Raw genomic sequence first — 57,671 nt, 5'->3', positions numbered from 1 at the left:
TTGAATAAGAATGCCAATATGGGCTTTAATGGATCTGTAGATACAGGCATTACCGTAGGGCATTACGCAAAATACAATGTAGCTACCAATATGAATTACAAGACCGGGAAGGTTAATTTTTTCGGAAACTACGGATATAATAGTGGTGACAATTATAATCATGGATTTATAGAGAGATCAAGCAATAACTCTATTCAAAACTTTTTGATGAAAGACAAAAACCAATCTCATTTGGCTAAAATTGGAGCTGATATTTACCTAGACAGCAAAAATACCTTGTCTGTGTACACCAGCCAAAATTGGTATACAGGAGGTGGTGTAGGAAACATCTTAATAAAAAACAACAATGTATTGACCTCTGATGCTCCTATTAGTCAAGATACAGAAAGCATTAGCAGTACCTACAACCTAAATTACAAGCACGATTTTAACAAAGAAGGGCACAATATAGAATTTGAAGCCACTTACTCTAATACAGATGCTCCAGAAACTTCTAAAAACCAAGATCTTTTAGATGCAAATAATCCGTTTTTAAACTATACAAACAGCATCCAAAACAAAAGAAATAACAGTCTAATCAATTTAGATTATACCAATCCTCTTTCTGAAAATGCAAAATTGGAAATGGGCTTAGAATATCGAGTAAACAACACTTCAAACATCAACTCAAACACACAACATCAATATGTGTATGACAATAACGGAGCTATTACAGGAACCACCCCTATTGGAGATTCCTCTTTTGAATACGATCGTAAAATTTACTCTGGATATATAAACTATGCATATACTTTGGATAAATTTACCATGCAATTAGGGGCTAGAGTTGAGCAGTTTCAAATTGACGGTACCTTTAACAGAACCGGTTTACCAACTGCCAACGTTAAAGATGATATTTTTACAGTATATCCTTCTGCTTTTTTCACCTATACTCCATCGCAAAAAAACCAATTTCAATTGAGCTATAGTCGTAGAGTGGATAGACCCTCTATTCAGCAAGTAAACCCAATTAGAGAATGGAGTACTCCTTTAGTAACCTCAATTGGTAACGAAAACTTGAACCCTCAGTTTACCAACTCATTTGAGGTAAATTACACCAGACAAATAGAGAGAGGTTCTGTTACTTTTGGAAGTTTTTATAGAGTAATCCAAGACAATATCTCAAGAGTTACCTATAAAGACCCTTCTGATCCAACCAACGTAAGACAAATCTTATCGTTTACTAATTTTGATGATACAGATGCTTATGGTCTAGAGTTCTCATTAAACTACCGTGTAAATAGTTGGTGGAGAATTAACTCAAGTGTTGATTTTTACGCTCAAAAACAAAAAGGAATTGTAGATTTAACAACTCCAAACGCCCAACAAATTGAGGTACAGAACAACGCTTTTAATGGACGTATTAGCAACAGCTTTAAAGCTTCAAAGAACCTTAGCTTTCAACTTTTTGCGATGTACAGAGGCTCAGAAAAAGACATTCAGTGGGAAGTAGAACCAATGTGGATGATAAACACTGGAGCTAGCCTAAATGTACTTGAAGGAAAAGGAACCTTTACGTTTAGAGTTAATGACCTATTTCAAGGGATGAAATTTGCGTTCAAATCAAAAACACCATTTGCTCAAAACGGACGTTTTAAATGGGAAAGCAGAACAGCATATGTCGGCTTTAACTATCGATTTGGAAGTGGAAAAAACAAAGCAAAAGAACGTAGAGATCGCGATGACAACATTAAAGAAAACACTGGAGGTTTCTAAAAATAACACCTAATTATTTGAATATAAAACCCGATGCACATATGCATCGGGTTTTTTGATTTACTTTTTAAAATTAAGGCAACTTTTTTATGTAATTTTGATATTCGATTACAAAATCTCATTATCCTAAATTCTCTTTTCAATGACACGATTCCAAATCCTTTACAAACGCTTCGCTCTTTTGAGTTTGCTTAGTCTTAACTTTATTTTATCGACGAGCGCTCAAAACACAAAGACTACCGAAAAGAATTTAAAAATCCTAAGCATCGAAAGAGTAAATGCTACCACATTCCAGCTTAATTTTAACAATCAACAAAACGCACTAATAGATTTTTACAGCGATCATATATTTAGATTCTTCCAAGACCCTAACAATAAGGGACTGCGTGCGCCAGAAGCCAATCCTCCTGCAGAAATTTTAGTCAAAAACCCTAGACGAACTATAAAAAAGCTTCGCATACATGAAAACCCAAATCAGTTTTTGATTTTTACAGACAACATTCAACTACTTTTTAACAAAAAAACAACTTTATTTAAGGTCATCAACCTCAAAAACCAAGCAGTTATTATAGAGCAATTGAATCCTATCGTATTTACAAAAACAAAAACAACACTTACTCTTAAAGAAAACCAGCAGGAATATTTTTATGGAGGCGGTGTGCAAAATGGGCGTTTTTCACACAAAGGAAAAAGCATCGCTATAGAAAACCAAAACAGTTGGACCGATGGAGGAGTTGCCTCTCCTAACCCTTATTTTTGGTCGTCAAATGGTTACGGATTTATGGGCTATACTTTTAAAAAGGGAGTCTATGATTTTGGTGATAAAAAACAAGGAGTAGTAACTCTAACCCATGAGACAGACTACCTTGATACTTTCTTTATGATTGGCGATAAACCCGCTGATTTATTAGCTAATTACTATCAACTAACCGGAAACCCTGCCCTGCTCCCAAAATTTGGATTTTATCAAGGGCATTTAAACGCCTACAATCGAGATTATTGGAAAAAAGACACTACAGGAATCCTCTTTGAAGACGGCAATACATACAAAGAACAGCAAAAAGACAATGGAGGGATTAAAGAATCACTCAATGGCGAAAAGAACAATTACCAATTTTCTGCACGTGCAGTTATAGACCGCTACTCTGCCAATGATATGCCTTTAGGATGGATTTTACCCAACGATGGGTATGGAGCTGGGTACGGACAGACCAACAGCCTTGACGGCAATATTCAAAACCTAAAAGAGTTTGGTGATTATGCGCGTAAAAAGGGCGTCGAGATTGGGCTTTGGACTCAGTCAGATTTGCACCCTAAAGAAGGGATCTCTGCACTACTTCAGAGAGATCTAATTAAAGAAGTAAAGACGGCAGGAGTTCGGGTGCTTAAAACAGATGTAGCCTGGGTTGGCCAAGGCTATTCTTTTGGTTTAAACGGCATAGCAGATGCTGCAAACATCCTAAGCTCTTACGGATCCAACGCAAGACCCTTTATTATCTCTTTAGATGGTTGGGCTGGCACTCAGCGCTACGCTAGTGTTTGGTCTGGAGATCAAACAGGAGGTGTTTGGGAGTATATTCGTTTTCATATCCCAACTTATATTGGAGCTGGTTTATCAGGAATGCCAAATATTACTTCTGATATGGATGGTATTTTTGGAGGTAAAAACCCCGCAGTACTCACCCGTGATTTTCAATGGAAAACCTTTACACCTATGCAATTAAACATGGATGGCTGGGGAGCAAACATCAAATATCCTCATGCACTTGGAGAACCTACGACTTCTATCAACAGAAATTATTTAAAACTTAAATCTGCTTTGCTGCCTTATAGCTATAGCATCGCAAAAGAAGCGGTAACAGGTTTGCCAATGATGAGAGCCATCTTTTTAGAAGATCGCAATACGTATACCCAAGGAATCAGTACGCAGTATGAGTTTTTATATGGTCCTTATTTTTTAATTGCACCCATTTATAAAGAAACAAAAATAGATACACTGGGTAACGATATCAGAAATGGAATTTACCTTCCAAAAGGTTTGTGGTTGGATTATTTTACGGGAGAGCCCTATACCGGAGGTCAGGTTATTAATGATTTTGAAAGTCCTATCTATAAATTACCTGTTTTTGTAAAACGCGGTGCTATTATTCCTTTGGTTGCTCCCAATAATACTATTTCAGAAATTGACAAACAGCAACGTATTTACGAAATTTACCCACATAGAAAATCTGCCTTTACCGTTTTTGATGATGATGGTAAAACTACTGGCTATACTAAAGGAAAAAGCAGTAGTACTTATATAGAATCAGACTTATCAGACCTTGCCAATTTAAGAGTAAGCGTACATCCAACTAAAGGAGGATTTAACGGTTTTGAAGCTCAAAAAACAACAGAATTTAGAATCAATACAACTCAGAAACCTAAAACATTAACTGCCTTGATTGGTCTAAAAGAGATAGAACTCAAAGAAGTAAAAACCTTAGAAGATTTTGACAAGAAAACCAACGTATACTGGTACAACAAACAACCTGATTTTAATCAGTTTTCTACAAAAGGAAGTTCTTTTGAAAAAGTTTCTCTCATAAAAAATCCTCAAATTTGGGTTAAAATTGAAAAAACAGACGTTAGCCAAAACAAGGTTGAACTGACGATTGACGGGTTGTATTTTGATCCAAAGAACACACAAAAACAACAACGAGGCAACCTATCAAGCCCAGAAAATATAACTATTAGCCCTAAAAACACGCAGGCCTATAGCCTAAAACCAACCTGGACTCATATTCCAAATACAGACTATTTTGAAATCGATTTTAATGGGATGCGATATACAACGATCAAAGAAAATTTTTATGTTTTTGAAAATTTAAAACCAGACACTCACTACAGGTTTAAAATTCGATCTGTAAATTTAGATGGCGCATCTGATTGGAAAATATTTACAGGAAAAACCGCTGCAAATCCTTTAAAATTTGCCATTAAAAACATGGTTGGGACTAGCAATGTTAAAGATCAAGGAGGTTCAGAAATTTTTAAACTCTTTGATTTTGATGAAAACTCGATGTGGCATACGGTCTGGGGTAAAAATTCTGTCCCTTTTGAATTGACTATTGATTTAAAATCACTCAACCAACTCGATAAATTTCAATACCTTCCTAGAGCTGGTAAAAGAAATGGCGTTTTCTTAAAAGGAACTGTTTTTTATAGTCAAAACAAAAAAGCATGGATGGCTGCAGGTGATTTTACTAGACAAGATCATGAAGGAGCACAAGAGTTTGTTTTTAAAGACAAGCCTATGGCTCGGTATATTAAACTTGTAATCACTGAAGCTGTTGGTGGTTTTGGTTCTGGTAAAGAACTCTATGTATTTAAAGTTCCAGGAACTGAAACTTATATCCCAGGAGATATCAACCAAGATAAAAAAATTGACAATAATGATCTTGTTTCCTATACAAATTACATCGGTCTTAAAAAAGGAGATGCTGATTTTGATGGCTATATTAGCAAAGGAGATGTAAATACTAATGGAATTATTGACGCCTATGATGTTTCTGTTGTAGCTACTCAATTAGAAGGTGGTACTGCAAACTCAATTACAAAAAGCATTTCAGGAAATTTACAACTGCAAACAGCAAAAAGAAACTTTAAAAAGAATGAACTCATTGATATTCTTATTCAGGGAGAAAATTTAAATGAGGTAAATGCCTTTAGTTTTGCACTAAAATACAATTCAAAACTGTATGAATATGTTGGCAACAAAACAATAAACACAGCGCAAATGTTAGACCTTACAAAAGATAGAAGCCACAAGGATGGCACACAGGTTTTGTACCCAACTTTTGTGAATATTGGAAATCAAAAAACGATTAGTGGTAGCCTTCCTCTTTTTCGAATACAGTTTAAAGCCAAACAAAACTTGACATTTAATTTGGATCTAAATCAGCTAATTTTAGTAGACAAAAACCTAAACTCTCTAGAGTAACCAACTTAAAGCTCTAAACTTTCATTGAGCTTAGGAATGTGTACATTCCATTGGTAGGTGTCGTTTATTTTTACTCTAAATGCATCTATTGCATTGGGTTCGCCGTGCATTAGAAAAACTTTTTCTGGAATATTTTTAATGCTGCTCATCCAGTCTATTAAATCTTTTTGATCTCCATGTGCAGAAAGACTTCCGATGCTTTTTACAGTTGCTTTTACCGGATAATACCGTCCATAAAAACGAATCTCATGAGCTCCTTCTTGGAGCTGTCGTCCTCGGGTTCCTTCTGCCTGATAGCCTACCAGCAATACAGTTGTATTCTTCTGTCCTACTAGCTGCTTTAAATAAGTTAGAACTCTTCCTCCAGTGACCATTCCGCTTCCTGCAATCACTATTTTTGCACGTGTATCATCAATCGTCTCCCAAGTTTCTTTATACGATTGAACAATATTGACATGCCTACACATTGCTTGATATTCTTCTGACGATAGTTTGTGCCAATCGTGATATTGATTAAAAACGTCTAGCACATTTGCACCCATCGGACTGTCAACAAAAATAGGAATGTTGGGTATTTTATTTTGCTTGTACAGTTGCCAAAGTATAAACATGACTGTTTGCAATCGTTCTACAGCAAAACTAGGAATAATTAGAGTTCCTTTATTTTGTATGGTTTCTTTTACCAATTGAGTAAGTATGTTCTGTACATCTTCTTCTTCATGTAATTTATTGCCATAAGTACTCTCAACAAATAAAAAATCTGCCCATTCTGGTTTTTTAGGATCTTCTAACAACAAATCATTTCTTCTACCAATATCTCCAGAAAAGACCAATACGCGTTCTTTTATTTTCAACTCAATAAACACAGAACCTAGAATATGTCCATTGGACTGCATTCTATATTGCAACTCTTCTGACAAGCTATTCCATCTATCTTCTAGACCAACCTCAAACAGTTCTAGTGTTTTTTCTACATCCTCTAAAGTGTAAAAAGGCAAAGCTGGATGGTGTTTACTATACTTTTCTTCATTGGCTCTCTTTGCTTCTTCTTCATGAATCTTAGCACTGTCTTTTAATATAATTTCTGCAATTGCCAAAGTTGGAGCTGTCCCTATAATTTTACCCTTGAAACCCTGTAAAACCAGACGAGGTAAATAACCAACATGATCTAAATGACCATGAGTTAGCAAAACCACATCAATAGAGGGAACATCTACGGGGAGATTCTCCCAATTGAGTTCTCTCAATTCTTTAAGACCTTGAAACATCCCACAATCGATTAAGACACGTTGTTGTTCTGTAGAAATTAAGGTTTTAGAGCCAGTCACTACTCCTGCGGCACCTAAAAATTGTATTGTTGCTATTGAGTTCATCTATTTAGTTGTTTTGTGAGTACACAGTTCAGAAATTTCATGAATAATTTTTTTAGCTCGAAGTTCAGAGACTCCAATCTCTTGCAAAAGAAAGGGTTTGTCAAGCAATTCTCGACATAGCACAATTTCTTTATCTAATAAGTTTTGTTTTTCTTTACTGCTTAATAAAGTAGAGACGGTTATCGGGTATAAATGCAATTGATCTATCCTGTCTTTTAGTGCGTTGCCTTTTGGATAATCCCAACTTAACAAATACAGACCAACACAGCTGCCATACTGTAAAGCATCCTCTGTAAAGCGTGTATTGGTGACCACCCAACCTTCTTTTATTTGAGTTATTTTATTGGGATCTGCATTCCAATTAGCCTTAACATCGTTGTATCTAGAATGAATATACAAAGGTACTTTTACATCGCAGTTTAAACCTTGGCTGGTGTGAAACTTACACTCTATCACCGTCGTTTCATTATTTTGATAAGCCAAAACATCGATTTCATGACGTACGCAATTTCCTTGAAGTATCTTCCCTACCTCAGTAAAATAGCCAGAATGACTTAAGATTGCACTCACATAGCGCTCAAAAGGGAAACCTGTGGGGCCCAATTCATAAAGAGCTTTCTTAAGTTTAAATTTAGAAGCATAATAGCTGCGCTCTTTTTTGAGAAGATCAAAAGCCAGGTTGTAGATTTCTTTGGTAGAAATGCCTTGATACAACTGATCTCTTACCTTGTCTAGAATTTGATTGACAAGCAGCTTATTAGCACCTGAACTCCTTAAAGACCTCCGAAGTTTCTGCAGTGAAAATCTAACTTTTCTACCAGAAGATTTTGTAATTTCTATACGATTGTTTTTCATCTTTAAAACTAAAACCTAGCGTGTTATATACACAACTTTTGGTTAGGTTGAAGTTACGAGATTTCAATCAATAAGACAATGATAAATGTTAGGTCTTCTTTTTTATTTACAATAAGACAGTAAAACCCCTAATAGGTTAAATTAGCTAGTGAGAAATCGTTTACCAACGAATGATCACACTACCCCAGGTAAATCCACTACCAAATGCTGCTAAAACAACCAAATCATTGTCCTTAATTTTTCCTAGTTCCCAAGCCTCAGTAAGAGCAATAATAACAGAAGCTGCAGTGGTGTTTCCATACTTCATTATATTATTATGCACCTTATCATCAGACAATTGAAACTTCTTTTGGATAAATTGAGCGATTCTTAAATTAGCTTGATGTGGGATCAACATATCAATATCTTCTTTTTGCAATTGGTTAGCCTGTAAGCCTTCCATAATCGCTTCAGAAAAGCGTCCAATAGCGTGTTTAAATACAAACTGCCCATTCATGTACGGATAATACGATACGTCTTCTGGATCATTCTCAGCCATGATTTCTGGCACCCAACGTTGAGTTGAGGGTCCTTCTAACATCAATTCTTTGGCGTGCTTCCCTTCAGAGTGTAGATGCGATGACAATAAGCCTTTTCCTTTCTCTTCTGATCTTGAAAGTACGGCAGCTCCTGCTCCATCACCAAAAATTACAGAGACGTTTCTACCTCTAGTAGACTTTTCTAAACCACCAGAGTGATTTTCTGATCCAATTACTAAAATATTTTTATACATCCCAGTTTTGATAAACTGATCTGCAACAGAGAGTGAATAGATAAAACCAGAACATTGATTACGTACATCTAATGCCCCAATGGTTGGCATCTCTAAAAGGTCTTGAATTTGCACCCCTCCTCCTGGAAAATACATATCTGGACTAAGCGTAGCAAAAACTATAAAATCAATATCATCTTTTGTTAGACCAGCGCGTTCTATGGCAATTTTTGCAGCTTTGGCTCCCATAACCGCTGTGGTATCTCCAGTACTTGGATCAATCCATCTGCGTTCTTCAATCCCGGTGCGTTCTTGAATCCATTCATCACTAGTCTCCATCCATTTTTTCAAGTCGTCATTGGTTACAATATTTTCTGGAACATAATAGCCCAATCCGGATATTTTTGAATTATACATCATCTATGAGGTCAATTTTTATGATATTAATATTTTATAGCCTCCAAAAATACTAATTTATTTATATCTTTACCAACATCAACCGATTATAAGCTATTAATCAACTAATCTAGCTTACTTAAAACGTCAACATCTACCCATGTTGGCGTTTTTTATGTCATCTTGTCACAAAATGTTTTTTGGTATTTTTTTTGACTATACCTCTCTGAAAAAAAGTACAATCTTTAGTCTATTGGAATACGCTAATGCTTTTTCTATTTAGACTATTAAACAAAAAATAACCATATTATGAGTAAAGGAAACATTAATGTATCGGTAGAAAACATTTTCCCGTTAATTAAAAAATTCTTGTATTCTGATCACGAAATATTTTTACGTGAGTTAATTTCTAACGGAACAGATGCAACTTCAAAATTAAAACATTTAATTGCCATTGGCGAGGCCAAAGTTGAATTAGGAGATGCTAAAATCGAGATAAGCATTGACAAAGACAACAAAACCTTAACTATTAAAGATCAAGGTTTAGGAATGACTGCTGATGAAGTTGAAAAATACATCAATCAGATTGCGTTCTCTGGTGCTGAAGAGTTCTTAGACAAATACAAAGACAACGAAGCTGGAATTATTGGACATTTTGGTCTGGGCTTCTACTCTGCTTTTATGGTTGCCAAAAAAGTAGAAATCATTACCAAATCATTTAAAGATGAACCTGCGGCTCATTGGACTTGTGATGGCTCTCCAGAGTTTACTTTAGAGGCTCATGACAAGACAGATAGAGGAACTGAAATTATCTTACACATTGCAGATGACTCTACAGAGTTTTTAGAAGAGAGTAAAATAAGAGAACTTCTTACCAAATACAATCGTTTTAACCAAGTGCCTATTAAATTTGGAACAAAAAAAATAAACGATCCAGATTTCACTCCTACTACTACTAAAGACAAAGACGGTAAAGAAACTACTGAGCCACACAAACAAATAGAAGTAGACAACATCATTAACAATACGGATCCGGCTTGGACAAAAAAACCAGCGGATTTAGAAGATGAAGATTATACAAATTTCTACAGAGAATTGTATCCTATGCAATTTGAAGAATCACTGTTTCATATTCACCTAAATGTAGATTATCCTTTTAACCTTACTGGAATCTTATTTTTCCCGAAACTTAGTCCAAACATGGACATGCAGAAGGACAAAATCCAATTGTATCAAAATCAAGTTTTTGTTACTGACAATGTAGAAGGAATCGTACCTGATTTCTTACAGATGTTAAAAGGTGTGATTGACTCACCAGATATTCCATTAAACGTATCTAGATCTTATTTACAAGCCGATGGAGCTGTAAAGAAAATCTCTGGATACATAACTAAAAAAGTGGCAGACAAATTAGCTTCATTGTTTAAAAACAACAGAGAAGATTTTGAAACCAAATGGAATGATATTAAGGTAATTATTGAATACGGAATGCTTTCTGAAGACAAGTTCTTTGACAAAGCAAAGAGTTTTGCCTTGTATCCAACTGTAGACAATAGCTATTTTACTTTTGATGAGCTTTTAGAAAAAACCAAAGCTGCACAAACAGACAAAGACGGTAATCAGATTATCTTATATGCTGCTAATAAAGAAGCACAGCACAGTTATATTCAAGCTGCCAAGACTAAAGGTTATGAAGTTTTATTGCTAGACTCTCCTATTGTTGGACACTTGATTCAAAAACTAGAAGGCAGCAATGAAAAGGTGAAATTTGCCAGAGTAGATGCAGATCATATTGATAACTTGATCAAAAAAGACGATACTGTAATTTCTAAATTAACAGACGAAGAAAAAGAAACATTGAAACCAATTATTGAAGCAGCTGTACCAAAAGAAACCTACACCGTTCAATTAGAGGCAATGGACTCTTCTGCTTCTCCATTTATAATCACGGTTCCAGAATTTATGCGAAGAATGAAAGAAATGCAAGCTTCTGGTGGCGGTGGAATGATGGGTATGGGGAATTTCCCAGACATGTATAATTTGGTTGTGAATACCAATCATGAGTTGGTTGGTGAAATTTTAAACACCAAGACTGCTAAAAAGCAAGAGCGTTTAATTAAACAAGCTTTTGATTTGGCAAAATTATCTCAAAACTTACTACACGGTGAAGAGTTAACAAACTTTATCAAACGCTCTTACGAGTTGATTAAATAAAATTAATGAGTTAAATTAGTCATCAACAATCTAAATTTAGATTACTTCTTTAATTAAAATACAAACCTCTTTGTGAAAACAGAGAGGTTTTTTGTTGTTTAAAACAGCTCTTCTTACCACACTGTTCTAAACATTAACATATGTTCTTTCTAAATTTACTTTATACTTCAGGTAAAAATTTCTAAATTCGGTGCAAAATAAAAACCATCCATATATTAAATATCAATTTCAGATGAAACAAACTATCTTATGGCTTCTTTGTTTAGCCACTTCACTGAGCATCGCTCAAACCAAGAATCAATCACAACTTACCATAGATCAAATTATGCAAGGTGATGATTTTGTAGGTTATTTACCAACGAGTATTAATTGGTCAGAAAACAACAGAGACATCTACTTTAGTTGGAACCCAGAGATGGATACCATTCGATCAACGTATAAGGTAAATAGTATTTCTAAAAAAATTAACAAGGCGAGTGCTGAAGATCTTAAATCAAGAATGAGCCCAAGTGACATTAGCAAAAATGGCAAATGGTCTGTTTATGGAAAATCTGGTGATTTATTTTTAAAAGATAATAAAAACAACAGCATTAAACGACTAACTTATACGACTGCATTTGAATCTAATCCAAGATTTTCTGGTGATGATGCCTCAATTATCTATCAACAAAGCAACAATTTATACCAATGGCATATTGCTGATGGTACCATAACGCAGCTTACCAATTTTAGAAGTGGAAGCAAAAGCAGTGGTTCAAGAAAAAAATTAAGTGAGCAAGATCAGTGGTTAGAAGATGATCAGTTAAACTATTTTGACGTACTTAAAAAGCGTGAAGCTCAAAGTGCAGCGAGAGCATTTAGCCGTGAGCAAACCAGAATTGAAGGTATGGACGTTGTTTACTTAGGTAATAAAAACTTATTTGGATTAAACATTTCTCCAGACCTAAACTATGTTGTATATCAATTATACACTCCAACAAGAGGAGCTAAAAGAACAATTGTTCCAGATTACGTAACAAAAAGTGGTTATACAACTGATTTAAATACTAGATCAAAGGTTGGAGGCCCACAAAATAATTTTGAATCTTGGATCTTAGATTTAAAAACTGGTAAAAACTATCAAATAGAAACCAAAACTATTCCTGGGATAAAAGACAAGCCTTCGTTCTTAAAAGAATATGCTAAAAACCCTTCTGAGTATGAGGATACTTACAAAAACCCAAGAGCTGTAAGAGTTGGAAGCCCTTTATTTTCTGAGGATGGTAAAGCCGTTGTTTCTATTAGCTCTTCTGACAATAAAGATCGTTGGATTATGCAAGTAAACCTTAAAGACGGTAGCTTAAAATTAATTGACAGACAGCATGATGATGCTTGGATAGGAGGACCAGAAATAAACAGAATGGGTTGGCTTGACAACAACACTATTTGGTTTAAATCTGAAAAAACTGGATATTCTCATTTGTATACGGCCAATGTAAATACAGGAAAGATAAAAGCCTTAACAGAGGGTAATTTTGAGATTTTAAACACACAATTATCAAAAGATAAAAAAACCTTTTTCATTACAAGTAATAAAGTAAGCCCACATGAGCATCACTTTTACCACTTAGCTGCCAAAGGCGGAAAAATGAAACAAATTACTACTAAAAAAGGAGGACATGAGGTAACTATTTCTCCAGATGAAAAGCAACTTGCTATTCGTTATTCATATGCTAATAAACCTTGGGAATTGTATATAATGCCAAATAAAGCAAAAGCTAAGATGGTACAACTTACCTCTTCTACAACCAAAGCTTTTAGATCTTACAAATGGATGGATCCTGAGATTGTAAACTTTACAGCAAGTGATGGTAAAAAGGTACCGGCTACACTATACAAACCAAGTCCAGAAAAGAAAAATGGTGCCGCTGTTATTTTTGTACACGGTGCTGGTTACTTACAAAATGTACACTTTTGGTGGTCAAGCTATTTTAGAGAAAATATGTTTCATAATTTCTTAGTCGATAACGGATATACTGTTTTAGCGATTGACTATAGAGCGAGTGCTGGATACGGACGCGATTGGAGAACTGACATTTATAGACATATGGGTGGAAAAGACTTATCTGACAACGTAGATGGAGCAAAATACTTAGTCAACTCACTAGGGATTGACAAAGACAAAATTGGGATTTACGGTGGATCATATGGAGGTTTTATTACTTTGATGGCCTTGTTTAATGCCCCTGACACCTTTAAGAGTGGTGCTGCCTTGCGCTCTGTAACTGATTGGGCACATTACAATCATGGGTATACTGCCAATATTTTAAACACACCTACTGAAGACCCTAAGGCCTATGAGCGTAGCTCTCCTTTGTATTTTGCAGAAGGCTTAAAAGGCAATCTATTAATGCTCCATGGTATGGTTGATACCAATGTGCATTTCCAAGATGTAGTTCGATTATCTCAACGACTTATTGAGTTGAAAAAAGAAAACTGGGAACTTGCAGTTTTCCCGGTTGAGAATCACGGTTTTGTAGAATCATCTAGCTGGTCTGATGAATACAGACGTATCTACAAATTATTTGAAGAAACGCTAAGAGATTAGTTATTAAATACCGCTTTGAGAACATTCGAAAGGCCTTTATAAAATTCAAAAACCTCTTTGTGAAAACAGAGAGGTTTTTTTGTTAAAAAGCAGTAATTTTGCCAGCACAATTTTATTCATAGACTAGTATGTTTTCAATCGTAAAAGCAACTCCAGATCAGGCAAAACCACTAAGCAAGATTGCCGTTGAAGCCTTCTTAACAGCACATGGCCACTCTGCTCCTGCAAAGGATATCGAAAGCTATATCTCCAAAAGCTTTAATGAAACTGTTTTTGCAAAAGAATTGGCAAATCCTAGCTATGAATACTATCTCATCTATTACAACAATCAGCTGGCTGGATATTCTAAGATTGTGCTCAACACTCCTAATGAAAATATTAGCGATCAAAACGTCACCAAGCTAGAGAGAATCTACTTGTTAGAAGAATTTTACGGATTGCAATTGGGTAAAGAATTATTCAATTTTAACCTTGCGTTCTCAAAAAAAAATAACCAAGCTGGGATCTGGCTAGCCGTTTGGGTAGAAAACCACAGAGCCCTAACCTTTTATAAAAAAGTAGGGTTTCAGAAAGTGGGTAGTTTTAATTTTAAGGTTTCAGAAACTCATTACAATCCTAACCACATTATGTTCCTTAAGTTTGAGTAATTTACTACAACTATAAAGCACTGTTATTCTCTAGCTCTTAAAGCTTTGAAATAACTTTTTAGTATCTTTGAGTAAAAGAAATTTAAATGAGTAGAAAATGGAAATTTATAGCATATCCGCTCTTGCTGATCGCAATACTGTACCTTAAATTTTTTAATGAAACTAGCTATGGGTTTATCCGACGCTATTATGAGTTGCAGTCTTTAATTGCATTTGTCATCTTTTACCTCTCGGTTGGATTTATTGCCCACTTAGCCAAGTATCTGTATTCTAAAAAGAACAAAATAGCATTTAACAAAAAAAACAATGTTCATTTCGGAATAGAAAACATTGCAAATTTCACTATTGGAATTGCTGCTATTGTTGTGGTTATTAGTCTTTTTAGTGGTGTAAACCCCAAAGATTTAATCACATCTTTAACCATTGTAGCCGCAGCAATTGCCATCCTTACTAAAGAGTATATCGTTGATTTTTTTAGCGGTATCTATTTAAGCTTTTCCAATACCTTTGAAATTGGTGATTATGTAAAAATTGACAACCTTAAAGGCAAGATAGTCGAGATAAGCATGCTAAAGGTAAAAGTATTGAATGATGATGATGATATTGTAATTGTGCCCAACTCAAAAGTTCACAATAATGAGATTATCAATTACACAAAAAAGGATGCTCGTTTTATGACTGTTGATTTTCAAATAGCCTTAAAATACATCGACAATATTGAACAGCTTGAAAAAGAAATTATTTCATCATTAGAAAGTTTTAGTCAATATATAGAACCTAAAACCTACAATTTAAAGGTGGTAGAAATGAAAGTCGATTATCTAGATTTAAAATTTCAATACACCTTAAAATTAGTGGACATGGACATGCAGCGAAAAATCAGAAAAAAAACAATTCGCGAGGTGTTTAATTTTATCTCAAGCAAAAAAGAACTTCCACCACATACTAAATAAGCAAGATTGCAGATTCTAGAGAAGCAAAAGAATAAAAAATACTTTTTAGTATCTTTGAGAAACTGATCTAAAAAAATGAAAAAACTATTTTTTGCCTGCTTGATGTTTTCTGCAAGTGTATTTGCACAAAGCAATACCGAAGTTTATTTATACGATTTAAAAAAAGACAAAGGCACTTTTAGCCTTGGAGATGGAAAAAATATCTCAAACAACCCTGGCTACGATAGCCAACCTCATTTTTACTCAAAGAAGGTATTGGTTTTTTCATCTACCAGAAACAATCAAACTGATATTGCAGCCTACACCATTAAAACTGGTGAAATAAATTTTATAAACAGCACCCCAAATGGCGGAGAATATTCACCACAGCGAATTCCTAAATCTAAAGATATTTCTGCTGTTCGCTTAGATACTGATGGCTTACAACGCTTTTATCGTTACAAGTATAAGACTGGAGAAAACACGGAGATTATTCCTGATTTAAAAGTGGCCTACCCAATGTGGTACACTAAAAACACAGCCGTTACTGTTGTTATTGTTGGCAATAGCTTGGATTTAATTATAAGTGATTTGGCCAGTAAAGAAAACAAAACCATTCAGAAAAAAGTGGGTCGTTCTGTGCATAAGATTCCAAAGACAAAATTGGTTAGCTATATTAGTAAAGCAAAAGATCAGTGGGAGATTAGATCCTTGAATCCTAAAACGGGAGAAACTAAGAAAATTATTAATACCCTTGGAAAAACTGAAGACATTTGCTGGTTACCAAACGGAACTATTTTATTGGCAAAAGGAAATTCTATTATGAGTTACAACCCAAATAACGATAAAGACTGGACCGTTTTTCATACTTTTAATTCACATAAAAACATCAGCCGAATTATTGTCAACTCAAAAGGAACTCAACTTGCTTTGGTCTCTGATTAAAAATTGAATTTTCGCGTAAAGTAACCTTTTAAATAGATAATTTGGATAAGAAGCATGAGTCCAAAAATTACAACGACACTTAATGTTGAGCTAGAGACAGACAGCTGCTCAAAATAGTTATTAAAATTGAACTCATTTAAAAATGAAAAATTGATTTCAGGAACTTCAAAGCCTTCTTTTACAGATGATGTTACAGATCTAAAAAGAAGTACTCCAACAGCTAACACAATTATCAACCAAGCTTTTATTGAGATCAAAGGCTTATAAACCAACGGTTTCTTAGCCACTGCCAATTGCTCAATATTCTTCATGACATTTGCTGTGAAATTAGAAGAAGGTGTGCTCTCTGGAAGCTCACTTAAATACTTTTTTGCAAAAGCATCCAACTCTTTTATGTGTTTATTTTCTCCCATAATTCTCAATTAATGCTGGTTCAACTTGATTTTTTACGATGCTCAATAATTTTTTTCGAGCTCGATGTAATTTTACTTTAACATTGGCTTCTGTTAAAGAGGTAACGGCTATAATTTCTTTTAAACTTAATTCTTTAAAATAGAAAAACAATAAAATTGCCTTCTCATCCTCTGGTAACTCATCCATACAATTAGAAATAACCTTCGCTCTTTCTTCTCTTTCTATACCGTCTAAAGCCGTTTCTACATCAGATATATAATTAATGTTTATTTCATCAATAGGGCGATTGTTCTGCAATTTAGAATTCTTTTTTAAAGAATCCAAACAAGCGTGATACCCTATCTTATACAACCAAGTCGAAAATTTAGCATCTCCTTTAAACTTTGCAAGATTTGTATATGCCTTTACAAACACATCTTGCGCAACCTCTTCTGCTTCTTCTCTATTCTTGAGCATCTTTAAGGTTAAAGAGTAAACCAACCCCTTATACTTATCTATTAAATAAGCAAAGGCATTTGCATCACCTTTTAAGGTTTTTGCTATATAGTCTTCTTCGGTTAGTTTGGTCATTTGTATCTTTGACTGTTCTTTTTTAATTTAGGTTACAAACTTTTTTAATTTTATTTTTGATTTTTTTGTAACCTTCATTTAAAGTTTCAAGTCCTATGGGTAAACGCATTAAAATTAATCATTAAATTTAAAACAAAAACATATGGATGCAGTAGTAGTATTAGCAGTAATTTTCGGAACTATTTTTGGAGTCTTTTACCTCTTCTTTTCTACGAGAAACAAAGAACGCCTAGCTCTTATAGAAAAAGGTGTTGACGCTAAAATTTTTATGTCTGGCGAACGCAAAAAAGGATCTTCAACTTTTGCTAAAGTATTTATCTTAAACTTAGCTTTACTAGCCATGGGAATCGGTGTCGGGATTTTAATTGGATCTTTTTTAAATTATTATTTTGGATATAGTGGACCTTGGGGTGATCGTCCTTCAAACTATATCGATGGAGATATTTTCTATACCGCCTCTATTTTCTTAAGTGCTGGAGCTGCCTTGTTTATTGGCTTTACCATGACAAAAAAGATGGACAACGAATAAAACAAACACCACAGCAACAAAACCACTTCAAAGTAATGAAGTGGTTTTTTTTGTTTTAGAATTATCCTATCTTAGACAAAAAAATCTACAAAGCATGAACAATGACTATAAGAGCTCAGCTTTTAAAGAGTTGCTTGACAAGTTACAGCAAGAAAGCTGGCAGTTAGAATTGCTAATTTCTGGGTTTTCTATTTTTGGCCTTTTTTCATCGCTTCCTTTTATCAATGAGTATTTAGCACAGGCAAATTACCACAACCGATTGGTAGAAATGTTTGTTTGGTTTGCCATTAAAATGTGTTGTTGGATTTTAATTTTTAACCTTTTAATCCACGTTGTTTTAAGGGGTTTATGGATTGGTGCTCTGGGTTTGCGTTATGTCTCTGGTGATATAGACTATGAAGAGTTAAATTACACTCAAAAATTTACCGCTTTTTTACAAAAAAAAATTGGCTCCTTTGACAAATACATTGCAACCTTAGAAAACTATTGCAGTGTCTTGTTTGCAATTTCGTTTTTATTGATTTTTTATTTTTTAGCTAGTGTTGCTTTTTTAGCCTGTATTTTATTGACTATTTTTTTTCTGATCGAATCCAATACACCTTTTACTACATTTAATAGCATCAAGTTTTTCTTTGGTGGTTTCCTTATCATTTTTATACTTATTGGAGCCTCTTTAACTTTTATAGATTTTATCACCCAAGGTTATTTAAAAAAGAAACGCTGGTTGTCTGTCATTTACTTTCCATTCTATCGATTTTTTAGTTTTATCTCATTATCATTCTTATACAGGCCCTTGGTTTACAATTTTTTAGACAATAAATTTGGGAGAAAGCTCAGTTTTATTCTGATCCCTGTATACTTAGTAATCTTGGTGCTTTTTACTTATGAATACAAAGACTCTAACTATTTATCAGCAAATCGATCCTCTTCATCTACATTCGCAAACTCAAAAAACTATGAGGATTTACTGACAGAGAAAAATGATTTTGCCGGTGTGGCAACTATCCAATCTAGAGTGATTACTGATCCTTATGTAAAAATCTTTATTATTTATACGACAAGAATCGAAGATAAAATTTTTAGCTACAACCCGAGTTTAAAACCAATCAATGACATAAGAGGAATGCAATCTGGTATAGAATTTAATACTCCTTCTTCTTTAAAAGAAGAAATTAAAAAAGAGAGAGACAGTCTTCGCGGAGTGTATTTTAAGACTATTAATGAAATGCACAGTTTGTACATTGATGATGTAGCCTATGACGCTGATTTTATTGTGAGCACAAATACTCAAAAAAAGCTAGGCTTTGAGACCTATCTTAGCACAAACAATTTAAAAGAAGGAAAACACCTTCTTAGAATTACACGAAAAGAAAAAGAGAAACAAGACACTATAAACAAAATAATCATTCAAATTCCTTTTTGGGTTTTTAAACAAGAACAACCATGAAAAAATTAATATTTTGCCTTTTAACGATCAGTTCGTTTTGCAGTTTTGCACAAACAGATTCAAAAATATATGATATTATTGATGCTGTGTCTGCTGAGAGAATCAAAAAAGACATCAAGACATTAACTGAGTTTGGCACCAGAAACACCTTTAGTGACACCCTTTCTACTACTAGAGGAATCGGCGCTGCTAGGCGTTGGATCAAAGCTGAATTTGAAAACATTTCTAAAGACTGTAACAATTGTTTGTCTGTTTTTTATCAGAAAGATTTGGTTACTAAAAAAGAGAATAGACGAGTACCCCATGATGCTTGGATTGTCAATGTGGTTGCTATGCAAAAAGGCACAAAATACCCAAACAGATACATTATCATGAGTGGTGATATAGACTCGAGAGCAAGTAATACGATGGATTTTACCACCGATGCCCCTGGAGCCAATGACAATGCCTCTGGAATGGCTGGAACCATAGAAGCAGCAAGAGTTTTATCAAAGCACAGCTTTGAAAACAGCATTATTTATGTTGGGCTTTCTGGAGAAGAGCAAGGACTCTTTGGTGGAGCTGGTTTAGCTAAATATGCCAAAGAAAAAGGTTGGGATATTATTGGTGTGTTAAACAACGATATGATTGGGAACATTACTGGAGTGGATGGAGTTATTGACAATCGTGCTTTTCGAATTTTTTCAGAGCCCGTTCCGGCAAACGAAACTGATAGACAACGAAACGCAAGACGTTTTTACGGTGGAGAAGTGGATGGGATTTCTCGTCAACTAGCGAGATATACGCATAAAATGACGAAAACCTATATGCCAGAAATGAATCCGATGATGATTTATCGCTTAGATCGTTTTGGAAGAGGTGGGCATCATAGACCCTTTAATGACTTAGGTTTTCCGGGGATACGAATTATGGAAGCTCATGAAAATTACACCCAACAACATCAAAATATTAGAACAGAAAATGGCATTGCCTACGGTGATACTTTTGAACATGTAAATTTTGCTTATGCAAAAAAACTCACAGCTGTTAATGCAATAACCATGGCAGGATTGGCTTGGGCGCCACCGTCACCAACCAATGTAGGGATTGGTGGAGGAGTACAACCTGCTGTAAAATTAAGATGGGATAAGGTAGCAGGTGCTAAAGGCTATAATATTTATTGGCGTGACACGACCTCTCCTACTTGGGATCACAGCCGTTATGTGGGTGATGTCTCTGATTTTGTATTGGAAGGGATTGTGGTTGACAATTTCTTTTTTGGCGTTGCTGCAGTTGGACCTAACGGACATGAAAGTGTGGTTGTGTTTCCTTCAAAGATTATTAGATAATGGTAGAAAAACCCCATTTGTACTTTAAACATCACTCTGAGTGGAGAAGCTGGTTAGAAAATAATCATACAGACTTTAAAGGTGTTTATCTTATTTTTTACAAAGTAGAAAACAGAGAAGACTCTATGCGTTGGGAAGAAGCTGTTAAAGTTGCTCTCTGCTTTGGCTGGATTGATGCGACTGTAAAAAGTCTTGGAAACGGAAAGCGTCAACAGTATTTTTGCCCTAGAAATAAAAAAAGTGTCTGGAGTGCTGTAAACAAAAAGTATATCAAAGAGTTAATTGCAGAGGACTTAATGCATGAAAACGGGCATCTAAGCATAAAGATTGCAAAGAAAAATGGTTCTTGGACCGCCCTTGACGCAGTAGAAAAAGGAATCATACCAGAAGATCTTCAAATCGCTTTTAAGGCGAATAACACTGCCTACTTAAATTTTAAAAACTTTGCCCCATCATATAGAAAGAGCTATTTACATTGGATATACCAAGCAAAAAGAGAAGAAACCAGACAAAAACGAATTTTTGAAATTATTGCGTTGTGTGAAGCAAATAAAAAATCAAGGTAATCTCGTGTTTTTTAAATCATCAAGAAAAACCAATTGTACATATATAAAAATAGCCGCTTTACAGCGGCTATTCTATAGCTATCATTTTGAATCCCCCGAAACAAAACAATAACAAAATCTTAGTTTAGCTATTAACCACCTTTTAGAAAGTGTAATTGATAGCTACTTTTGCAGAAAACGGAGTCCCAGGCGTAAAGTGAATTTCTTCAACTGAATTTATTTCATTTTGCAAACGTGATTCGGTTGCAAACTGAGTTTCATTCCATACCGTATCAAAAATGTTTTCTATGGACAATCCGATATTTAAGCTTTTATTTAGTTGATAGTTGATATTTGCATCACTAACAAAATAACCTTTTGCGATTATTGAATTGTCTTCGTTGGCTGCTCGGTCTCCCAAATAACGGTATCGAATTCCTCCCGAAAAATTGTGATAGTTGGTCAGTGACAAGCCTCCTGTAACAGTTAAATCTGGTGCCAATGGGATATAATCTTGCCCAGAAACAGACTCTAAGCTTCTAGCTTTGGTAAAAGTCGCATCTGAATCAAAGTACAACCAATCTGTTAATTGATATCTTAGACTCAAATCTAAACCGTAACGCTGTGACTCTCCAGAAGGTTCTACGATACCCGCATCACCTACATAAACAAATTCTTCTTCTGAAAGCAGGTACCAAAGTGCTGTGTTTAATAACAATCGAGGTGTCGGTTTCCAGATAGTTCCAAAATCAACACCATAAGCTCTAGGCAAGGTTTTGTTTTGAGTTTGATTTACCACTACCCGAGTATCGTTTGAATGAAATCCAATCCCTGATTTTACAAACCATTGCAAATGCTCATTTGCTCTGTAAGTAATATTTAATTTAGGGTTTACAATGACTTGAGATTTGGCTTTTGATGAATACAGTGCTGCCAAGGCATCATTGTACAAAAACTTCATATAATCCAGACGTAGCGCTGGAGAAATGGTGAACTTTCCTAGATCAATTTGAGTATTTACAAAGGCATAATAGTTGGTCTGATTAATGTCTCCCAACTGAATAGGATTTAAAACTTGTTTTCTGTTTAAGGTATGAGAAAGCTCATTATTTTTTACAATATCCGTTCTTAAACCAGTCCCAGCAGTAAGAGATACTGGAGCATTTTGCCAAGCACCTGATTTTGTGAATTGGGTATTAAAACCAAAAATATCTCTGTTTTCTGCCTGCTTAATTTGATCTCCATTAATAGGGTCATCCAAGAAAAAAGTGAAGTTTGAAAACAATAAAAATTGGTAATTTGTATAAAAGATATTGGTTTGTATTTCTGTATCGTTGGCTAAGGTTGCATTGTGTTGTAGATTGATATTGCTTCTAGAGGTTTCTCCTCCTTCTGTATCATCTATAGTGCCAAATCTTGTAATGTTCCCTGCGTTGACTGCTCTTTCTGGAATTTGTCCAGAAGCATCCCATCTACTTGTAAAATGAGAAGCCGTAATAGACAAGCGACTATTATCTTTTAAATAGCTAGTATATTTTGTAAAGAGATTTATTCTATTAAAATTCTGTGGAGACTCCACAAAACCATCTGTAGCCAAATACTCAATGGCTGCAAAGGCATTTTCACTGTTAGAGCCATCAAGCAATTTAAAAAGACCAAGTGTTCTAAAAGTATTAAACTGACCAAACCCTACATTGATGGCATTTTGCGTTAAGGCTGTTTTTGTTTTAAAATCGACATAACCTGCAGTATTAAAATCTCCTTTACTTGCATAATAGGGTCCTTTACCAAAACTTATTTTTTGAATGGTTTCTGGAATTAAAAAATGCAAATCACTATAACCTTGACCATGTGCATGAGAGACCATATTTACCGGCATTCCATCTACTGTAAGACTTAAATCTGTACCGTGATCAATATCAAAACCTCTTAAAAAAATTTGTTCTGCTTTACCTCCTCCCGCATGTTGACCTATAAACAGTCCTGGAACTTTTTGTAAAATTTGCTGTGAAGAATTGACTGGGTTCTTTGCCAAATCCATTTTTACGATGGTTTGAATAGGATCTATTTGCTTGTTTAGCTCTAATTCATCCAACACAAAAACTTTGTTTTCTAATTCAATCGTCTGCTTACTGTCAAGTTGTTGCCTAGTAATCGTTATAACTCTTTTCTGATAGCCTAAAATCCCAAATTCTATACGATCACCTACAGTAGTATTTTCTAGACTAAACGCTCCATGTATATCAGTATGCGTATGGCTGTAACTTGATAGATTATACACATACACGTTTTCTATCGGTAGCTTATTTTCATTAAGTACTCTACCAGAAAAATTTTGAGCAAAGATTGATACGCTTGACAACAAGAAAACAACAAGGTATTTAGTTTTGTACATAAAAAAGTATTAACGATTTAGAAAACAAATCTTTACTAACAATTTATAAGCTTGATTTATAAAATAGTAGTTGATTTTAACAGCCAGCAAAGATAGCGCGAATTGGTGATTTTTTTTAGTTAAATAATTCTTAAAATTGGGCTTCCTACATTCTATAAACACTGCAATACCAAGGGTTTGCTCTTTTTTAAAATCAGATATCTTAAAAACATTTTTTATTAAATAAAGAAACGTAATTAAAAACATATCTTATCCTCAAAAACTTTACGTAATTTTGAGTTATGTCAAAAATTTTAGTCACTGGAGGAACAGGTTTGGTTGGGCAGCAGTTAATAAGCCTACTTCATAAACAAAAGCATGAGGTTGCTATTTTAACGCGGAATCCTAAGAAGACAAATGAATATCTCTGGGATCTTCATAAAAATCTTGTGGATGACAAGGCTTTTGAAAACATCGACTATATAATTCATTTAGCCGGGGCCGGTGTGGCTGACAAGCGATGGACTAAAAAACGAAAAGAAGAAATACTCAACAGCAGAGTGTCTTCCACTCAGCTACTTTATCAAAAAATCACTAGCCTTAAAATCCCTTTAAAAGGATTTATTTGTGCTTCTGCGACTGGATATTACGGTGCTAGTACTAGCGAAACTATTTTTTCTGAGACTGATAAACCAGCACATGATTTCTTAGGTTCTGTATGTGATGCTTGGGAGCAGACTGCTTTAAGCTTTCAACAGATTGATATTCCTGTCACAATTTTAAGAACAGGTATCGTTTTAACAGAAAAAGGAGGAGCTCTTCAAAAAATAAAAACACCCGTCATTAGTCCTTTGGGTAGCGGCAAACAATACCTCCCTTGGATCCATATCGATGATTTGATTAACTTGTATCACAAAGCAATCACAGACCATGATTTTACGGGAATCTACAATGCAGTAGCTCCTGAACATCAAACCAATTATTCGTTCTCAAAACAAGTAGCTTTAACTTTTAAAAAACCTTTCTTAGGAATTGGTGTTCCTAGTTTTTTATTAAAGCTAATTTTGGGAGAAATGTCACAAATTCTTTTAGAAGGAAGTCGAATCTCTTCTAAGAAACTAAAGACTAAAAACTATACATTTACATATCCTAATTTAAACAAAGCTCTAGAGAGTTTTGTTAAAACAACACAAGCATGAAAAATTTTCTTTCTTTTTTATTAGTTACCTTTTTTTTTAGCAATAGCCTATTGGCGCAAAAAAAACAATTTACAAGACAAGACAGTCTAAGAGGATCAATTACTCAAGAACGAATTTGGTGGGATCTAACCTACTATCATTTAGAAGTTCAAGTCTTTCCTGAAACCAAAACAATTAAAGGAAAAAACACCATAGAATACAAGGTGAAATCTCCTTATCAGTTAATGCAAATAGATTTACAAGCTCCTTTAAAAATTACAAAAGTTACTCAAAACGGGAAAGAACTAAAAGTTATACATGAAGGAAATGCTCACTTTATCCAATTGGTAAAAAAGCAAAAAGTTGGGACTAAAAATGCTGTAGAAGTGTATTATGAAGGTCAACCTAAAGAAGCTGTCAATGCTCCTTGGGATGGTGGTTTTTCATGGAAAAAAGACAAAAATGGAAATGATTTTATCGCTACCTCTTGCCAAGGATTGGGAGCAAGTGTTTGGTGGCCTAACAAGGATCATATGTATGATGAGGTAGAAAATATGGACATTAGCATTCGAGTTCCTTCACATCTGATGGATGTATCAAATGGAAAATTAAAAAAAGTTGAAAAACACAATGATAACACCACTACTTACCATTGGACAGTTAAGAACCCTATTAACAATTACGGTGTTAATATTAACATTGGTGATTATGTTCATTTCTCAGAAAATTTTAAAGGAGAAGCAGGAAGTTTGGACATGGATTATTATGTGTTGAGCTACAACTTAGAAAAAGCCAAAAAGCAATTTAAACAGGCTCCTATGATGATGAAAGCCTTTGAACATTGGTTTGGGCCTTACCCTTTTTATGAGGATGGTTACAAATTGGTTGAAGTGCCTTATTTAGGTATGGAGCATCAAAGTTCTGTGACCTATGGAAACAAATATGCCAATGGTTATTTAGGCAGAGACATGTCAGGAACTGGTCATGGCTTAAAATTTGATTTTATTATTATTCATGAATCAGGGCATGAATGGTTTGCCAACAATATTACATACAAAGACATGGCAGATATGTGGATCCATGAAAGCTTTACCAACTATTCTGAAAACTTATATGTAGATTACTATTATGGTAAAAAAGCATCAGCAGACTATGTAATTGGCACTCGAAGAGGCATTAGAAATGACCGTCCAATTATTGGAGCCTATGATGTAAATGATTCTGGCTCTGGAGACATGTATAGCAAAGGCGGAAATATGCTGCACACCATTAGAACCATCATTAATAACGATGAAAAATGGAGACAGATTTTACGTGGCTTAAATAGCACTTTTTGGCATCAAACGGTAACGACTGCACAAATTGAAAATTATATATCCAAAGAAGCGGATATTGATTTTTCATCTGTATTTGATCAGTATTTAAGAGATCATCGCATTCCAACATTTACCTACAGCATTAAAAACAATGAATTGACTTATCAATGGACTACCGCCATTTCTAGTTTTAATATGCCGGTTAGCGTTAGAATTGAAGGCAAAGAATATCATTTACAACCTACAACTAAACCTCAAAATTTAGAATTAAACGCAGGTGGAACCAAGCTTGAGGTTAATAGAAATTACTTTGTAAAAACGCTTCAAAAATAGTTTATCGAAAACGTAAATCATAGGAGACTGCTAAAGTGTAAAACTATTTACATCAATCAGCTTTTTTATAAAAACACATGAGTCGTCTTTTGTTTTTTTTAAGTACTTTTATAGAAAATCACAGTTAACTACTTCTCAAATATACTTAAAATTGGAACAAAACTCTAACTCTTCTTCAAAAAACATTACAACAACAAGCAATGTACTTGATTTGAGTTATTTAACCGAAAACCTTGGCGGAGATAAGGAAATGCTCTTACAACTGATCGATATTTTCTTAAGCCAAAGTCCTGAAAAAAATAACTCTTCTTCAAGAAAGTATAGAACAAGAAAACTATGAAAACATTAAAGGAACTGCTCATTTTTTAAAATCTTCATTTAAAATCATGGGACTTAAATGCTCCGATGATTTAAAAAAGATTGAATTATTAAGTTCTAAAAAAGAAAATCTTGAGGAGATAAATTTATTAACTAAAAAAGTAATTACAAACTTTAATGAAAGTGTAATCGAATATAAAAGAATCATTTCTGTACTCTAATTTATCCCCTTTATGAATTTAGAAAAATACAAATCTTTAAACAGTATTTTTATTTGGATAATCCTTTTTTTTAGCAGCTTGGTAATGCTAGAATGGATTTTAAAAACAAAAATTCTTTTTGGTATTGATGGGGCTGGAGCTACAACAAAATTTAATACAGCTTTTTTATTTTTCCTTTCTGCCTTGTGTCTTCTTTTTAGCAAGAAAAAAGAAAAGCCTTTCCAAATACTTTTTAGCAGCTTAACGCTCATAATCATGGCCTTTAGTTTACTGACAATTGCCGAGTATATTTTCAATATCAGCCTTGTAGATAACCTACTTGTTAAAGACACAGTTACACCAGAACTTCCTGGAAGAATGTCTTTAGCCACCGCCTGCAGTTTTACTTTTGTTAGTACTGGGTTTGCAGGACTTTTGACTAAAAAAATTAAGTATCAAAGAATTGCACAACACACCATTTTAATTACATCTTTTATTACATTTCTCTCTATAGTTACTTTTGTATTGCGGATTCCTTTAGAAAACAAATTGTTTTTCTTTAAAACCATGTCTATTCAAACATCGATTGCGTTTATGCTAATCACATTTACGCTAACATTTAAGTATCCTAAAATTGGTTTTACCAAAATGTTACTGGGTAATAACTATGGGAGCCAAACATTAAGAAAATCACTTCCCTTCACTGTTCTTATTCCTTTTCTACTTAGCTTTATCTTACTTAGCTTAATCAACAAGGGAGCTATAGCTGTTGGTTTTGGGATCCTTTTGTACACTATGGTGTTGATTTTTTTAAGTTTGTTATATTTTTATTACATCTCGGTTGGGATGAATAAATCACAAGAACTAAGAAAACATTTAGAACAAAATATCCTTTTAAAAAACCAGGAATTATCTCAATACAAAGAAGCTCTTGATAAGGTTGCTATATTGGCTATCACTGATAAAAATGCGATCATTAAATATGTCAATGAAAAATTCTGTAGCATGTCACAATATAGCATGGAAGAAATTATTGGCAAAACAGATATTTTGGTGCGTTCGGGGTACCATCCGAAATCTTTCCATAGAAACATTATAGCTACTGTATCGTCTGGAATACCTTGGTTTGGAGAAGTAAAAAACAAAAAAAAGGACGGAACTTTTTACTGGACAGACACTGCTCTTATTCCTTTTAAAGATAGCAATGGAAACATTTACGAATACATGGCTATCAAATTTGACATTACAGAACGTAAAAACAATGAAGAATTATTAGCGTCAAAATATGTCAAAACACTTGAGCAAAAAAACAAAGAACTTGAACAGTTTAGTTATATCGCTTCTCATGATCTGCAAGAACCTTTAAGAACCATTACCAGTTTTTCTGATATCCTATACACAGAATACTACAACAAGTTAGATGACCAAGCAAAACAGATTTTTACCTTTATAAAAGAAGCTTCAGGTAGAATGAGTAATTTGATAAAAAACTTACTAGACTACTCTAGAATAGGGCATCAAGAAGAGCTCGTTAAAGTGGATTGCAATAAACTACTCAACAATATAAACAAAGACCTAACTACCTTAATATCAGAAACAAAAACTACTATTAAAATTAGCGAACTCCCAATAATAACAGGGTATCCAACCAGTATAAGATTACTTTTTCAAAACCTCATTAGCAACGCAATAAAATTCTCAAAAAAGGATGAAGCCCCTGAAATTACGATTGGGTATACCGACAAAAAAGATGCTTGGGAATTCTCAATCAAAGACAATGGTATTGGTATCCAAAAAGAATATCAAAAGAAAATATTTTCAATTTTCCAAAAGCTTCATGCCAAAGAAAAATACAAAGGAACTGGTATTGGCCTAGCGCATTGCCAAAAAATTGTCAATCTCCATCTTGGAGAAATATGGGTAAAATCTAACCCAAACGAAGGCAGCACATTTTATTTTACAATCTCTAAAGAAATTATATGAAAAAACTAAATACCATCTTGTTAATTGATGATGACAAAGCAACCAACTTTATGCATAAACTTATCATTGGCAAAGAAAACTGTACCGAAAACATTGTTTCTATTGAAAATGGTGAAGATGCATTAACGTATTTACAAACCAAAGTTGATGGCAAATATCCAAACCCAGAGCTCATTTTTTTAGACATTAATATGCCCGGTATGAATGGCTGGGAATTCCTTGAGAAATTTAAAGAAATTAATCAGTCCACACAAAAAAGTAAAGTAGTTGTAATGCTAACAACATCTACAGATCCTTTTGATAGAAAAAAAGCAGAAACCATCAATCAAGTTTCTGATTTCAAATCAAAGCCTTTAAGTTCTGAATTGATACAAGAAATTTTAAAAACAAATTTCCCTGATATGTTTAGTTAATTTTACAATCGTAAACTAACTAGATTGAACCGTATAGTTTATGTAGTAAACGACCAAACAAAAACGAATAGTCATGCCAAAAAAAGGAAGCGCAAAAAACACAAAAAACAAGGCCAAACACAGCAAGTTAATGGGCAAAAAAATAAACAAATTGAAGTTAGAAAAACAACAACATCAAGATAAATTAAAAGCCATCATTCGCAAAGCCAATGAGGCTAAAAATGAAGAAGCCCCAAAATAATTATATAAAAAAATCCCGAGTTCTATGCTCGGGATTTTTGATTCTATATAAATACATTTGTATTAAACCTATTCTTTTAGAGACTCTAAAAAACAAATTATGACTAAAATTCACAAAAAGTTGAATGAACTTTCATCTACTGCAATTTGTGGTAATGACATAAGTTCTTCAGTCCTTTATGTTTCTGCATTGGCAATTGCATTTGCAGGGCAATATGCTTGGATTACTTTATTAATTGTTTCATTGGTACTCTTTTTATTTAGGAAAATTTATGGTGAAGTTGTGGGTGCACTACCTTTAAACGGAGGTGCTTATAATGCTTTATTAAACACAACTAGCAAATCTATGGCTTCTTTTGCTGCAACACTTACTATTTTATCTTATATGGCTACAGCAGTAATTTCTGCAAATGAAGCAATTCACTATTTACATCACCTCATCCCGCCTATCCCTATTATCATTAGTACATTAGTTTTATTGGGGGTTTTTGCTGCATTGGTTATTGGAGGTATTACAGAATCTGCAAAGGTTGCTGTTGGAATCTTTTTATTTCACTTAGCTTCTTTGATTATCTTGAGTGTTTTTATTGTTTATTTTTTATCTATTAATGGGGTTGGTCAATTTTTTGAAAATTGGAATTTAAAATTAGGCGAAGGAAGTATCACCAACGCTATATTTTTAGGATTTGCAGCTTCTATGCTTGGTGTTTCTGGCTTCGAAAGCTCAGCCAATTTTGTTGAAGAACAGCAAAAAGGAGTGTTTCCTAAAACCTTGAGAAATATGTGGGCCATTGTAAGTATCATCAATCCGTTAATGGCCATTTTTGCATTGGCTTTATTTGCTTTACCTCTTCTGCAAAGCGACGCGTATCAAAACACTTTACTTATCGAAATGGGAAAACATGTTGGAGGATCATGGGTAGCTTCTCTTATTGCTATTGATGCCTTCTTAGTTTTAAGTGGTGCAGTTTTAACTAGTTTTATCGGTGTTTCTGGATTGCTAGAAAGAATGACTTTGGACCGAATTCTTCCTCAGTTTTTTTTAAAGAAAAACAACAAAGGAAGCTCTTATAGAATTATCATTTTATTTTTTCTTTTATGTGTTTCTGTTTTGTTAATCACCAAGGGTAATGTAAAATTATTAGCAGGAGTCTACACCATTTCTTTTTTATCAGTTATGGCTCTTTTTGGAATTGGAAACATCTTATTAAAAGTTAGAAGAGCAAAATTACCAAGACCAGAAAAAGCCTCATGGCTGGCTGTTTTTATTGCTGTTATCGCAGTGATTATTGCGCTGATTGGAAATATTATAATGCCTCCAAAAGACAACTTACCCAGCAACTTAACTGTCTTTTTACTCTACTTTCTTCCTTCTATTAGTTTTGTGGCAATTATGCTCAACAGAACTATACTATTGCGATTGGTTTTAAAATTGCTTTACGCACTTACAAACCCGATTCGGAAATTTGTTTCAAATACAGATAAAAACATTCAGAGAACAGTAGACCGTATCAATGCTCAGGAATTTGTGTTTTTTACAAAAGGTGATAATATAGCTTCTCTCAATAAAGTACTGTTATACATCAAGAAAAACGAACATACCAAAAAGTTAAAAATTGTTTTGGTATTGGCAGAAGGAGAAACATCTCCAAAAAATATTGCGAAGGAAATTGATTTTTTAGATCGTGAATATCCAGAAATTGATATCGAGTTTATTATAGAGCCCGGAAGCTTTACACCTAAAAAAATTCAAGAGCTATCTCATCGTTGGAACATCCCAGTAAACTTTATGTTTATTGGCTCTCCTTCTGATAAATTTCCTTATAAAATAGAACAACTTGGTGGAGTTCGCTTAATTATATAAAAAAATCCCGAGCTCTAAACTCGGGATTTTTGATTCTATATTTAATACTATCTTAAGAGTCTATCGAACCTAAAACACGTTTCATAAACGTATTTAGAGCTTCTTTTTTAGGCATGCCTTCTTTGATTAGCTTGTCTACTTCAATGGCTCCGTATAGGTTAGAAATAAGCTCTCCTATAACATCCAACTCTTCATCCTTTAATGAAGACACTTCGGTTAAAGCCTCTAGGGTCTCAATAGTTTCGATGATATAATCTTCATCGTTTTCTTCGATAAAATTGGTCAAATGCTTTATAACTGGTAATTTCATATCGTATCCGTTTAGAAAATTTACACAACCTCTTGAACTAGGTCTTTTAAAACATCAAACTTATTAGTCTGTGTTTGATTTTTAAATGTACCATCTACAAAAGTTGCAAACGTAGGTAAATTAGATACATCTGCTAATTTTCTGCTTTCTGGAAATTTCTCTGCATCGGCAATCACAAATAGCATCTGCTCATTCTCTGAAGCTAATTTCTTAAACTTTGGTTTCATAATTCTACAGTTTCCACACCAGGTTGCTGCATATTGTACCACCACTGTTTTATTCTCAGAGATTAATTGATCTAAATTATCTTGATCTAATTCTTTTAACATATGAATTTTGATTTACAAGTTATACACTTTGACTTTTATAAAATTTTAGTGAGAAGCTAAATATGCAGCAGTACCTTTTGCATTGGCTTGCATTGCATCTTTTCCTTCTTCCCAGTTTGCAGGACAAACTTCTCCATGAGATTGTACATGTGAATACGCATCAATTAAACGCAAATACTCATTTACATTTCTTCCTACTGGCATATGGTTGATTCCTTCATGAAAAACAGTTCCTTCTTCATCAATTAAATAAGTAGCTCTATAAGTTACATTATCACCTTCTACCTGAATAGTTTGTGTAGCTTCATCAAAAGTCTCGTTCGTAATATCTAAAATTCCAAGAATAGATGAAAGATTGCGGTTGCTATCTGCTAAGATTGGATAGGTTACACCTTCAATACCTCCGTTATCTTTAGAAGTGCTTAACCAAGCAAAGTGTACTTCTGGAGTATCACAAGAAGCTCCAATTACAATAGTATTGCGTTTTTCAAACTCACCTAAAGCTGCTTGAAAAGCATGTAATTCTGTTGGACACACAAATGTAAAGTCTTTTGGATACCAGAATAAAACTACTTTTTTGTTGTTTTTTACTGCCTCTTCTAATACATTTACTTTAAAAGTATCTCCAAGTTCGTTCATTGCATCTACCTCTAAATTTGGAAATTTTTTCCCAACTGCTGTTGCCATAGTCTTTATTTTTATGAATTAATATTTATTTTTAATACTACAAAGATACCAAGCATATAAAGGTGTAGCGTATAAAAATGATCCCTTTTTTTTATAAAGCAATCAATTTTAACTATACTTAATTTAATTAGGTATCAATTTATTCTATTTGCTAGCAAAGGTAGATACATCCATTTCACTAACTTCATTACCACCGAGAATAATCAAACGCTCAACCACATTCCTTAGCTCTCGAATGTTTCCGGTCCAATCATACTGCTGTAAAAGCGTAATCGCTTTTTCGGAAAATACTTTTTGGACTCCCCCTTGTTCTTCTGCTATTTTCTTTGCGAAGAAATTAATCAACAATGGAATATCTTCTCTTCTGTCATTCAATGCAGGAACCTTAACCAATATAACCGCTAGCCTGTGGTATAAATCCTCTCTAAAACTTCCTTTAGAAATCTCATTCTTTAAGTCTTTGTTGGTTGCTGCAATAATTCGAACATTTACTTTAATATCCTTGTCACTACCAACTCTTGCGACTTTATTTTCTTGCAATGCTCTAAGTACTTTTGCTTGCGCAGAAAGACTCATATCACCAATTTCATCTAAAAAAATGGTTCCTCCATTGGCTGCCTCAAATTTCCCTGCTCGGTCTTTATTAGCTCCAGTAAAACTTCCTTTTACATGTCCAAACAACTCACTTTCTATAAGTTCTGAAGGTATCGCAGCACAATTTACCTCTACTAATGGTGCTTTTGATCTCGCACTCTTTTCATGCAACCAATGTGCTACAAGTTCTTTACCTGTTCCATTTGGTCCCGTAATTAATACTCTGGCATCTGTTGCAGCTACTTTTTCTATAATATCTTTTATATGAGTAATGGCCTGACTCTCTCCAACCATTTCATAGTTTTTACTTACCTTTTTTTTTAGTCGCTTGTTTTCTACAACCAAATTTTTCTTATCAAGCGCATTGCGTACTGTATTGAGCAATCGGTTTAAATCAGGTGGTTTAGAGATATAATCAAAAGCACCTAGTCGCATGGTTTGAACAGCCGTATCTAAATCACCATGACCAGAAATCATAACCATAACTATCTCTGGTTTGATTTTTTTGGCTTTTTCCAAGACCTCTACACCGTCCATTTTAGGCATCTTTATATCACACAAAACTAGATCATAGTCCTCATTCATGATCATCTCAAGACCTTGAATACCATCCTCAGCTTCAAAAACCTCATACATCTCATTTTCTTCTGAGATAATCTTTTTTAAAACCCTGCGTATAGCAGCCTCATCTTCTATTACTAATATTTTTTGCATGTTATATTTTTTTCTCTATCATGTGAACATCTCTTTGTGGGAAAGGGATGGAAATATTATGTTCTCTAAACAAGCGATCAATTTCAAAACGCAAATCACTTTGTATCAATCGAAACTCAAAACTATCTCCTATGGTATATACCAACTTGAAATTTAATGAGCTGTCACCAAAATCAATAAAAAACACGCCAGGTTTTGGATGTGCCAAAACAGCAACATGAGAATCAGCTACAGACAATAGTATCTTTTTCACTAACTGAATATCACTACCATACGCCACTCCAACTTGAACACTATCTCTAGTATCTAAGCTATTGGCTGTCCAATTGTACAAGGTATTTGTTAAGTACAAGTGATTTGGGATCACCATTACTTTATTATCTAAAGTAACTGCTCTAGTAGTTCTTAAATTAATTTCTTCAACCTTACCAACTTTTCCATCCAACTCAATAACATCCCCTACATGTACGGTCTGATCAATTAGAATAAAAATCCCAGAGATAATATCTTGAAACAATGTTTGCAAGGCCAAACCAACACCTATCAATAAGGCTGCTGATGCTGCAAAAATAGCCGTAACATCTACCCCAGAAGTATGTAAGGTTAACAAAAAGATGACCGCATAGGCCAACCATTTTATATAGTTAAATACCGAAACAAACTTCGCTTTATCAGAAACAGGCAATTTTTTAGTCACCAAGTTCCGAACAAATTTAAGCGTGTATGAAGTGGCAATTAAGACTAGAATGATAATAAGTATGGTCTTAACAGAAATACTTACTTTATCACTAAATTCTATTGAATAATTTAAAAACTCTACTACTTCTTTCATGAGCACTACATCAAATTAGCCTTTGTATTTTATCCATTTGTACAAATCTTTGTAGCTTGGTTTTTTCCCATACATTAAGATCCCTACACGGTATATTTTTGCGGCCAACCATACCACAAAAACAAAGGTAAGAATTAATAAACTCATAGAAATTGCAATCTCATACCACGGCACCCCAAAAGGAACTCGCATTAACATCACAATGGGTGAGGTAAATGGAATCATTGAAAAAATTGTAGAAACAGGTCCATGTGGGTCATTAATCACAGTGGCAAAACCTACATAAACTCCTAAAATTAAAGGAAGCATAATTGGCAACATAAATTGCTGAGTATCTGTCTCATTATCAACTGCGGCACCTACTGCTGCAAAAAGTGAACTATACAAGAAATAGCCGCCTAAAAAATAAAAGATAAACAAGACAAACATGGTAACTAAAGGCAGTTTAAATATTTCTTGCACCAATTGCTGAAACTTATCACCTCCAGCGGCTTGTTGCATTGCTTCTAGCTGCTCAGGACTTAACTTAGCCGATTGCACCTCTGTCATACTCACTCCAAAAAATGAAGACGCTGCAATGCTTATAATAAGTAGCACCACACCCCAGATCATAAATTGTAATAATCCTGCACTTGCATTTCCTATAATTTTACCCAACATCAATTGAAAAGGTTTTACAGAAGAAACTATAATTTCTATAATTCTACTGGTTTTTTCTTCAATCACACTTCGCATTACAGAGGTTCCGTAGATCATTACAAACATCATTAAAAGATAACCTGCAATAGCCCCTACTCCTATTTTTAACCCATTGATAAGCTTGGATGATTCTTCTCCAGAAAAATTATACATTTTGATATCAGCAGAAATTCTAGAAGCATCTATTTGTTTTAAATCGATTCCAAATTCAGACAGTTTTAAATGCCTAAATTTAGACTCCACCGTACTTTCTAATTTATCAATAATAGACATCCCTGGTGAATCTTTAGAATAAAACTCAACACCATTTGACAAATTTTCCAATCGATCCATTTTTGGTATATACAAGACCCCATAATAGTCACCTAGCTCTACTTTCTTTTTTACTTCCTCTATGCCAAGGGCAGTAAAATCTTCATAAACAATTGTTTTGGTATCTTTAAAATCGTCTTTACTAAAAAGCCCTGAAGCATCTACATAGGTAATTTTCTTTACCTTCTCATCATTCTTTTTACTTAAGAAAAAGACAAGAAACCCGATTCCGACCATCAAAATAGGACTTAAAAAAGTCATGATGATAAATGATTTGTTTTTAACTTTTGCTAAAAACTCTCTCTTTATTATTAGTTGTAATTTACCCATGTCTTAGTTGTTTTTATTAACTGCTTGAATAAAAATATCATTGGCACTTGGCACCAATTCTAAAAAGTGTTCTACTTCTCCATAATTGGTCAGCAATGATAAAAGCTCATTTGGAGATTGATTTTCTGGCAATTGAACATTTAATTTTAAACCTTCATTAAGCAGTCTAAAATCTGCTGGTAAAACCTTGTATTTATCCTTTAACAAATTGGTAACCAATTCTTCTTGATCTGTTTTAAGGCCTACCTGAAATGTATTGCTGCGAAATTGACGTTTGATATCGTCTAATTTACCATCTAAAATCTTATTTGACTTGTTGATAAGAGCAATATAATCACACATTTCTTCTACCGATTCCATACGGTGGGTAGAAAAAATAATGGTAGCTCCTTCATCTCGCATTTGCAAAATTTCTTTGGCGATAAGCTGAGCATTGATCGGATCAAACCCAGAAAAAGGCTCATCAAAAATTAATAATTTAGGCTGATGCAAAACCGTTACAATAAATTGTACTTTTTGTGCCATCCCTTTTGACAGTTCTTCAACTTTTTTATTCCACCAAGCTCCGATATCGAATTTTTCAAACCAATAATGCAATCTTTTCTTTGCTTCGGCTTTACTCATTCCTTTTAGTTGAGCCAAGTACAATGCCTGCTCTCCAACTTTCATACTTTTATACAAGCCTCTTTCTTCTGGCAAATATCCAATGTGTTCTATATGATTCGGCTCTAGAGGTTCTCCATCTAAAAAGATGCGACCACTATCAGGTAAGGTAATTTGATTGATGATTCTAATTAAAGAGGTTTTCCCAGCGCCATTAGGCCCTAACAAACCAAATACACTTCCTTTGGGCACTTCTAATGAAACATCGTTTAGGGCAGTAAAATCGCCATACTTCTTAACAACATTCTGAATTTCTAATAAATTTTGCATAGTCTTTTTTATTATTAGCTGGTCTATTGACCGATGACAAATTTAAGTCTTTTCTAGAAGAAATACCCAAATTTAGAGAACTACTCTATAGATGATTTTATTTATTTACTATGCATGCATAATTTTTTTCATTTTACTATGCGCGCATAACATTTTTTCATATATTTGAACAATGGATAAAGAAAAATCAATAGATCATCAATTAAGAGCTACTTGGCAAGCTGTTGCAAAACTCTATAATGAGCAAGCAGCAAAGCACAATAGCACAATGGCCACAGCCTTTGTTTTGCTTAATATTGATTATGAAAACGGGACACCTTCTACTGCTTTAGGACCTTTGATGGGAATGGAACCAACAAGTTTGTCAAGAATTTTAAAGACCATGGAAGAAAAAGGGGCTATCTTAAGAGAAAAAAACCCGGATGATGGAAGAAGTGTGATCATTAAATTGACCAATTACGGTAAGAGCATGCGAAAGATCTCTAAAGATTCTGTGATTCAATTTAACGAAGTTGTTCGCAGGCATTTAGAGCCCGAAGAGGTAGAAACCTTTTTTAAGGTAACCTCAACAATTAATAAATTAATAGCTGATAAAGAGATTTATAAAAAAATCAAAAAGAAGGCTGTATAAATACAAATCAAATGACTAGAAGAATTAAAAAAGTAGCCATCATAGGTTCTGGAATCATGGGAAGCGGAATTGCTTGCCATTTTGCCAACATCGGTGTTGATGTGCTTTTGTTAGACATTGTACCCAGAGAACTGAATGCTGCTGAGAAAGCAAAAGGTTTAACCTTAGAGGATAAAGCAGTTAGAAATCGATTGGTGAATGATGCTTTAAAAGCTTCACTAAAATCAAAACCATCACCAATTTATCATCAAAAATTTGCAAACAGAATTACCACCGGTAATTTAGAAGATGACATTGCAAAAGTTGCAGATGTAGATTGGATTATGGAGGTTGTTGTTGAGCGTTTAGACATTAAGAAAATTGTCTTTGAAAAACTTGAGCAACACAGAACCCCAGGAACTTTAATTACTTCAAATACATCTGGGATTCCTATTCATTTTATGAGTGAAGGTCGTAGTGAAGATTTTCAAAAACATTTTTGTGGTACTCACTTCTTTAACCCTGCTCGATATTTAAAATTATTCGAAATCATTCCTGGTCCAAAAACAGCACCAGAAGTGTTGGATTTTTTAAATGGATATGGTGAACAATTTTTAGGAAAAACTTCAGTCGTAGCCAAAGATACTCCTGCATTTATAGGAAACAGAATTGGTATTTTTAGCATCATGAGCTTGTTTCATGCTGTTAAAGAGCTAGGCTTAACCATAGAAGAAGTTGATAAATTATCAGGGCCTGTGATTGGAAGACCAAAATCAGCAACCTTTAGAACTGTTGATGTAGTTGGTCTTGACACCTTAGTACACGTTGCTAACGGAATCAAAGATAACTGCCTTAAGGATGAAAGCTTAGATTTGTTTACTCTTCCTGATTTTATCGATACCATGATGAAAAACAATTGGTTAGGAAGCAAAACCGGCCAAGGTTTTTACAAAAAAGAAGGTAAAGAAATAAAATCTTTAGATTTAAACACCTTAGAATACAGAGCTAAGAAATCAGCAAAATTTGCTACACTAGAGCTTACTAAGACTATCGATAAAGTGGTAGATCGCTTTAAAGTTTTAGTTGCAGGAAAAGACAAGGCTGGTGAATTTTACCGCAAAAGCTTTGCTGCTTTGTTTGCCTATGTATCAAACAGAATTCCAGAAATTACAGATGAAATTTATAAGATAGACAACGCTATGAAAGCCGGATTTGGCTGGGAACATGGTCCATTCCAAATTTGGGATGCTATTGGTGTTGAGGCAGGAATAGCAATGATGAAGGCAGAAGGACAAGAACCAGCAAGTTGGGTAGCTGACATGTTAGCCGCTGGAAATTCATCTTTCTACTCTGTAAAAGAAGGAGCTACTTTTTGTTATGATATTCCAAGTAAAAAACAAGCTAAAGTACCTGGTCAAGACAGCTTTATCATTTTAGACAATATTAGAAAATCAAACCAGGTATTTAAAAATTCTGGTGTTGTAATAGAAGATTTAGGCGACGGTATATTAAACTGTGAGTTCCAATCAAAAATGAATACCATTGGAGGTGATGTTTTAGCAGGATTAAACAAAGCTGTAGATCTTGCTGAAAAAGATTTCCAAGGATTGATCATCGGTAATCAAGCTGCAAACTTTTCTGTTGGAGCTAATATCGGAATGATTTTTATGATGGCTGCTGAGCAAGAATATGACGAGCTAAACATGGCTATCAAATATTTCCAAGACACCATGATGCGCATGCGTTATTCTTCTATACCAACGATATCTGCTCCTCACGGAATGGCCTTAGGGGGTGGTTGTGAATTGTCTATGCACGCAGACAAAGTTGTTGCTGCTGCAGAAACCTATATTGGATTGGTTGAGTTTGGAGTAGGTGTTATTCCTGGCGGTGGTGGATCTAAAGAGATGGCACTAAGGGCTTCTGATACCTTTAGAAAAGGAGATGTAGAGTTAAACATATTACAAGAATACTTTTTAACGGTTGCCATGGCTAAAGTTTCAACTTCTGCTTATGAAGCCTTTGATATGGGTGTCTTACAAAAAGGAAAAGATGTTATTGTTGTTAATAAAGACAGACAAATTGCAACAGCAAAAGCTCATGCAAAACTAATGGCTGAAGCTGGCTATACACAACCTGTTAAACGCAATGATGTAAAAGTTTTAGGAAAACAAGCATTGGGAATGTTTATGGTGGGTACTGACTCTATGGAGGCCAGCCACTATATTAGTGAACACGATCAGAAAATAGCCAACAAACTAGCCTATGTGATGGCTGGAGGTGATTTATCTGAACCTACACTGGTTACAGAGCAGTATTTATTAGACCTTGAACGTGAAGCTTTCTTAAGTCTTTGTACAGAAAGAAAAACATTAGAGCGAATTCAACACATGTTAAAAACCGGAAAACCTTTGCGTAATTAGATATGTAGAAAATTAGGATTCAATCAATAGAATTCTAAAAATCTAAAATCAATTATCTAAAAATCTAAAATTATGAAAACAGCATATATAGTAAAAGCATATAGAACAGCAGTTGGAAAAGCACCAAAAGGGGTTTTTCGCTTTAAAAGAACCGATGAATTGGCTGCAGAAACCATCCAGTTTATGATGAAGGAACTTCCTCAATTAGACAAAAAGCGTATTGATGACGTGATGGTAGGAAATGCAATGCCAGAAGGTTCTCAAGGGCTTAATATGGGGCGATTAATCTCATTAATGGGTTTGGATATTGTTGATGTTCCTGGTGTTACCGTAAATCGTTTTTGCTCTTCAGGGATCGAAACTATTGGAATGGCTACAGCTAAGATTCAGGCAGGTATGGCAGATTGTATCATTGCAGGAGGAGCAGAAAGCATGAGTTCTGTACCTATGACAGGTTATAAAGCAGAACTAAACTACAACTTAGCAAAAGCAGGTCATGAAGATTATTATTGGGGGATGGGAAATACTGCAGAAGCAGTTGCGAACCAATTTAAAGTTTCTCGTGAAGACCAAGATGAATTTGCATTTAACTCTCATATGAAAGCGCTAAGAGCTCAGGCAGAGAATCGGTTTCAAGATCAAATTGTACCTATAGAAGTTGAGCAAACTTATGTAGATGCATCTGGAAAAAAAGCAACCAGAAAATACACCGTAACCAAAGATGAAGGCCCAAGAGCTGGAACCTCTATTGAAGCACTTTCTAAATTGCGCCCTGTGTTTGCTGCCAATGGTAGTGTAACAGCAGGGACCTCATCTCAAATGAGTGATGGTGCTGCTTTTGTGCTGGTGATGAGTGAAGCGATGGTGAAAGAATTAAACCTAGAACCAATTGCAAGAATGGTTAACTATGCCGCAGCAGGTGTAGAACCAAGAATCATGGGGATTGGACCAGTGGCAGCGATTCCAAAAGCATTAAAGCAAGCTGGATTACAGCAAAAAGACATAGAATTGATTGAATTGAATGAGGCCTTTGCTTCTCAATCTTTAGCTGTAATGAGAGAGTTAAACTTAGATCAAAGCATCGTTAATGTTAATGGAGGAGCTATTGCTTTAGGGCATCCTCTAGGCTGTACAGGAGCTAAATTATCTGTGCAACTCTTTGATGAAATGCGCAAAAGAAATATGAGCGGTAAATACGGTATGGTAACCATGTGTGTGGGTACTGGACAAGGAGCTGCTGGTATTTACGAGTTTTTAAAATAGTCAAAAAAATATAACTAATAAATACAATACAAGTTGGAACGTAGCGTGTTTATTCACCTTACAAACCTTTAAATCAAAAAAAATGGCAACAACAGATAATGAACTATTAAGAGGAGGTCAATTCCTTGTTAAAGAAACCAATTGTGAAGACGTCTTTACTCCAGAAGATTTTACGGAAGAGCAGAAGATGATGAAAGAGGCTGTTATTGAGTTTAATGATCGTGAAATTATTCCTCATAAACCTCGTTTTGAAGCTAAGGATTACGCGCTAACCGAAGAAGTAATGCGCAAAGCTGGAGAATTAGGTTTCTTAGGTGTTGCTGTCCCAGAAGCCTATGGAGGTTTAGGTATGGGCTTTGTTTCTACCATGCTTACTTGTGATTATATTTCTAGTGGTACAGGTTCTTTTAGTACCGCTTTTGGAGCACATACAGGAATCGGAACAATGCCAATCACACTTTACGGTACAGAAGAACAAAAAGCCAAATATGTTCCAAAACTAGCTTCTGGAGAGTGGTTTGGTTCTTATTGTTTAACTGAGCCAGGAGCTGGATCAGATGCCAACTCTGGTAAAACAACGGCTACGCTTTCTGAGGATGGAAAAAGCTATAAAATTAACGGTGCAAAAATGTGGATCTCAAATGCAGGATTCTGTAGTTTGATGATTGTTTTTGCTCGAATAGAAGATGACAAAAACATTACTGGTTTTATTGTTGAATTCGATAAAGAAAACCCAAATGGAATTACCCTTGGTGAAGAAGAGCACAAATTAGGAATTAGAGCATCTTCTACTCGTCAGGTATTTTTTAATGATACTGTTGTGCCTGTTGAAAATATGCTAGCAGGACGTGGCGAAGGATTTAAAATTGCCATGAATGCATTAAATATTGGACGAATCAAATTGGCAGCTGCCTGTTTAGATTCTCAACGTAGAATTACCAGCATTGCTGTTAATTACGCCAATGAGCGCAAGCAGTTTAAAACGGCCATCTCAGAGTTTGGGGCAATCAAGTTAAAAATAGCAGAAATGGCGACCAATGCTTATGTTGGTGAGTCAGCTTCTTATAGAGCTGCTAAAGATATTGAAGATAGAATTGCTTTGAGAGAAGCTGCTGGAAACACACATCAAGAAGCAGAATTAAAAGGTGTTGAAGAGTATGCCATAGAATGCTCTATTTTAAAGGTTGCTGTTTCTGAAGATGTACAAGCTTGTGCTGATGAAGGAATTCAAATTTTTGGAGGAATGGGCTTTTCAGAAGAAACTCCAATGGAATCTTCTTGGAGAGACGCTAGAATCTCTAGAATCTACGAAGGAACCAATGAAATAAACAGATTATTATCTGTTGGAATGTTGGTAAAGAAAGCCATGAAAGGACATGTTGATTTGCTTAACCCAGCGATGGCTGTACAAGAAGAACTAATGGGTATACCGTCTTTTGATACGCCTGATTTTTCTGAACTCTTTGCCGAAGAAAAACAAATACTTGCCAATTTAAAGAAAGTATTTTTAATGGTGGCAGGTGCTGCATTGCAAAAATACGGACAAGAATTAGAAGAGCATCAACAATTGCTAACTGCTGCCTCTGATATCTTGATTGAAATTTACATGGCAGAATCTGCATTGCTAAGAACAGAAAAAAATGCAAAACGTTTTGGTAAGGAAACCCAAAAAGAACAAATTGCAATGACTCAATTGTATTTGTACAACGCAGTAGATATTGTTTCTAAAAGCGCTAAAGAAGGCATCGTTTCATTTGCAGAAGGAGATGAATTAAGAATGATGTTGATGGGTTTAAAACGCTTTACTAAATACACCAATTATCCAAATGTAATTGCATTGAGAAATATCATTGCAGAAAAAGTCAAAGCAGAAAACAAATACTGCTTTTAATAAAATTACCCGAAAGGGTTTACAATTTTCTTGAACTTTTAAATAGGTTTTAGAATTTAGTTGTTTGTAGAAACTCGTTTAGAACTATTCTAAACGGGTTTTTTTGTTTCTAAAAAATTAACTTTTTTTTAAGTTTTCTTTAACTATCAATAAATTAACTTTATCAACTTGATTTTTATGCTAAAAACAAGAAAATATATCTCTTTAGTGTTTCTAACATTTTTCATATTGATGAAAACTGTTGGCTTACACTCTTTGAAGCATTTTGATGAAAATTTAGAAGAATACTGTGAAGCTTGCGAGTTTGCAATTACAGCTAACACTACTCCATTAATAGCGGAGAATCCAATTACTTTTGAAGCATCAACTCATCATTTTTTTAAGAAAAAAAACACTCCATTACACTACTCTTTTGTTGTTGTTAAAAACAATATAGATAGTACGCTTTTAAGCAGGCCCCCACCAACCTCATAACTTCATATTCTCTAAAATACTATCACTTATAATACTTGATTTTTATAAGTGATCTATTGCTATATAGCATTTTTTGCTATGTACTATCCTGTTTATTAAAAACTAAACTTATCTATATTATGATTACTTTAAAAAATATAACAAAAAAATATGGTGATTTTACCGCAGTTGATAACCTTTCTCTTGAAGTAAAGTCTGGAGAAATTCTATGTTTATTAGGAGCTAATGGTGCTGGAAAATCTACTACGATTAATACTTTGCTTAATTTCATTACTCCTACTTCTGGCACAGCACTAATTAATGAGCTAGACGTGGTAAAAAACCCAATCAAGACTAAATATTATTTAACCTATATACCAGAAAATTTAATGTTGTACCCAACATTAACAGCTATAGAAAACCTTGATTATTTTACAAAACTCTCAGGTAAAAAATTTGACACCAAAGCATTAAAGCTCTATTTATCAGAAGCCGGACTCCAAGAAGAAGCACATAATAAAAGAGTAAAAGAATTTTCTAAGGGAATGCGTCAAAAAGTAGGTATTGCCTTAGCAATTGCAAAAGAATCTAAAATTTTATTATTAGATGAACCAACCTCTGGTTTAGACCCAAAATCAAGCAATGAATTTATGGCATTACTAACAAAAATGAAAAACAATGGAGTTGCTATTTTAATGGCCACACATGATTTATTTAGAGCAAAAGAAGTAAGCACTCATATTGGTATTATGCGGTCAGGAGTTTTACAAAACTATTCTAACACACATGATGTTTCTTTAAAAGAATTAGAGAAAATTTATTTAGAAATTATGAATTTTAAAAATGTAAGCTAACATGAAAAACATAATTTTTAAAGAATTAAAAGAACTGGCAAGAGATGGTCGTTTTAAAATTGCTACAGGCATCACTTTTGTTCTATTATTAATCGCCACTATTACAGGTATTAATCAATACAACAAAAACAACAAACAATATCTAGAATCCATGAGTAAAGAAAGGGATGTTTGGGAAACTCAAGGTGAAAAAAACCCACATTCTGCAGCACATTATGGCACCTATGCTTTTAAACCAAAATTTGCTTTATCTCTCTTTGATTATGGAGTAACCAAGTATACAGGGAACTCTATTTTCTTAGAAGCTCATAACAGACACGAAGCATCATTTAGCGAAGCCAGTGATCAAACTAGCTTAGCTCGATTCGGGACACTTTCTATTAACTTTGTATTAATTTACTTATTTCCATTAATCATTATTTTAATAGGCTACAATTCCTACACAAAAGAAATAGAACATGGAACTGACACCCTATTAAAAAGTCAAGGGGTAAACCCAATAAAATTAACATTGGGAAAGTGGTCAGCAACTTATATACCTATTTTTATAATTACTTCTATCATTTTTTTAACAATTGGTATCGTTTTGTCTAGTTTAGAAAACCTAGCTTTTTTTAGTTGGGCTAGTTTGCTAACTCTAGGTGTTTCTTACTTATTATACTATGCTATAATTACCACTTTAACTATTCTAATTTCTATATGGAGTAAATCTTCTGGACTCTCTTTAGTTAGTAGCTTAGTGGTTTGGATTGTATTTAGTTTTATAACCCCCAAAATAGCGACGAACTTTGCTAACAATTACTATCCATACCCTTCAAAATCTGAATTTAACGCACGTATTGCTGAAGACAAAAAAAATGGTTTAGACGGGCACAACCCATGGAATAGCGCTGCGAAAAAATTAGAAGAAGAGACTTTAAAAGAATTTGGAGTAGACAGCATAAGTCAGTTACCTTTTAACTATAACGGATACAGAATGCAAAAAGGAGAGGAACATGAAGCTAAGGTTTATGAAAAAAATTACAATCTCTTAAATGAGATAGCCATAAACCAAAACAATATATATAAAAAACTATCTTTTTTATCCCCATTTATACCTGTTCGTTTTTTATCAATGGAAATCGCCAATACTAGTGATAATTTACACTGGAAATTTACCAAAGCCGCTGAAGCATATCGAATAAAAAAGCAAGAATTTTTAAATTATGATATTAAAGACAATGCCAAAGCTGGAAGTTCTGGTTATGTAATGACTGCTGAAAAATTCAAAAAGCTGCCTAAATTTAATTTTACACCACCAACACTTTTAGAAATTCTAAAAGAGAACGGTCAGAACATACTGTTTTTATCATTGTGGTTAGTACTACCCTTTTTAGGCTTAATTATTACTTCAAAAAAAATATAAGTTATGTTGAATAACAATTTAAAATACGAATTAAAATTATTAATGCGTAGTAAATGGCTTATACTATTAAGTATTAGCATTGTTTTACTATTTGCATTTGCCACTTATAATGGAAATAAAAATGTGGCAAAAAGATTAACTGACATTTCAAAGATGGAAAAGGAATTCCTCAAAAAAGACAGCACCATGTTAGTTACGCTTACTAAAATAGAGAAAGGAGAAAAAGTAGACACTCCTTATTGGCAATTACCAAACGACCCGATAACAGTTGGTTATCGCTATCCACGTTTAGCAATCATGCAACCAGAGACATTAAGCTTTATTGCTACTGGACAAAGTGATATGTATACTCATTTTAAAAGCCCAACAGTACGTGGAAATAATTTTGCCCTAGATTATTCAGAAATGGTAAATCCCGTGCAACTTTTATTTGGAAACTTTGACTTGGCCTTTGTATTCATTTACATTTTACCCTTATTAATAATTGCTTTTAGTTTTAATGTTTTATCTAAAGAGAAAGAATTAGGCACCTTGCGCTTATTAGGCGCTCAACCAATCGCCGTTAACTTATGGTTAATTCAAAAAATAGGCATTCGTTATTTTGTTTTCACAACAATAACAATCGTTGCTTTATTTGTTAGCATTGAACTTTTTTCTGCTGTAGCTTTCAATGATTTTGGCAGTTTGATAAAACTCTTATTGCTGATATCTGGCTATATTTTATTCTGGTTTATACTTTCATGTTTTGTAAACATTAAAATAAATGATTCTTCAAAAAATGCCCTAACGCTAATTGGTATTTGGTTATTAATTGTAATGGTTATCCCTGCAACAATAAATCAAATAGGGAACTCTTTATATCCAACACCATCGCGATTAAAAATGATTAATGAAATACGATTAATTAAAAAGGAAAACGAAGAGAAACAAAATAAAATAATGAATGATTATTTACGTAGTCACCCAGAACTCGCAACAGAAAATCAAGATCAAAAGTTTGGCTTTTGGCACAACTATTTTGCTTCAGAAAAGATTATGGAAGAAAAAACAGCACCTTTATTAGCAGGGTATGATTCTCAATTAAAAAAACAGCAAAACTTAATTAACATGTTTAAATATGTTTCACCTGCAATTTTAATGCAACAATCATTAAACAATATCGCAGGAACATCAGAAAAGCATTATAATGATTTCAAAAAACAAGTTTTTGAGTTTTCTAATTCATGGAGAGAATACCTAGTGCCTATGCTCTTTAAAGAACAGGTTTTTACGACAAAGAATTATAGAGAAATGCCTAGGTTTAGTTATAAAAATAGGATTAGTGATGATACTTGGGTAAACTTTATGGCAATCATTAGTATTAGTGGTTTTATTTTCTTTTTCTTTATAAATGGGAAAAAAAACAAAAACATATCTATGTAATTCACTAACCTTTTTCAAACAAAAATGTCGACTAAAATTAGTCGACATTTTTATATCAAATAGTTCTTATCTTTACTCTAAAGCTCCTAAATAACGTTCTGCATCAAGGGCTGCCATACAACCTGTACCTGCTGCTGTGACTGCCTGACGATATTCTTTATCTTGAACATCTCCCGCTGCAAAAACTCCTGGAAGGTTTGTTTTTGTTGATTTTCCTTTGGTAATTAAATAGCCTGTTTCATCCATATCCAATACTCCTTTAAACAAATCTGTATTGGGTTTGTGTCCAATTGCTATAAAAACACCTGTTACTGGAATATCCATTTTAGCTCCGGTTTGATTGTTTACTGCTCTTACTCCTTCTACAACAGAATCTCCTAATACCTCATCAATCTCAGTATTGTAAAACACTTCGATATTGGCTGTTTTGTCTACTCTATGTTGCATCGCTTTAGAGGCTCTCATAAAATCTTTACGAACCAACATGGTTACTTTACTACAAATATTAGCCAAATAGGTAGCTTCTTCTGCAGCAGTATCACCTGCTCCAACTACGACAACATCTTGTCCTTTGTAGAAAAATCCATCACAGGTTGCACAGGCAGAAACACCTCCACCAATTAAACGCTGCTCACTTTCAATCCCTAAATATTTTGCAGTAGCTCCAGTAGATATGATAACTGTATTTGCTTCTATCTCAATATTTTCATCAACAATTACCTTGTGAATACCACCTACTTTATCGCTGAATTCTACTTGGGTAACCATCCCAAAACGAACCTCTGTTCCAAAACGCTCAGCTTGCTTTTGCAAATCATTCATCATGGCAGTTCCATCAGTTCCATCAGGATACCCTGGAAAGTTATCTACTTCTGTTGTCGTAGTCAATTGACCACCCATTTGCATTCCGGTATACATCACTGGTTTCATATCAGCTCTTGCTGCGTAGATTGCTGCAGTATAACCCGCAGGTCCTGATCCAATGATCAAACATTTAATTTTTTCAGCCATTATATTTCTAATTTTTCGAATACAAATGTATTTTTTTTTATCTATTTGTAAAGATTTTTACATGATAAATTCTAATAGGCAAATAACAATTATTGATAAGCACCTACTTTTGTGCTAAATGTATGGTGTATTATTTTTGAGGTAACAACTTAACAATTCCAAGTTGCTCAATGCCTACATAGAGATATCCGTCATTCCCCTGAACAACAGATCGAACTCTACCCAAACCTTCTAATAATTTTTCTTCTTTTATTACTTTACCATTCTTTAAGGTGCAGTTAGTTAAATATCGAAATTTTAAAGACCCCACTAATACATTTCCTTTTAGTTTAGGATAAAGATCACTGGTAACAAATGCCATTCCGCTCGGTGCTATAGAAGGTGTCCATTGGTACAAGGGTTGCTCCATTCCTGGCAAAGAAGTATGATCTGTAAACTTTGTTCCACTATAGTTGATTCCATAACTTATTTTTGGCCAACCGTAGTTTTTTCCTTTTTTAATAATGTTAATCTCATCGCCACCTTGAGGCCCGTGCTCATGAGTCCAGAGTTCTCCTGTAAAAGGGTTAAGAGCCATGCCTTGAGGATTTCTATGTCCAAAGCTATAGATGGCCGTTTTGGCATTTTTTTCATTGACAAAAGGATTATCAGCAGGAATTTTCCCATCGTCATGCAAGCGATAAATTTTCCCTCCGTCTTTGGTAATATCCTGTGGATTCACATCTCTATCACCTCTATCACCAATACTAAAATACAAGTATCCTTTGGTATCAAATGCAATACGTGATCCAAAGTGCTGCCCCCTTCTACTATTTGGGCTAGCCTTATAAAGCACTTCTTGATTAATCAGTTTTTGATTGCTCATTCTAGCTCTCATTAAGGTTGTATTAGCGCCATCTCCCACCCCAGTTGAAGAAGCATAGGTAAAATAAATCCATCCATTTTTATTATACTCAGGATGTAAGGTTATCCCTAACAAACCTCCTTGACCTTGCACTGTTATTTTTGGAAGGCCAGAAATTAATTGCTTCTTTCCATTTTTAAAATGAATCAATTTTCCTGATTTTTCTGTTATTAGCATGCTATTATCAGGCAAAAAAACAAAACCCCATGGTATGGTTAAGTCAGGTACAACTAACTCATACTCTTTTACAGAAGTTTTAGATTGCTTTGGTAAAAAACTTAACAGAACAATACCCAGTGTAACTAGCACAAAAATTCGAATCGTATTTTTCATAATTTATTGCTTAAAATCTTTTTACAATATAGAAATATTATAGTATGTTTGCAATCCCAAATATTTGGGGATGTTTGTTTCTTTCTTTTAAGCAACTTTCATTATAATAAACACCTTATCGGGGTGTAGCGTAGCCCGGTCATCGCGCCTCGTTTGGGACGAGGAGGTCGCAGGTTCGAATCCTGCCACCCCGACCATTAAAAGCCAAAAAATCAATTTTGATTTTTTGGCTTTTTTATTTGCCCAAGGTTGAAGCAAAGCTTCAAAACCAATGGGCAAATAAAAAAGCCACCAAATTGCGCTAGCAATTTGGCTTTTAATGAGCAACGAACCCCCTTCAGGATCACGAGCGAAGCGAGTAATCCTAAAGATTTTGGAACAAAACATAGATTACAAGCGAAGCGAGTAATCCTAAAGATTTTGGAACAAAACATAGATCACGAGCGAAGCGAGTAATCCTGAAACCTGCTTCAGGATATTGAGCAAAGCGAAGAATTCTAAAAAGGTAACATCACTTCAGAATATTGAGCAAAGCGAAAGCCTCTGAAAAGGAGAATTACAAGCAAAGCGAGTAATTCAATACCCCGCTTCAGAATGATGAGCGAAGCGAAGAATTCTGAAAAGGTAACATCACTTCAGAATATTGAGCGAAGCGAAGAATACTGAAAATTAGAATCCCTTACTTCGTAAAAACCTCTTAAGTTCTCTACCTTTGTAAGTATATTAGATTATAATTTATGGAAAACTCACGTTATAAATTTGTTGAAAGTTTTATCGGAAAGCACTTTACAAAAAGCCCTTCTCCTTTTGCTCATTGGCTAAATGGAAAAGTAATTGCTGTAAAAAAAAATTCTTTAGAGTTTTCTTTTGTAGTTAGAAAAGACATGACAAACCCTGTAGGGATGCTTCATGGAGGTGTAATCTCAGGAATGATTGATGATTGTATGGGAGTTACTTTCTTTACACTTGGCTTGGAGTATTTTTACCCTAGCATTAACCTTCAAGTTGATTTTTTTAATCCAGCAAAAGAAGGAGAAGAAGTACGTGTAAAAACACAAGTAATGAAACAGGGAAAGACCATTATTAATATGAGAGCTGAAGTTTACAATATATCAGGTAAGTTACTCGCTACAGCTACATCAAACCTTGCAAAAAGTAATTTTAAAATTGATTTGCAATTATAAAAACATCTCCACAACCTACTAAATAAGATAAATTTGCATATTCTTTTAAACCTGAGTATAGCTAGGAATGTCTTTTTTGAGTTGTATATTAATGGTATTATATAATTGATCTAATTGCTCTACCAACCCCGAGATATCTTTTTCTGTAGCTTTGTAAACAAGTTGATTACAGAGATCTCTTCCGTGAGTACTCTCTAAAGTTCCGAAGGAAGGCTTAATATTATGTGCTAAATCTCGAACACTCTTGTATTCTTCATTGAATAATGCTGTTTTTATCTCTATCAGTTTAACAGCTACAGAATCTCTAAACAAATTTAATGAGGTTAATACAAATTCTTCATTACCATCAGACAAACTCCTTAAATAATTTAATGAATACGCTTTATCAACTAACTTTATTAAAGGTTGTTTTCTTATCAGTTTAGCCTTAATTATTTTAAGGGAGAGCTCTGAAAAAGGCTTGTTTATAAAATCAAGTAAGGTATCATCATCCGACATTTGTGAATTATTATAATTAGAAATCAGCGTAGGTACGTTTATTTTAAGTTCAGATTGTATATAATCTGTTGTTTGAAACCCATCTAAAGGCGATGCATTTTGATCTATGATCATTAAGTCTGGGGCAGCATTATTCTTTAACCAACGGATTGCATCCATACTCCCTTGCTGGGTATAAACTGTCCATCCGTTAACTTTCGCTAACTCAAGGAATTTACGGGTATGCTCTTCAGTGTTTTCAACTAACAAAATTTTTATTTCCTCTATAGACTCAAACTCTTGGCTCATTTACTTTTTAATTTTTGGCTAGTATTTTTATAGCTTATGTGATCAAAATTATTTTTTTGTAACCAAAAATTCTATAATGGCTTTTTTCATTCGGTCTAATACCACAGGTTTGGTAATATAATCATCCATCCCATTTTCTATACAGCGTTCTTTCTCTCCCTTAACTGTTCTTGCTGTTAGCGCAATAATAGGCAAATGCTCTCCGCTCTTCTCTAAAGACCTAATCTTTTCAGTGGCTTCAAAACCACTCATATTTGGCATTTGGATATCCATAAAAATAAGATCAATTTCTTTTATTTGATAGAGCCTAACAGCTTCAAGACCATCATCAGCTTCATGAATTTTTGCCTTAGGTAGGATTTTCTGTATGATAGTCTTCGATAGAAACTTATTAACTGGATTATCCTCTGCAACCAATATATTAAAGGTCAATTGAGTTAAATCAACACTTTCTTCAACGGGTTTCTCATTTTTAATCTCAGGTAACGGATCTTCAATATTCCCAATCAACTCAAACAAATGATTCATCTGGATTGGTTTGACCACACTAAATTTTACATCAAGATTCTTACATTCTCTATGTATTTTTTTATCATCACCAGAGCTATGCAATAAGATAATAGGCAGCTCTTGTCCAGAAATGGACATTTTTTCTCTAAGGTGCCTTATTAAATCAAGGCCATTTAAATAAGGCATATGGTAATCTATAATAGCCAAATCAAAGGGATTTCCTTTTTCTAAGACTTCAATCGCATCAATTCCGTTGGCCACTAATGTTGTTTCAATTTTATCCACCGCCAACATATTTTCTAAAATGCTTCTATTATTAGAGTTATCATCAACTACTAAAACCTTTTTAACACTTTTTTGCTTGGCTATAAGATGTTTTTCCTGGTCCTCTATTTCAAAACTCACTACGAAAGAAAAAGTACTACCTTGCCCCAGTTTACTCTCAACCAAAAGTTGGCTATCCATTAAATGAAGTAGCTTATTACTAATCGTTAAACCTAAACCTGTCCCTCCATATTTTCTAGTTGTAGATGCATCTTCTTGGTCAAATGCAGAAAAAATTTTCTTCAAATTCTTAGGCGCTATACCTACACCTGTATCCCTAATAGAAAACTCATAAAGCATTTCCTTTTCTTTTTTTGGATTTTTCTGTGCTGTTATCTTTAATTCTATTTCTCCTACTTCAGTAAATTTTACAGCATTCCCTAGTAGATTGGTTAGTATTTGACGCAAACGAACAGCATCTGCCTGTATAAATCTATTCGTTTTTGGTGGTATATTTAACAGTACTTCCAATCCTTTTTCATGTGCTTGATGCCTGATAATATCAATCGTTTGCCCACAAAGTTGAATAAGGTCAGTTCGATCTTTACTAATTTCTAATTTCCCTGCTTCAATTTTTGAAAAATCAAGTACATCATTTAATAAATCCAATAAAACATTGGCCGAATTATAAACAGTGTGCATGTATTGTTTTTGAATATCAGAAAGTTGGGTTCTCATCAGTAGATCAGTAAAACCAATCACACCATTTAATGGCGTTCTTATCTCATGACTCATATTAGCCAAGAATTCTGATTTTGATTTGTTCGCTGTTTCTGCTTTAAGTTTAGACTTCACCAAAGAAGTTTCCATTTCCTTTAATTTTGATATATCTGTTGCAACCCCTAAATAACCAGTAGTTTTCCCTTCAGAATTTTTGATTGCCGTTACCACAAGCTGAACTGGAAATCGCTCTCCATTTTTTCTAATATAGGTCCATTCACTTGAATCATATTCTCCTAAGTTTGCTTTATAGGTAAAAACATCAAAACCTTTAATTTCTTGATTATATTCTTTTGACAATTCAACACCTCTAAGGGTAACTTCTACAGGATCATGTAAGACACCAATACTTAAAGAACCGACAACGTCATCAGAATTATAACCTAGTAAATTTTCTGCTCCCTTATTAAATTTACGTGCTATTCCTTTTAAATCAGTTTCTATGATAGAAACATGTGTAGTCGCGTCGAGAAGACTTTGCAGATCATTTAGAGTCTTTTTTAATTTTTTTTCTGACTTTATACTTTCTGTCATATCCACAACTTGACCAATTACAGAAACAGGCTTATTATATTTATCTGTGATTAATGATACGTTTAAAAAACAGTGTACAATTTTACCATTTTTATGAATGTATCTCTTTTTAACACTGTAAGATTCGCGTTTTTGATTTATCAACTCACGCAAATATTCAGTATCATTATACATATCGTCTTTATGAGTGATTTCCTTAGCTCTAAGCTGCAACAACTCTTCTTTACTGTATCCAATAATCTGCGATAAGTTTTTGTTTATCATTAACCATTGTCCACTTATAGAAACAACACCCATCCCGTTTGGAGAATACTCAAATGCATTTATAAACTTATTTGAATTTTCAACGGCTAGCTGTTCTAATTCTTTTCTGTTGGTAATATCTTCTACCTGAATTATGATAAGATCATCAGTATTGCCATGCCCTCTAACCATAGAGGTATTTGTTGCACACCATATTATTTCTCCGCTTTCCGAAAAATACTTAGCTTCTGTCTTATAACTATTAATTTTCCCTGCAAGAAGTTTTTTTCTATTCAATCGAGCTTGATCAATATAATCAGGATGCAACAAGTCTTTAAGGATTAGTTTTAACACTGTGTCTTTCTTCGATTGTTTAAAACCAAATATTTTCTGAACGACATCATTGACCATTAAAATCTCATTATCAGAATTTACAAGAAGAATTCCAAGAGATGAATTTGTAAATATCTTTTCGAAACGCTCATTGGTTTCTTTCATTTCAAGCTCACGCTTCTTTTTGTCATTTATGTCTTGAAAGGCCCCATATATTCTGATGCATTTTCCGTTTTCAAATTCAGGTTTACCAAAAGACCGAACCCAAATTTCATTTCCTTTGGCAGTAATAATTTTTAACTCTGTATCAAAAGAAGCCCCATTTTCTATCGCTTCATTTACAAGTTTTGATATCAAATCTCGATAATATCCCTCCTTATAAAAATTAACACCTGTAGAAACGTCAGGTTCATATTCTTTATCAACTTCATGAATATCCTTTGTTACTTTTGTCCAGGTAACCGAACCAGTAATTAAATCAACTTCCCAGCCTCCTACTCTTGCAATTTCATTAGTTTCATCATAAATAGATTGCAGTTTTTGTAAAGCATGGACTTTCTCTATCAAATCATTATTACCATCACTGACTTCTTTAGGTTTTAAAAACTTTACAACAACTCCTTTCTTCTTTCCTGATTGATCAAGAATAACTTTTCCAACAGCTCTTAGGGGCTTTATTCCGTTTTGAGAATCTTTGAATTGCAATAGGATATCAAAATCTTCAGCAAGACCTTTTTGGCAAGATTCAAATTGCTTATCTATTTTTTTCTTTTCTTTTAATATTAAGCTTTTCGCTAACATTTCTGTGGAGTCTTGATCTATGGAAATAGAAAATTTTAATGTTTTTTTAAATGAATCATTTATAAAAAACTCATTCAAATTTTCTAAATTACAATACCATACACCGTACAAGACATCATTTGTTAACCATTCATGTAAATATGGATGATCTTGAAACAAGGCATAAAACTCTTCTTTTAAGTCGATTAACTTTTTCATAAACAAAATTGAGATTTATAATAGTACTATTTAAATTTACCTTTTAAAAACAAAAGATTAAGCTTTGTTTACAATTTAGAAAATTTAACTAAATAGCACCTATTTTAATTAATCTTTTTTTTTAAACTTAATGGTTCATAATGGATATTGAGCAAAAAAACTGTTCCCAATAAGCAAAGATTTTACACCAAAAAAAAACTTTAAAAAAAGTCAAAAAACATTTGGTCGTTTTTTAAATGATAGTATATTTGCATCGCTTAAAAACAAGCAAAAGCCGATGTAGCTCAGCTGGCTAGAGCAGCTGATTTGTAATCAGCAGGTCGGGGGTTCGAGTCCCTTCATCGGCTCTTTAAAGTCCTTTCTTTTGATAGGACTTTTTTTATGTGCTTATTTCACTTAAATTTGTTACAGAGACAAAAATTAAACCAACAAGAAAAAGGATGCTTATAATTGGAATTGCAGGAGGAACTGGAAGTGGAAAAACCACAGTTGTCAATCAAATTGTGCAAGAATTACCCACTGATGAAGTTTGCGTAATTCGTCAAGATTCTTATTACAATGCAACAGATAATTTGAGTTATGAGGATCGAACAAAAATTAACTTTGATCACCCTAGAGCTATTGATTTTGATTTAATGGTCGCGCACTTAACTGCTTTAAAGGCTGGAGAGATTGTTGATCAACCTGTCTATTCTTTTGTCACCCATAACAGAACAAAAGACATTATTAAAACCCACCCCAGAAAAGTATTGATTTTAGAAGGGATTTTAATCTTTAACAGTGAACGTATTAGAGATTTATGTGACATTAAGGTATTTGTGCATGCTGATGCAGATGAGCGTTTGATTCGAAGAATTAAAAGAGATATCAATGAACGTGGTAGAGATATTGAAGAAGTATTAACTCGCTACCAGACCACCCTTAAACCTATGCATCAACAATTTATAGAACCTACCAAAAATTTCGCCGACATTATCATTCCAAATGATCGTTACAATACAGTCGCTGTTGACATTGTTAGAACAGTTATTAGCAATCGCCTGTAAATAACCTTTCCTTTTTTTTAATTTTTTGGAGACAGACTGCAAAGTAAAAAGTCCAAATATTAAGAACAAAGTTAAATCCTTGTTCACTTAAATTTAGTATTTTTGATTTTATAAAGTACTTTAGTTTTTTTTAATCTAAAGCAACTGATATACAAAATAGCTGACAACATACTTTTGTTATCTAAATCTTGGTTTATTTTTAAAAACATCAATGAATTTCAAACAACTAAAAGAACATCGAATTGTAAAAATCACCACCAATAAGTACGTGTTGATTTTAACTGCTTTTATAGTATGGATGCTCTTTTTTGATGAAAATTCATACCTTGTTCACAGAGAGTTTAACAAAGAAGTAAATGAATTAGAAGAAGCAATAAATTTCTACAAATCAAAAATCAAAGAAGACCAACTGATTATTAGAGATTTACAAGATTCTTTACAGCTGGAAAAATTTGCTAGAGAACAATATTTAATGAAGAAAAAAAACGAAGATATTTTTATCATCGAATTTGATACCCTTGAAAAATAATGAGCACTAATTTATTTGAACAATTTGAAGCCACATCAGCAGCTGCTTGGAAACAAAAAATACAAGTAGATCTTAAAGGTGATGATTATAACGAAAGTTTGCTTTGGAAAACAGATGAAGGCATCACGGTTAAACCATTCTACACCAAAGAGGACCGCACTAATGCTGAGTTTCCTATGACTCCTTTTGATGCTAATATCTGTCAATCAATTTATGTCGACAATGAAAAAATAGCCAATCAACTTGCGGTAGATGCCTTAAACAGAGGCGCCAATTCTATTGAATTTAAGGCTTCAAAGGTTTTTGATCCAAAAACACTTTTACTAGGAATAGATCTTCAAAAAACAACACTTTATTTTCGTTTAGATTGGTTAGATGCTAGCTTTGTAAACAGTCTTGCTAATTTTTGTAATTCTAAACACTGTTATTTTGACATCGATATTATTGCAAAACTCGCAGCCAGCGGTAATTGGTTTGATTCTCTAAACAATGATCATTCAGCCCTAGAAAGCATTGTACAAAACAAGAGTAATAGTATTTGTATCAATGCTGGTACATACCAGAATGCAGGAGCAACTAGTAGTCAAGAATTGGCTTATGCTTTAGCTCACGCTAATGAATACTTAAATTATTTTGGTGCAACATCAGCAGCGCAATTTCATTTCAAA

At 33.9% G+C, this 57,671-nt stretch carries 47 protein-coding genes and 2 tRNA genes (2 of these 49 only partly in view); 32 read left to right on the top strand and 17 right to left on the bottom strand.

Annotated features, from left to right (window positions below; genetic code table 11):
• Both WHC90_RS11755 and WHC90_RS11750 read left to right on the top strand, forming a co-directional pair.
• Positions 1-1,755 carry the 3' portion of a TonB-dependent receptor domain-containing protein gene (locus WHC90_RS11755; RefSeq protein WP_188599172.1) on the top strand. The gene continues 690 nt to the left of window position 1, outside the view, so the window shows 1,755 of its 2,445 coding nt (coding positions 691-2,445); the start codon falls outside the window, past its left edge; the stop codon is at positions 1,753-1,755.
• 142 nt (positions 1,756-1,897) lie between these two features.
• On the top strand, positions 1,898-5,734 hold the full coding sequence (locus WHC90_RS11750; protein WP_188599173.1) for a TIM-barrel domain-containing protein: 3,837 nt from the start codon (positions 1,898-1,900) through the stop codon (positions 5,732-5,734).
• A 5-nt stretch (positions 5,735-5,739) separates the two neighbouring features.
• Here the strand turns inward: WHC90_RS11750 and WHC90_RS11745 are convergent, their stop codons facing one another.
• The 3 genes from WHC90_RS11745 to WHC90_RS11735 all read right to left on the bottom strand — a co-directional run bounded on the left by WHC90_RS11745 (position 5,740) and on the right by WHC90_RS11735 (position 9,130).
• Positions 5,740-7,107 (bottom strand): MBL fold metallo-hydrolase RNA specificity domain-containing protein, encoded by a 1,368-nt coding sequence (locus tag WHC90_RS11745; RefSeq protein WP_188599174.1) that lies wholly within the window; start codon positions 7,105-7,107, stop codon positions 5,740-5,742.
• A complete protein-coding gene (locus WHC90_RS11740; protein ID WP_188599175.1) occupies positions 7,108-7,962 on the bottom strand; it encodes an ATP cone domain-containing protein in 855 nt (284 codons plus the stop codon).
• A gap of 160 nt (positions 7,963-8,122) precedes the next feature.
• Positions 8,123-9,130: a 3-oxoacyl-ACP synthase III family protein gene (locus WHC90_RS11735; RefSeq protein WP_188599282.1), complete on the bottom strand. Its 1,008-nt coding sequence runs from the start codon at positions 9,128-9,130 to the stop codon at positions 8,123-8,125.
• A gap of 288 nt (positions 9,131-9,418) precedes the next feature.
• Between WHC90_RS11735 and htpG the strand changes: the two genes are divergently transcribed.
• From htpG to WHC90_RS11710, 5 genes are all read left to right on the top strand, one after another.
• Entirely contained in the window at positions 9,419-11,323 is a 1,905-nt protein-coding gene (gene htpG, locus WHC90_RS11730; protein WP_188599176.1) for a molecular chaperone HtpG, read from the top strand.
• Positions 11,324-11,555: 232 nt separating this feature from the next.
• Positions 11,556-13,910, top strand: a complete 2,355-nt coding sequence (locus WHC90_RS11725; RefSeq protein ID WP_188599177.1) for a S9 family peptidase — start codon at positions 11,556-11,558, stop codon at positions 13,908-13,910.
• Between the two features lie 128 nt (positions 13,911-14,038).
• Positions 14,039-14,557 (top strand): GNAT family N-acetyltransferase, encoded by a 519-nt coding sequence (locus WHC90_RS11720; protein WP_188599178.1) that lies wholly within the window; start codon positions 14,039-14,041, stop codon positions 14,555-14,557.
• Positions 14,558-14,643: 86 nt separating this feature from the next.
• The gene (locus WHC90_RS11715) at positions 14,644-15,510 is read left to right on the top strand and encodes a mechanosensitive ion channel family protein (RefSeq protein WP_188599179.1); all 867 of its coding nucleotides are present in this window, start codon (positions 14,644-14,646) and stop codon (positions 15,508-15,510) included.
• 75 nt (positions 15,511-15,585) lie between these two features.
• On the top strand, positions 15,586-16,434 hold the full coding sequence (locus tag WHC90_RS11710; protein ID WP_188599180.1) for a hypothetical protein: 849 nt from the start codon (positions 15,586-15,588) through the stop codon (positions 16,432-16,434).
• Here the strand turns inward: WHC90_RS11710 and WHC90_RS11705 are convergent.
• Positions 16,431-16,847, bottom strand: a complete 417-nt coding sequence (locus tag WHC90_RS11705) for a hypothetical protein (protein WP_188599181.1) — start codon at positions 16,845-16,847, stop codon at positions 16,431-16,433. The genes WHC90_RS11710 and WHC90_RS11705 overlap by 4 nt on opposite strands.
• The gene (locus tag WHC90_RS11700) at positions 16,834-17,418 is read right to left on the bottom strand and encodes an RNA polymerase sigma factor (protein ID WP_188599182.1); all 585 of its coding nucleotides are present in this window, start codon (positions 17,416-17,418) and stop codon (positions 16,834-16,836) included. The genes WHC90_RS11705 and WHC90_RS11700 overlap by 14 nt, the downstream gene beginning before the upstream one ends.
• 142 nt (positions 17,419-17,560) lie before the next feature.
• Between WHC90_RS11700 and WHC90_RS11695 the strand changes: the two genes are divergently transcribed.
• The 4 genes from WHC90_RS11695 to WHC90_RS11680 all read left to right on the top strand — a co-directional run bounded on the left by WHC90_RS11695 (position 17,561) and on the right by WHC90_RS11680 (position 21,288).
• The gene (locus WHC90_RS11695) at positions 17,561-17,947 is read left to right on the top strand and encodes a DUF6249 domain-containing protein (RefSeq protein ID WP_188599183.1); all 387 of its coding nucleotides are present in this window, start codon (positions 17,561-17,563) and stop codon (positions 17,945-17,947) included.
• A 94-nt stretch (positions 17,948-18,041) separates the two neighbouring features.
• The gene (locus tag WHC90_RS11690; RefSeq protein ID WP_188599184.1) at positions 18,042-19,394 is read left to right on the top strand and encodes a hypothetical protein; all 1,353 of its coding nucleotides are present in this window, start codon (positions 18,042-18,044) and stop codon (positions 19,392-19,394) included.
• Positions 19,391-20,722 carry a M28 family peptidase gene (locus tag WHC90_RS11685; protein ID WP_188599185.1) on the top strand — a complete coding sequence of 444 codons (1,332 nt, stop codon included), beginning with the start codon at positions 19,391-19,393 and terminating at the stop codon, positions 20,720-20,722. Before WHC90_RS11690 ends, WHC90_RS11685 begins: the two co-directional genes overlap by 4 nt.
• Positions 20,722-21,288 (top strand): YdeI/OmpD-associated family protein, encoded by a 567-nt coding sequence (locus tag WHC90_RS11680; RefSeq protein WP_188599186.1) that lies wholly within the window; start codon positions 20,722-20,724, stop codon positions 21,286-21,288. The genes WHC90_RS11685 and WHC90_RS11680 overlap by 1 nt, the downstream gene beginning before the upstream one ends.
• Positions 21,289-21,430: 142 nt before the next feature.
• Here WHC90_RS11680 and WHC90_RS11675 read toward each other — a convergent pair whose 3' ends face one another.
• Positions 21,431-23,662: a TonB-dependent receptor gene (locus WHC90_RS11675; protein WP_188599187.1), complete on the bottom strand. Its 2,232-nt coding sequence runs from the start codon at positions 23,660-23,662 to the stop codon at positions 21,431-21,433.
• Between the two features lie 281 nt (positions 23,663-23,943).
• On the opposite strand from WHC90_RS11675, the gene WHC90_RS11670 reads away from it, so the two are divergent.
• The 7 genes from WHC90_RS11670 (at position 23,944) to WHC90_RS11640 (ending at position 31,486) form a co-directional block, all read left to right on the top strand.
• Positions 23,944-24,840 (top strand): TIGR01777 family oxidoreductase, encoded by an 897-nt coding sequence (locus WHC90_RS11670; RefSeq protein ID WP_188599188.1) that lies wholly within the window; start codon positions 23,944-23,946, stop codon positions 24,838-24,840.
• A complete protein-coding gene (locus tag WHC90_RS11665) occupies positions 24,837-26,468 on the top strand; it encodes a M1 family metallopeptidase (RefSeq protein WP_188599189.1) in 1,632 nt (543 codons plus the stop codon). Before WHC90_RS11670 ends, WHC90_RS11665 begins: the two co-directional genes overlap by 4 nt.
• 386 nt (positions 26,469-26,854) lie before the next feature.
• Positions 26,855-27,007: a hypothetical protein gene (locus WHC90_RS11660; protein WP_188599190.1), complete on the top strand. Its 153-nt coding sequence runs from the start codon at positions 26,855-26,857 to the stop codon at positions 27,005-27,007.
• Between the two features lie 12 nt (positions 27,008-27,019).
• Entirely contained in the window at positions 27,020-28,969 is a 1,950-nt protein-coding gene (locus WHC90_RS11655) for a sensor histidine kinase (RefSeq protein ID WP_188599191.1), read from the top strand.
• The gene (locus WHC90_RS11650) at positions 28,966-29,382 is read left to right on the top strand and encodes a response regulator (protein WP_188599192.1); all 417 of its coding nucleotides are present in this window, start codon (positions 28,966-28,968) and stop codon (positions 29,380-29,382) included. Before WHC90_RS11655 ends, WHC90_RS11650 begins: the two co-directional genes overlap by 4 nt.
• A gap of 73 nt (positions 29,383-29,455) precedes the next feature.
• Complete coding sequence (locus WHC90_RS11645) at positions 29,456-29,623, top strand: hypothetical protein (RefSeq protein WP_188599193.1); 168 nt, start codon at positions 29,456-29,458, stop codon at positions 29,621-29,623.
• Positions 29,624-29,722: 99 nt separating this feature from the next.
• Complete coding sequence (locus WHC90_RS11640) at positions 29,723-31,486, top strand: APC family permease (protein ID WP_188599194.1); 1,764 nt, start codon at positions 29,723-29,725, stop codon at positions 31,484-31,486.
• 52 nt (positions 31,487-31,538) lie between these two features.
• On the opposite strand, the gene WHC90_RS11635 is transcribed toward WHC90_RS11640, so the two are convergent.
• The 7 genes from WHC90_RS11635 to WHC90_RS11605 form a co-directional block, all read right to left on the bottom strand.
• Entirely contained in the window at positions 31,539-31,796 is a 258-nt protein-coding gene (locus tag WHC90_RS11635) for a DUF6952 family protein (RefSeq protein WP_188599195.1), read from the bottom strand.
• A 20-nt stretch (positions 31,797-31,816) separates the two neighbouring features.
• Positions 31,817-32,125 carry a thioredoxin family protein gene (locus WHC90_RS11630; RefSeq protein ID WP_188599196.1) on the bottom strand — a complete coding sequence of 103 codons (309 nt, stop codon included), beginning with the start codon at positions 32,123-32,125 and terminating at the stop codon, positions 31,817-31,819.
• A gap of 45 nt (positions 32,126-32,170) precedes the next feature.
• Positions 32,171-32,812 carry a peroxiredoxin gene (locus tag WHC90_RS11625; RefSeq protein WP_188599197.1) on the bottom strand — a complete coding sequence of 214 codons (642 nt, stop codon included), beginning with the start codon at positions 32,810-32,812 and terminating at the stop codon, positions 32,171-32,173.
• Between the two features lie 144 nt (positions 32,813-32,956).
• A complete protein-coding gene (locus WHC90_RS11620; protein ID WP_188599198.1) occupies positions 32,957-34,120 on the bottom strand; it encodes a sigma-54-dependent transcriptional regulator in 1,164 nt (387 codons plus the stop codon).
• A 1-nt stretch (position 34,121) separates the two neighbouring features.
• The gene (locus WHC90_RS11615) at positions 34,122-34,952 is read right to left on the bottom strand and encodes a mechanosensitive ion channel family protein (protein WP_188599199.1); all 831 of its coding nucleotides are present in this window, start codon (positions 34,950-34,952) and stop codon (positions 34,122-34,124) included.
• A 15-nt stretch (positions 34,953-34,967) separates the two neighbouring features.
• The gene (locus WHC90_RS11610; RefSeq protein WP_188599200.1) at positions 34,968-36,293 is read right to left on the bottom strand and encodes an ABC transporter permease; all 1,326 of its coding nucleotides are present in this window, start codon (positions 36,291-36,293) and stop codon (positions 34,968-34,970) included.
• A gap of 3 nt (positions 36,294-36,296) precedes the next feature.
• Entirely contained in the window at positions 36,297-37,226 is a 930-nt protein-coding gene (locus tag WHC90_RS11605) for an ABC transporter ATP-binding protein (protein ID WP_188599201.1), read from the bottom strand.
• Positions 37,227-37,398: 172 nt separating this feature from the next.
• Between WHC90_RS11605 and WHC90_RS11600 the strand changes: the two genes are divergently transcribed.
• From WHC90_RS11600 to WHC90_RS11565, 8 genes are all read left to right on the top strand, one after another.
• On the top strand, positions 37,399-37,857 hold the full coding sequence (locus tag WHC90_RS11600; protein ID WP_188599202.1) for a MarR family winged helix-turn-helix transcriptional regulator: 459 nt from the start codon (positions 37,399-37,401) through the stop codon (positions 37,855-37,857).
• An 11-nt stretch (positions 37,858-37,868) separates the two neighbouring features.
• Positions 37,869-40,259 (top strand): 3-hydroxyacyl-CoA dehydrogenase/enoyl-CoA hydratase family protein, encoded by a 2,391-nt coding sequence (locus WHC90_RS11595; RefSeq protein ID WP_188599203.1) that lies wholly within the window; start codon positions 37,869-37,871, stop codon positions 40,257-40,259.
• A 72-nt stretch (positions 40,260-40,331) separates the two neighbouring features.
• The gene (locus WHC90_RS11590) at positions 40,332-41,522 is read left to right on the top strand and encodes an acetyl-CoA C-acyltransferase (protein ID WP_188599204.1); all 1,191 of its coding nucleotides are present in this window, start codon (positions 40,332-40,334) and stop codon (positions 41,520-41,522) included.
• A gap of 82 nt (positions 41,523-41,604) precedes the next feature.
• Positions 41,605-43,413 carry an acyl-CoA dehydrogenase family protein gene (locus tag WHC90_RS11585; protein WP_188599205.1) on the top strand — a complete coding sequence of 603 codons (1,809 nt, stop codon included), beginning with the start codon at positions 41,605-41,607 and terminating at the stop codon, positions 43,411-43,413.
• Positions 43,414-43,590: 177 nt separating this feature from the next.
• Positions 43,591-43,887 carry a hypothetical protein gene (locus WHC90_RS11580; RefSeq protein WP_188599206.1) on the top strand — a complete coding sequence of 99 codons (297 nt, stop codon included), beginning with the start codon at positions 43,591-43,593 and terminating at the stop codon, positions 43,885-43,887.
• 119 nt (positions 43,888-44,006) lie between these two features.
• Positions 44,007-44,720 (top strand): ABC transporter ATP-binding protein, encoded by a 714-nt coding sequence (locus WHC90_RS11575; RefSeq protein ID WP_188599207.1) that lies wholly within the window; start codon positions 44,007-44,009, stop codon positions 44,718-44,720.
• A 1-nt stretch (position 44,721) separates the two neighbouring features.
• Positions 44,722-46,125: a DUF3526 domain-containing protein gene (locus WHC90_RS11570; RefSeq protein WP_188599208.1), complete on the top strand. Its 1,404-nt coding sequence runs from the start codon at positions 44,722-44,724 to the stop codon at positions 46,123-46,125.
• A 3-nt stretch (positions 46,126-46,128) separates the two neighbouring features.
• The gene (locus WHC90_RS11565) at positions 46,129-47,547 is read left to right on the top strand and encodes a DUF3526 domain-containing protein (protein WP_188599209.1); all 1,419 of its coding nucleotides are present in this window, start codon (positions 46,129-46,131) and stop codon (positions 47,545-47,547) included.
• 72 nt (positions 47,548-47,619) lie between these two features.
• Here the strand turns inward: WHC90_RS11565 and trxB are convergent, their stop codons facing one another.
• Both trxB and WHC90_RS11555 read right to left on the bottom strand, forming a co-directional pair.
• Positions 47,620-48,558, bottom strand: a complete 939-nt coding sequence (gene trxB / locus WHC90_RS11560; protein WP_188599210.1) for a thioredoxin-disulfide reductase — start codon at positions 48,556-48,558, stop codon at positions 47,620-47,622.
• Between the two features lie 130 nt (positions 48,559-48,688).
• A complete protein-coding gene (locus WHC90_RS11555) occupies positions 48,689-49,795 on the bottom strand; it encodes a PQQ-dependent sugar dehydrogenase (protein ID WP_188599211.1) in 1,107 nt (368 codons plus the stop codon).
• A 119-nt stretch (positions 49,796-49,914) separates the two neighbouring features.
• Between WHC90_RS11555 and WHC90_RS11550 the strand changes: the two genes are divergently transcribed.
• Positions 49,915-49,992: transfer RNA gene (locus WHC90_RS11550), tRNA-Pro, on the top strand.
• Positions 49,993-50,532: 540 nt separating this feature from the next.
• Positions 50,533-50,979: a PaaI family thioesterase gene (locus WHC90_RS11545; protein ID WP_188599212.1), complete on the top strand. Its 447-nt coding sequence runs from the start codon at positions 50,533-50,535 to the stop codon at positions 50,977-50,979.
• 45 nt (positions 50,980-51,024) lie between these two features.
• On the opposite strand, the gene WHC90_RS11540 is transcribed toward WHC90_RS11545, so the two are convergent.
• The gene (locus tag WHC90_RS11540; protein ID WP_188599213.1) at positions 51,025-51,765 is read right to left on the bottom strand and encodes a hypothetical protein; all 741 of its coding nucleotides are present in this window, start codon (positions 51,763-51,765) and stop codon (positions 51,025-51,027) included.
• Between the two features lie 48 nt (positions 51,766-51,813).
• The gene (locus tag WHC90_RS11535; protein WP_188599214.1) at positions 51,814-55,428 is read right to left on the bottom strand and encodes a PAS domain-containing hybrid sensor histidine kinase/response regulator; all 3,615 of its coding nucleotides are present in this window, start codon (positions 55,426-55,428) and stop codon (positions 51,814-51,816) included.
• 273 nt (positions 55,429-55,701) lie between these two features.
• Between WHC90_RS11535 and WHC90_RS11530 the strand changes: the two genes are divergently transcribed.
• The 4 genes from WHC90_RS11530 to WHC90_RS11515 all read left to right on the top strand — a co-directional run.
• Positions 55,702-55,775 (top strand) — tRNA-Thr (locus WHC90_RS11530).
• Positions 55,776-55,868: 93 nt separating this feature from the next.
• Positions 55,869-56,474 carry a uridine kinase gene (gene udk, locus WHC90_RS11525; protein ID WP_188599215.1) on the top strand — a complete coding sequence of 202 codons (606 nt, stop codon included), beginning with the start codon at positions 55,869-55,871 and terminating at the stop codon, positions 56,472-56,474.
• Positions 56,475-56,685: 211 nt separating this feature from the next.
• Positions 56,686-57,003 (top strand): FtsB family cell division protein, encoded by a 318-nt coding sequence (locus WHC90_RS11520; RefSeq protein ID WP_188599216.1) that lies wholly within the window; start codon positions 56,686-56,688, stop codon positions 57,001-57,003.
• On the top strand, positions 57,003-57,671 hold the 5' end (the start) of the coding sequence (locus WHC90_RS11515) for a methylmalonyl-CoA mutase subunit beta (RefSeq protein ID WP_188599217.1). It continues 681 nt past the right edge of the window; the window shows 669 of its 1,350 coding nt (coding positions 1-669); the start codon lies at positions 57,003-57,005; its stop codon lies off the right edge, out of view. The genes WHC90_RS11520 and WHC90_RS11515 overlap by 1 nt, the downstream gene beginning before the upstream one ends.

This window comes from Polaribacter pacificus, assembly GCF_038024035.1.
Classification (GTDB): Bacteria; Bacteroidota; Bacteroidia; order Flavobacteriales; family Flavobacteriaceae; genus Polaribacter; species Polaribacter pacificus.
Note: the sequence above shows the minus strand (reverse complement) of the source record. Positions and strands in the feature narration are given on the sequence as shown.

Bases quoted from the DNA above. Each gene is read 5' to 3' on its own strand.
- WHC90_RS11750 (WP_188599173.1), top strand. From the start codon at position 1,898: ATGACACGATTCCAAATCCTTTACAAACGCTTCGCTCTTTTGAGTTTG.
- WHC90_RS11745 (WP_188599174.1), bottom strand. From the start codon at position 7,107: ATGAACTCAATAGCAACAATACAATTTTTAGGTGCCGCAGGAGTAGTG.
- WHC90_RS11740 (WP_188599175.1), bottom strand. From the start codon at position 7,962: ATGAAAAACAATCGTATAGAAATTACAAAATCTTCTGGTAGAAAAGTT.
- WHC90_RS11735 (WP_188599282.1), bottom strand. From the start codon at position 9,130: ATGTATAATTCAAAAATATCCGGATTGGGCTATTATGTTCCAGAAAAT.
- htpG (WP_188599176.1), top strand. From the start codon at position 9,419: ATGAGTAAAGGAAACATTAATGTATCGGTAGAAAACATTTTCCCGTTA.
- WHC90_RS11725 (WP_188599177.1), top strand. From the start codon at position 11,556: ATGAAACAAACTATCTTATGGCTTCTTTGTTTAGCCACTTCACTGAGC.
- WHC90_RS11720 (WP_188599178.1), top strand. From the start codon at position 14,039: ATGTTTTCAATCGTAAAAGCAACTCCAGATCAGGCAAAACCACTAAGC.
- WHC90_RS11715 (WP_188599179.1), top strand. From the start codon at position 14,644: ATGAGTAGAAAATGGAAATTTATAGCATATCCGCTCTTGCTGATCGCA.
- WHC90_RS11710 (WP_188599180.1), top strand. From the start codon at position 15,586: ATGAAAAAACTATTTTTTGCCTGCTTGATGTTTTCTGCAAGTGTATTT.
- WHC90_RS11705 (WP_188599181.1), bottom strand. From the start codon at position 16,847: ATGGGAGAAAATAAACACATAAAAGAGTTGGATGCTTTTGCAAAAAAG.
- WHC90_RS11700 (WP_188599182.1), bottom strand. From the start codon at position 17,418: ATGACCAAACTAACCGAAGAAGACTATATAGCAAAAACCTTAAAAGGT.
- WHC90_RS11695 (WP_188599183.1), top strand. From the start codon at position 17,561: ATGGATGCAGTAGTAGTATTAGCAGTAATTTTCGGAACTATTTTTGGA.
- WHC90_RS11690 (WP_188599184.1), top strand. From the start codon at position 18,042: ATGAACAATGACTATAAGAGCTCAGCTTTTAAAGAGTTGCTTGACAAG.
- WHC90_RS11685 (WP_188599185.1), top strand. From the start codon at position 19,391: ATGAAAAAATTAATATTTTGCCTTTTAACGATCAGTTCGTTTTGCAGT.
- WHC90_RS11680 (WP_188599186.1), top strand. From the start codon at position 20,722: ATGGTAGAAAAACCCCATTTGTACTTTAAACATCACTCTGAGTGGAGA.
- WHC90_RS11675 (WP_188599187.1), bottom strand. From the start codon at position 23,662: ATGTACAAAACTAAATACCTTGTTGTTTTCTTGTTGTCAAGCGTATCA.
- WHC90_RS11670 (WP_188599188.1), top strand. From the start codon at position 23,944: ATGTCAAAAATTTTAGTCACTGGAGGAACAGGTTTGGTTGGGCAGCAG.
- WHC90_RS11665 (WP_188599189.1), top strand. From the start codon at position 24,837: ATGAAAAATTTTCTTTCTTTTTTATTAGTTACCTTTTTTTTTAGCAAT.
- WHC90_RS11660 (WP_188599190.1), top strand. From the start codon at position 26,855: ATGGGACTTAAATGCTCCGATGATTTAAAAAAGATTGAATTATTAAGT.
- WHC90_RS11655 (WP_188599191.1), top strand. From the start codon at position 27,020: ATGAATTTAGAAAAATACAAATCTTTAAACAGTATTTTTATTTGGATA.
- WHC90_RS11650 (WP_188599192.1), top strand. From the start codon at position 28,966: ATGAAAAAACTAAATACCATCTTGTTAATTGATGATGACAAAGCAACC.
- WHC90_RS11645 (WP_188599193.1), top strand. From the start codon at position 29,456: ATGCCAAAAAAAGGAAGCGCAAAAAACACAAAAAACAAGGCCAAACAC.
- WHC90_RS11640 (WP_188599194.1), top strand. From the start codon at position 29,723: ATGACTAAAATTCACAAAAAGTTGAATGAACTTTCATCTACTGCAATT.
- WHC90_RS11635 (WP_188599195.1), bottom strand. From the start codon at position 31,796: ATGAAATTACCAGTTATAAAGCATTTGACCAATTTTATCGAAGAAAAC.
- WHC90_RS11630 (WP_188599196.1), bottom strand. From the start codon at position 32,125: ATGTTAAAAGAATTAGATCAAGATAATTTAGATCAATTAATCTCTGAG.
- WHC90_RS11625 (WP_188599197.1), bottom strand. From the start codon at position 32,812: ATGGCAACAGCAGTTGGGAAAAAATTTCCAAATTTAGAGGTAGATGCA.
- WHC90_RS11620 (WP_188599198.1), bottom strand. From the start codon at position 34,120: ATGCAAAAAATATTAGTAATAGAAGATGAGGCTGCTATACGCAGGGTT.
- WHC90_RS11615 (WP_188599199.1), bottom strand. From the start codon at position 34,952: ATGAAAGAAGTAGTAGAGTTTTTAAATTATTCAATAGAATTTAGTGAT.
- WHC90_RS11610 (WP_188599200.1), bottom strand. From the start codon at position 36,293: ATGGGTAAATTACAACTAATAATAAAGAGAGAGTTTTTAGCAAAAGTT.
- WHC90_RS11605 (WP_188599201.1), bottom strand. From the start codon at position 37,226: ATGCAAAATTTATTAGAAATTCAGAATGTTGTTAAGAAGTATGGCGAT.
- WHC90_RS11600 (WP_188599202.1), top strand. From the start codon at position 37,399: ATGGATAAAGAAAAATCAATAGATCATCAATTAAGAGCTACTTGGCAA.
- WHC90_RS11595 (WP_188599203.1), top strand. From the start codon at position 37,869: ATGACTAGAAGAATTAAAAAAGTAGCCATCATAGGTTCTGGAATCATG.
- WHC90_RS11590 (WP_188599204.1), top strand. From the start codon at position 40,332: ATGAAAACAGCATATATAGTAAAAGCATATAGAACAGCAGTTGGAAAA.
- WHC90_RS11585 (WP_188599205.1), top strand. From the start codon at position 41,605: ATGGCAACAACAGATAATGAACTATTAAGAGGAGGTCAATTCCTTGTT.
- WHC90_RS11580 (WP_188599206.1), top strand. From the start codon at position 43,591: ATGCTAAAAACAAGAAAATATATCTCTTTAGTGTTTCTAACATTTTTC.
- WHC90_RS11575 (WP_188599207.1), top strand. From the start codon at position 44,007: ATGATTACTTTAAAAAATATAACAAAAAAATATGGTGATTTTACCGCA.
- WHC90_RS11570 (WP_188599208.1), top strand. From the start codon at position 44,722: ATGAAAAACATAATTTTTAAAGAATTAAAAGAACTGGCAAGAGATGGT.
- WHC90_RS11565 (WP_188599209.1), top strand. From the start codon at position 46,129: ATGTTGAATAACAATTTAAAATACGAATTAAAATTATTAATGCGTAGT.
- trxB (WP_188599210.1), bottom strand. From the start codon at position 48,558: ATGGCTGAAAAAATTAAATGTTTGATCATTGGATCAGGACCTGCGGGT.
- WHC90_RS11555 (WP_188599211.1), bottom strand. From the start codon at position 49,795: ATGAAAAATACGATTCGAATTTTTGTGCTAGTTACACTGGGTATTGTT.
- WHC90_RS11545 (WP_188599212.1), top strand. From the start codon at position 50,533: ATGGAAAACTCACGTTATAAATTTGTTGAAAGTTTTATCGGAAAGCAC.
- WHC90_RS11540 (WP_188599213.1), bottom strand. From the start codon at position 51,765: ATGAGCCAAGAGTTTGAGTCTATAGAGGAAATAAAAATTTTGTTAGTT.
- WHC90_RS11535 (WP_188599214.1), bottom strand. From the start codon at position 55,428: ATGAAAAAGTTAATCGACTTAAAAGAAGAGTTTTATGCCTTGTTTCAA.
- udk (WP_188599215.1), top strand. From the start codon at position 55,869: ATGCTTATAATTGGAATTGCAGGAGGAACTGGAAGTGGAAAAACCACA.
- WHC90_RS11520 (WP_188599216.1), top strand. From the start codon at position 56,686: ATGAATTTCAAACAACTAAAAGAACATCGAATTGTAAAAATCACCACC.